We start from the raw sequence: 57323 nt of genomic DNA, 5'->3' as shown, positions 1-57323 counted from the left end.
CCTCGACCAGGGCCAGACCGTCATCGGCACCAAGTGGGTCTTCAAGCGCGCCCCCGGCTACTGGGGGGCCAAGCTGCCCTACGACACCATCACGATCAGCTACTTCGACAACGAGACCGCGATCGTCAACGGCATCAAGACCGGCCAGCTCAACGCCGCCCTCATCCAGGACGCCGACCAGCAGATCGCCGTCGAGGCCCACCCCAAGGTCAAGACGGTCAAGCAGGAGTTCGACGTCCAGGGCCTGCTGCTGTTCGACCGCGCCGGCCTGGTCACCCCCGAGCTCAAGGACCCCCGCGTACGGCAGGCGCTCAATCACGCGATCGACCGCCAGACCATGCTGAGCAAGATCCGCCAAGGTCGCGGCACGGTCACCAGCCAGCTCTTCGGCCCCTCGGCCAAGGCCTACCAGCCAGAGCTCGACAACGCCTACCCCTTCGACCAGGCCAAGGCCCGCGCCCTGCTCAAGGAGGCCGGGCTGGAGGGCGGCTTCACCCTCAAGCTGCCGCGCATCCCCGCGATCGTCTCCGAGGCGCTGGCCGCCTCGCTCCAGACCGACTTCGGCGCCGTCGGCGTCAAGCTCGTCTGGGAGGACCTTGACCAGGGCAGCGCCGTCCAGCGCATCTTCCGCGACCGCGCCTACTCCGGCATGGTCATGAACAACGGCCAGTCGCCGATCGACTGGGTCGTGGTCAAGGAGATGGTGCTGCCCGGCCTGTTCAACATGTTCGGCTACACCGACGACACGGTGAAGTCCCTGGCCCCGCGCATCCAGAAGAGCGACGACCCCGCCGACCTGAAGAAGCTCAACGCGCACCTGGTCGAGCAGGCGTGGTTCGTGCCCTTCTACCGGATGACCTACCTGCACGTCTCCGACGGCAGCGTCGCCATCACCCCGCAGGACGGCATGGCCGTGCCCGCGATCTACAACTACGCCCCCGCCAAGTGACCATGCTCGCCTTCGTCCTGCGCCGGGTCGCGGCGGGCGTGGCGCTGATCGGCGTGATCTCGCTGCTGTCCTACACCCTGCTGTCCATCCCGCACCTCGACGTCGGCCGCCAGCTCCTCGGGCAGAACGCGCCCCAGGAGCTGGTCGACGCCAAGAACGCGGCGCTCGGCCTCGACCGGCCGGTAGCGGTCCGCTACCTCGACTGGCTGGGCGCCGCGCTCCGCGGCGACTTCGGCACCTCCTGGTTCACCAGCGAGAACGTGCTCCAGGCGATCGCCAACCGGCTGCCGGTCACGCTCAGCCTGATGATCGGCGTCACCGTGATCACCGCGCTGCTGTCGTTCGTGCTCGGCGTCTGGGCCGGGGTGCGGCGCGGCGTCGTGGACCGGTTCGTCCAGGTCTTCGCCGTGCTCGGCTACGCGCTGCCCGGCTTCCTGGTCACCCTGGTGATCGTCCTGATCTTCGCGGTCGAGCTGGGCTGGTTCCCGGCGATCGGCTACATCGGCATGGGCGAGTCGCTCACCGGCTGGCTGTCCACGATCACCCTGCCGATCCTCGCCCTGTCCGTCGGCTCGGTCGCCGGCGTCGCCCAGCAGGTGCGCGGCTCGGTGATCGACGTGCTGCGCCAGGACTACATCCGCACGCTGCGCGCCCGCGGGCTGCCGCCGTGGCGGATCGTCCTGCGGCACGTGCTGCGCAACGCCTCCGCGCCCGCGCTGGCCGTGCTCGGCATGCAGTTCGTCGGCCTGCTCGGCGGCGCGGTGCTGGTGGAGCAGATCTTCGGGCTGCCCGGGCTGGGCAGCATGACGGTCGGCTACACCACCCGCGGCGACATCCCGGTGATCATGGCGCTGGTCATGGTCACCGTGGTCGGCGTCATCGTCATCAATCTCGTCACCGACCTGCTGATCGGCTGGCTCAACCCGAAGGCGAGGCTCCGATGAGGCTGGTGCGCCATCCGCTCGGGCTGGTGTCCGGGCTGCTGCTGGCCGCGATCGTGCTCGCTGTCCTGCTCGCGCCGGTGCTCAGCCCGGCCGACCCGGGCGCGGCCAGCCTGCGCCAGGCCTTCGAGGGCCCGGCCGCCGGGCACCCGCTCGGCTTCGACTCCGCCGGCCGCGACATCCTCGCCCGCATCCTGTACGGCGGGCAGAACACCCTCGGCGGCGCGATCATCGCCCTGGCCGTCGGCCTGGCCCTCGGCGTGCCCTCCGGCCTGCTGGCCGGCTACTACGGCGGCTGGTTCGACTCGGCCGCCACCTGGCTGGTCAACCTGGTGATGGCCCTGCCCGCCATGGTCGTGCTGCTCGCCTCCCGCGCCATCCTCGGCTCCACCGTCTGGGTGCTCATGGTGGTGCTCGGCTTCCTGGTCGCGCCCAGCTTCTTCCGCCTGGTGCGCGGCATCGTCGCCGGCGTGCGCGGCGAGCTGTACGTCGACGCCGCCCGCGTCGCCGGGCTGAGCGACCTGCGGATCGTCTCGCGGCACGTGCTCATCGTGGTGCGCGCTCCGATCATCATCCAGGTCGCGCTGGTCGCCGGGATCGCCATCGGGCTGCAGGCCGGGCTGGAGTTCCTCGGCATCGGCAGCGGCAGCGAGCCCACCTGGGGCGCGATGCTGAACGAGGCGTTCAAGAACATCCAGCGCGCGCCGCTGCTGATGTTGTGGCCGGGGCTGGCGCTCGGGCTGACCAGCGGGGCGCTGGTGCTGCTGGCCGCCGCCCTGCGGGACGTGCTCGAAGATCGCGGGCGCAGCGATCCGGCACCGCCCGCCGTACCGGAAGAAGCGCGGGACGAGCCGGACGCGCCGGGCGCGGCCGGGGAGCGGGCCGGGCTGCTGTCGGTGCGCGGCCTGGCCGTCGCCTACGGCGCGCGCGAGGTCGTGCGCGGCGTCGACCTCGACGTGCGCGAGGGGGAGATCGTCGGGCTGGTCGGCGAGTCCGGGTCCGGCAAGACGCAGACCGCCTTCTCCGTCCTCGGCATCCTGCCCGAGGGCGGCCGGGTGGCGCGCGGCAGCATCACCGTCGCCGGACGCGAGATCGTCGGCCTGCCCGAGCGGGCCCACCGCGAGCTGCGCGGAACCGTGATCGCGTACGTGCCGCAGGAGCCGATGAGCAACCTCGACCCGGCCTTCACCGTCGGCAGCCAGCTCGTCGAGCCGCTGCGCGCCAAGCTCGGCCTGGGCCGGGCCGAGGCCCGCCGCCGCGCCCTCGACCTGCTGCACCAGGTCGAGATCGCCGACCCGGAGCGCGTCTTCCGCTCCTACCCGCACGAGATCTCCGGCGGCATGGCCCAGCGGGTGCTCATCGCCGGGGCGATGGCCTGCGAGCCGCGGCTGCTCATCGCCGACGAGCCGACCACCGCGCTCGACGTGCGGGTCCAGGCCGAGATCCTCGGCCTGCTGCGCCGGCTGCAGCGCGACAGCGGGCTCGGCGTGCTGCTGGTGACGCACAACCTCGGCGTCGTCGCCGACCTGTGCGACCGGGTGGCCGTGATGAGCGAGGGGCGGATCGTGGAGAGCGGGCCGGTCGAGCAGGTCCTGCACGCGCCGCGCGAGCCGTACACCCGCCGGCTGCTGGCCGCGGTCCTGGACGGCGCGCCCGCCCGCGAGCCGCTGGAGCCCGCGCCGGACCACGCTCCGGACCAGGCACCGGACCAGGCGCCGGATCACGAACGACTGGAGGCCCCGTGACCGCCCTGCTGACCGTCGAGGACCTGCACGTCGACTTCCCCGGCAAGGGCCGCGGCGCCCCGCGCGTCCAGGTGCTGCGCGGGGTGAGCCTGTCCGTCCGGCCCGGTGAGACGCTCGGCCTGGTGGGGGAGTCGGGGTCGGGCAAGAGCACGCTCGGCCGGGCGATCCTCGGCCTGGCGCCGGTGCGCTCGGGCGCGATCACCTTCGCCGGGGAGCGGCTCGACGGCCTGGGCCGGCGGCGCCGGCGCGAGCTGGCCCGCGAGATCCAGGTGATCTTCCAGGACCCGTACACCTCGCTCAACCCCTCGCGCACGGTCGGCGACACCCTCGCCGAACCGCTGCTCGGCCAGGGGCTGTCCGGCCGGGCGGCACGGGCCCGGGTGGACGAGCTGCTCGACCGGGTGCACCTGCCCGGCGGGGCCGGGGAGCGGCTGCCCCGGGAGTTCTCCGGCGGCCAGCGGCAGCGGGTCGCCATCGCCCGGGCCCTCGCGCTCGGGCCGCGCCTGGTCGTCTGCGACGAGCCGGTCTCCGCGCTGGACCTCACCACCCAGAAGACCGTGCTCGACCTGCTGCTGGAGATCCAGGAGCAGAGCGGGGTGGCCTACCTGTTCGTCTCGCACGACCTGTCGGTGGTGCGGTTCGTCAGCCATCGGGTGGCGGTCATCCACCAGGGCGAGATCGTGGAGAGCGGGCCGGCCGCGGTGGTGACGGCCGAGCCGTCGCACCCCTACACGCGGGCGCTGCTGCTGGCCGCGCCGGTGGCCGACGTGGCCGCGCAGCGGCTGCGCCGCGCGGCCTTCGAGCAGGAGTACGGCTCGGCCGCCCGCTGAGCGCTCGCCCCGGCAGACCCTGACCGGGGCGAGCGTACGGCTCAGCCGAACACGTCGGCCGAGCGCCAGTAGCCGCCCCAGCCGAGCCGCTCCCACCACGGCGCGTGCGCCCGCAGCCGGTCGCGGTGCTCGGCCCACGACGCCGGCCGCGGGCTCCACGCCTTCTCCGCGATGCCCGGCAGCCGCGGCAGCAGCAGGAACGCCAGGTCCTCGAACCCGGTGACGCTCTCGCACCAGATCGCGGCCTCGACCCCGGCCAGCCGGGCCCCGGCGGGGATCTCCGGCAGCTCGCGGGGCTGCCAGCCGTACAGCTCCCGGCAGCTCTTCGGCGTGTAGGCGGGCATGCCGACCTGCTCGCGGCGCGGCGTCTGCGCGGGGTCGGCCGACTCCTCGGCGTAGCGGCGATCCAGGTAGAGCACGCTGCTGGGCGAGGCCAGCACCCACGCGCCCGCCTCGACGGCCTTCGGCGTGTCGGCGGCGGCGTGCTCGAAGCTCTCCGCGGCCACGTCCACCAGCGGGTGGTACTCGGCCGGCACCGACGCCTTGACCCGCTCGGGGTCGAACTCGTCGCCCAGCCCGATCCAGCTCTGCGCCACGTCGCCCGGTTCGAGCGCTCCCGACCGCGCCGCCTCCTGCCAGGCGGCCACCCGCTTGCCGGTGGCCCGGACGGTCGCCAGCGTTTCCGTCACGAACCGCGCGTACAGCCCGGCCGGCATCCCGAACGCCTCGTCGCCGCCCAGGTGCACGAACGGCCCCGGGGTGAGCGCGGCGACCTGGGCGAACACCTCGGCGGTGAAGCGCCGGGCGTGCTCGTTGCGCGGGTCGAGGTAGGAGATCAGCTCGTGCGGCGGCTCGTCCGGGCCGCGCAGCTCCGGGTAGGCTCGCACCGCCGCCTGGGTGTGCCCGGGCACGTCGATCTCCGGGACGACGGTGACGAACCGCTCGGCGGCGTAGGCGACCAGCTCGCGGTAGTCGTCCTGGGTGTAGTACTGCCGGCCCTCGCCGTTGCGCGAGCTCTCGACGGCGTTCTCCGGCGCGGTCAGCCGGGGCCGGCCGTCGATCTCCAGCCGCCACGCCTGGCTGTCGGTCAGGTGCAGGTGCAGCACGTTGAAGCGGTACAGCGCGAGCAGGTCGAGCACCCGCTTGACCTGCTCGACCGGGAAGAAGCGGCGCACCACGTCCAGGGACAGGCCGCGCCAGCGCAGTCCGGGCCCGTCGAGCACCCGCACCGCGGGCACCTCGCCGCCGGGGCCGACGAGTTGGGCGAACGCGGTCGCGCCGCGGAACAGCCCCTCGGCCGCCGTCGCGGTCACCGTCGCCCCCTGCTCGGTGACGACGAGCTCGAAAGCCTCCTGCTCGCCCTCCTCCAGCCCGGTGTGCGGGGACAGCCCGGCCGCCGGGCGCAGGGCGCTCAGGTCCGGCCGGCCCAGGACCAGCCGCAGCTCGGGCACGGGCTCCGAGCCGGGCGGATCCTCCAGGCCGTGCAGGCGGTCCAGCAGGCAGGCGACGACCGGGCGCAGGGCGGGCAGCTCGGCGGGAGCGCTCACCCGGACCTGCCGGCCCAGCCTCAGGGGTGGGCCGGAGGCCGGGGTCAGGGACTGGGGGGAGGGGACGAGCGTCGGCATGCTCCATTTCTTACCACATGGTAAGAAATTTCGCGCTATAGCCGGATCGACGTGGACAAGGCGGGATCGTCATAGCCGCCACCGGCTTCGATGCGGTGCGTGCCCTCGACCGTCCGCCAGCCGTCCGCCCAGACCTGGAAGGCCCGCTCGGCCAGCTCCAGCTCTGCCCGCACGCTCTGCCCGGGCTCCGCCTCGACCACCCCGAACCCGGCCAGCACCCGGTCGGCGCCCTCGCCGGTGTACACCTGCACCACCTCCCGGCCGCGCCGCGCACCGGTGTTGGTCACGGTGACCGCCACCCGCCGGCCCTCGGCCTCGATCGCGTCGTAGGACCACGTGGTGTAGCCCAGGCCGTGCCCGAACCAGAACGCCGGCGCCACGTCGTGCCGGGCCCAGGCGCGGTAGCCGATGTACACCCCCTCGTCGTACGGCACGGCCCCGTCGACCGGCGTGACGTCGGCGACCGGGCAGTCGGCCAGCTTCACCGGCCACGTCGTGGGCAGTCGGCCGCCGGGCTCGGCCTCGCCGTACAGCACCTCCGCCAGCGCGGCGCCCGCCTCCTGCCCGGGGAACCACACCAGCAGCACCGCGGCCACCTCGTCCACCCACGGCATCTCCACCGGCGAGCCGGAGTTCACCACCACGACCGTGCGCGGGTTCGCGCGGGCCACCGCCGAGATCAGCTCGTCCTGGCGGCCCGGCAGCCGCAGGTCCTTGCGGTCGAAGCCCTCGCTCTCCACCGCCATCGTCGTGCCCGCCACCACCACGGCCACCTCGCTGGCCGCCGCCAGCCCGGCCGCCTCGGCGATCAGCGCGTCCTCGTCCGGGCGCGGGTCGGCGTGCCCGAGGCTGAAGACCACCACCCGGCGGCCTCCGTAGTCGTGCGCCACGTTCGAGATCACCAGCTCGTACGGCACGCCGGCCGTCATCGGCACCGCCACCCGCCGCTCCGGCGGGGCGACCAGCACCGCGGCCGGGTCGTCGCCCTCCAGCTCGACGACGCCCTCGTAGACCGTCTCGCCGTCCACCGTCAGGCTGAACGGGCCGATGCCCTGCACCGACAGCAGGTGCTCGCCGGAGACCTCGGGCACGAACCGCACGCGCAGCCGTACCCGGTGCAGCTCGGCGGTGTCCGCGCCCTCCGGCAGCCCGCTGATCCACAGGCCCGTCGCCCGCTCCAGCTCCTCGGCCGCCAGGACCGTGCCCTCGGCGTCCACGAACTCGCCCGTCGCGGGGGCCTTCAGCGGGTTCAGCCTGGGGTTCGGGTCGGTGCCCAGCGCGTAGCGCACCTGCGCGCCGCCGTACTCGCGCAGGCCCTCCAGGGGGGAGACCGTGCGGTCGGGGAAGACCACCGCGCTGCCGCCGCCCATGATCCGGGCCTCGGCCGCGGCGGATCCGATCACCGCCACGCTGCCCGTCCCGGCCGGGAGGGGCAGCACGCCGTTGTTGGTGAGCAGGGTGAAGGACCGCGTCGCCACCTCGCGGGCGAGCGCGACCCCGTCGACGGCCTGCGGAGGCTCAGCGGCGGGGGAGTGCGAGCGCAGGGCGCCGGTCCGCTGGGCCAGGCGCAGGATCCGGCGCACCTTGTCGTCGATCACCGACTCCGGCACCCGCCCGGCGCGGACCGCCTCGGCCAGCTTGTCCCCCCAGGGCGTCTTGGGGCCGGGCATGGCCACGTCGGTGCCGCCGAACGCGGACGGCTCGGTGGTGCGCACCGCGTTCCAGTCCGACACCACGTAGCCGTCGAAGCCCCACTCGTCCTTGAGCACCCCGTTGACCAGCTCGGAGTGCTCCGACATCGTGGTCCCGTTGACCGAGTTGTAGGCGGTCATCAGCCCCCACGCCCCGGCCCGCACGACCCGCTCGAACGGCCGCAGGTACACCTCGCGCAGCACCTTGTCGCTCACCTGGACGCTCACGGTATACCGCTCGGTCTCGAAGTCGTTGGCCACGAAGTGCTTGGGCGTGGTCGCGACCCCGCCCTCCTGGACCCCCTCGACGTAGGCCGCCCCGACCTCGCCGGTCAGGTGCACGTCCTCGGAGTAGCACTCGAAGTGCCGCCCGCCCAGCGGGCTGCGGTGCAGGTTGATCGTCGGGGCCAGCAGCACGTGCACGCCCTTGCGCCTGGCCTCCTGGGCCAGCAGCCGGCCCACCTGCCTGGCCAGGTCGAGGTCCCAGGTCGCGGCGAGAGCCGTCGGGCTGGGCAGGGCGATCGACGGGTCGGCCTGGCTCCAGCCCTCGCCCCGGACCCCGATCGGGCCGTCGCTCATGACCAGCCGGTCCAGGCCGATCTCCGGCAGCGGCGGCAGGGACCAGGTGTCGGCCCCGCTGAGCAGGCTGATCTTGGCGGGCAGGTCGAGATGCTTGATGAGCGCATCGAGGTCGGTGGTCACGCGCGAGCTCCCGGTGGTGCGGTGAAGGGTTGAACGCAATCGTTTACGTAAACCCCTGCCGGGCGCAACCCCCGCCCCGGCTATTTCGCCGCCCGGTCCCGATCCGGCGGCGCGGCGGTGCTCGACCGGACGACCAGCTCGCCGGGCAGCTCCACCCGGGCGGCTCCCGGGTCGCGGCCGGCCAGCCAGTCGAGCAGCAGCCGCCCCGCGCTCGCCCCCATCCGGGCCAGCGGCTGGGCGACGGTGGTGAGCGGGGGCGTCATCAGGGCGGCGGAGTCGTCGTCGAAGCCCACGACCGACAGCTCGCCCGGCACGTCCAGGCCGGACTCGCGGGCCGCCTGCAGCACGCCGAAGGCGATCCGGTCATTGAAGGCGAACACCGCGGTCGGGGGGCGGGGCCCGGCGAGCATCGCCAGGGTGGCGCTCCTGCCCGACTCGGCTCTGCCGTACGAGCCCTGGAAGAGCAGGTCCGGGTCGAGCTCGGCGCCCGCCTCGCGCAGCGCCTCGCGGACGCCGCGCAGGCGCTCGCGGGTGGACAGCAGGCCGGTCTCGCCGGTGACCACGCCGATGCGGCGGTGCCCGAGTCCGAGCAGGTGGGCGGTGGCCAGCCGGCCCGCGCCCGCGTTGTCGAGCGTGACCGAGGGAAACCGGGCCGCGGCGTCGGCCACCGGGTCGACCAGGACGACCGGCAGCCCGGCCGCCTCCAGCCTGGCGTACTCGGCCGGGGCGGAGCGGGGGAGCACCACGACCGCGCCGTCCACGCCGTGCCTGGCCAGGCGTTCCAGCGCGGGCAGCACGCTGCCGCCGTCGGCCACCGTGGTGCCGAGGGCCAGGCTCTGCCCGCCGTCCTGGAGCACCTCGGCGGCGCCGGACAGGATGTGGGCCGCGTAGTCCATGTGCAGCCAGGGGAGGGTCACCGCGATCCTGCCCGTCCGGCCCGACTTCAGGGCTCTGGCCGTCGCGTTGCCGGTGAAGCCCAGCTCGGCGGCCTTGGCCAGGACCGTGGCCCGGGTGCTGTCCGACACTCCCGGCTTGCCGTTCAGCGCCCGCGACACCGACGCCGCCGACAACCCCGTGGCCCGCGCCACATCCAGGATCGTCGCCCCACCGACCTGCCCCCCGCCCTCCCGGCGCTGCCCGGTAGCCGCGGCGGGGGAGTGGCCGGCGGACCCAGCGAGCCCGGCGGGGCCAGCCGGCACGGTGGTCACGGGCCAGGCGTCCTCGGTGACCAGGCCGCGGAAGTACGCCTCCAGGTCCCCGGCCGGATCGACCGAGCGCGGGTCGGCCACCCACTGCGCCCGCAGCCCGTCCATCAGGGCCACCGCCGTCCGGGCCGCCGACGAGGGCTCCACCCCGGCCCGCACCCGCCCCTCGGCCGCCAGCTCGGACAGCGCCCGCGCCACGAAGTCCCGGTACCACCGCCGCCGGGCCTCGACCGGCTCGTGCGCCGGGTGCGCGGGGTCGGCGGCCTCGGCGGCGACCATGACCCCCAGCTCGGCCAGCCCCGGCTGCCCGGTCGCCCGCCGGGCCGCCGCCACCAGCGCGCGCAACGCCGCGACCCCCCGCGGATCGCCGGCCGACACCAGCCCGGCCTCCCGCTCGTCGAAGTCCCGCAGCACGGCCAGCAGCAGCCCCGCCTTGCTCCCGAAGTGGTGCAGCAGCCCGGCCGCGCTCATCCCGGCCAGCTCGGCGATCTCTCGCACCGACCCGCCACGGAACCCGTTCCGCCCGAACACCGGCAGCGCCGCGTCGAGGATCTCCCGCCGCCGCGCCTCGCTCTTGCGGTACGGCCCGCGCCCTTCGGTCATGCCGACCATTGTCCGGCCGCCGCCCCCGCTTGAAAACCATCCATTCGTTCGACTTTCAGCGCCCGTTTCGCCGATGATCACGAAGGGTATCTGGTCGGTTACCTGACCTGATGGGGGATTCATGGCCGACCACAGCCGGAAGCCCGGCCCGCTGCGCCGCGTGCCGCCTCGCGTCTGGGTCGCGCTGGCCCTGCTGATCCTGGCGATCGTCTTCGTGGTGCAGAACCGGCAGGAAGCGCACATCAACCTGCTGATGATCTCCATCTCGGCCCCGATGTGGATCGCGCTGACGGCCTGCGTCCTGCTGGGTCTGCTGATCGCCTGGCTGGGCCGCCGAAGATAGCCGCCGCGATCCCTGGCGTACGGGAACTCGCGCGCGCTAGTTTGGACACATGCCCAAGTCGAACGCCCAAAACCTGGAACGCGGCCAGGCCACCCGCGACCGCCTCCTCGCGGCCGCGGCGGCGCTCATCGGCGAGGCCGGCTGGGGTGCGGTGAGCACCCGGATGGCCGCCGACCGGGCCGGTGTCGCCCCCGGCGTCGTGCACTACCACTTCGGCTCGGTCACCGACCTGCTCGTCACCGCCTCCACCACCCTCGCCCGCGACCTCGTCGAGTCCGTCGGCGCGGGCCTGGAAGCCCAGCTCGACCTCGGCGCCGGCATCGACTGGCTGGCCGCGCAACTGGCCGCCCACCCGCCGGACGACCCCGCCTCCCGGCTGGTCGCCGAGATGTACCTCGCCTCCTCCCGCACCCCGGAACTGCGCGAACAGCTCGCCCTCCTGCTGGACGGCTTCCGCGCCCGCGCCGCCGCCTGGCTGGCGGCCAGGGGGTACGCGGGCGACCCGGCCCCGGCCGCCGCCCTGCTCGCCGCCGTGGTCGACGGCGTGATGCTGCACCGCGGCCTCGACCCCGGACTCGACCCCCGCGGCCTCACCGCCCCGCTGCGCGCGATGGTCGGAGCGCAACCGTGAAGGCGCTCGTCTGCGGAGCCGGCCTCGCCGGGCTCACCCTGACCTGGCACCTCGAACGCGCCGGCTGGCAGGTGGAACTCGTCGAGCGGGCGCCCGCCTTCCGCGACGGCGGCTACATGATCGACTTCTACGGCCCGGGCTACGAGGTGGCCGGCCGGATGGGCCTGCACCCCAGGCTGGAGGAGGTCCGCTACCCCGTCGACGAACTCGGCTACCTCGACGGAGCCGGCCGCCAGACCAGCGGCCTGCGCCTGCCGCCGGACGTCACCGGCGTGGTCAGCCTGCTCCGCGCCGACCTGGCCCGCGCCATCGCCGACGCCGTGCGCACCACGACCCGGTACGGCACCAGCGTCACCGCCGTCGCCCAGCCCCCCGCGGCCCCCGTCCAGGTCACCCTCACCGATGGCAGCGAGCACGAGGTGGACCTGCTGGTCGGCTCGGACGGCACCCACTCGACCGTCCGGGAACTGGTCTTCGGCCCCGAACGCGACCACGTCCGGCACCTGGGCCACCACGTCGCCGCCTACTCGATCCACGCGCCGGAGCTCAGCCGCGAGATCGGCACCCGCTACCGCATGCTCACCGTCCCCGGCCTGATGGCCGGCGCGTACGCGCTGCGCGGCGAGCGGCTCGCCCTGCTGTTCCTGCACCGGGTGAGCGGCCCCGCCCTGCCCGCCGACCCGGTCGCCGTCCTGCGCGAGCGCTTCGGCGGCCTCGGCTGGATCCTGCCCGAGGTGCTCCCCGCCTGCCCGCCGCCGCCCGAGCTCTACTACGACCAGGTCACCCAGGTCGAGCTCGGCGAGTGGAGCCGGGGACGGGTCGTCCTGCTCGGCGACGCCTGCCAGGCGGTGTCGTTGTTCGCCGGGCACGGCGCCTCGATGGCCATGACCGCCGCCCACGTGCTGGCCACCGAACTGGCGGCAGGTGGGCTGGCGGCAGGCGAGATCGGCCCCGCCCTGGCGGGCTACGAGCGGCGGATGCGCCCGGTCATCGAGCGGGTGCAACGCTTCGGGCGGCGCTTCATCCACTGGATGGCGCCGCCCAGCCGGCTCCGCATCACCGCCCGCGACCTGCTGCTGCGGGCCGCCGCCCTGCCGGGAGCCGACCGGCTGCTGGTCGGCTCGCTCTCCCCGGGCGGGCACGGCCGGATTCCCTGACCCCGCCCGCGAAGAACCGGCGACCCCCTCAGCCCGCTCAGCCGCGGGCGGCCCACTTCACCTCGTACGGCGCGAGGCTGACCTCCTGGCCGTCCACGGTGGCGGTGACGTTCTCGTCGGTGGTGTTCACCATGACCATCTGCTCCGGCTGCGCCAGCACCCGCACCCGCTCGTCGGAGCTGGTGACCTTCTCCAGCTTCGCGCCGGCCGGGAACCACTTCACGAAGTTGCTCACCACGTCGCCCGCGGGCCGGGCCGAGCCGTCCTGCGAGTTCCACATGCAGCCGACGCAGTCGCCCTGCTTGGTCTGCGGGTTCCAGTACAGCGCCGTGGCCGTGCCGGAGGAGGCGAACTCCATCAGCGAGGTCGCCAGCACGGCCACCCGCATGTTCTCCGGCCAGTTCGTCTTGCCGTCCTCCGGCATGAAGTAGAACTCCGACCACCAGACCGGCAGGTTGCCCGTCTTCTCGCGTAGCCAGCGCGTCACGTCGCCGAACTTGGCCGTCGCGCCGAAGGCGTCCGGCTGGACCTTGTGGTCGTCGGTGACGGAGGCCCCGTCGATGACGATGAAGTCGGCCCCGCGCTTGTTCTTGTTCCAGTAGTCGAAGGCGTCGAGCACGAGCTGGTCCACCGCGCCCCAGTCGCCCCGCAGGCTGGAGGCGTTGCCGCCGTCGCTGCGAATGCTGTGGAAGCCGATGTACGGCCCGCCGATCAGCGCGTCGGGACGCACGGCCTTCACCGCGTCGTACACCTTGTTGTACAGCTCGGTGTAGCCCTCGATGTCCGGCGGCTGCGAGTGGTCGGGCCAGAAGCCCTTGAGCTCGTTCCACACCATGAAGTACTTCACGTGGTCGTAGCGCTTGGCCACGGCCGCCGACAGCTTGGCGAAGTCGTCGAAGTGCTTGCGCTCGGGCGCCGCCTCCAGGTGCTCCTTCTGCCAGGAGGTCTGGCCGGCCGGTCCGCCCTTCATCCAGTCGGGCGCGCAGCACAGCGTGATGATCGGCAGGCCGCCGGAGCGGTCCATCAGGCGCATCCGGCTGTCGAGGTCCTCGAAGTTGAGCTGGCCGGGCACCTCCTCCGGGTTGCCGACGCCGAACCCCATGATGTGCTGGTTCTGCAGCATCGGCACTCGCGAGAGCGTCGCGGACGAGCCGCTCAGCAGCCGGTCGTCGCCGTTGTTGCCGCTGGTCTGGGTGTGCGTGAGCCCCCAGCGCGGCCAGTTGGCGTCGACGGGCGGGAGCTCGGCCGCGCGCGGCGGACCGCTCTTGGCGCTCTCCCCGGTTTTCGCGGTCTCGGGGGGCTTCGCCCGGGTCGTGCTCTCCGGCACGGCCGCCGTGCACGCCACCGTGGCCGCGACGAGCGCCATCGCCGCCACGACCTTCCCACCCCACCGCATGCTGGTCCTCATCCCGTCCCTTCACTTCCCCGGCCTACTCCGGAGAGTGTCATGCCAGCACGATGGAAGACCAGGTGGAGGCGTGCTTTCTCAGTCAACTTTAATGCAGTCCTCACCTACCCCGGCCCGCCTCTCACCAGGGCCGGGGCGGTGGGCGGGCCGCTCAGCGCAGGACGGTGACCGGCTCGCCGAGCTCGTTGCGCGCGCTCAGTTCGGGCCGCTCGGGCAGCTCCCGGCCGGAGGCGTCACGCCCGGCCACGGACCGGCCGTCGAGGCTGATCCGGGTCACCCGGCGGCTGCCCGCGGCGACGTAGTACCGCTTGCCGGAGGGCGCCTTCCACCACACCCCGGCCACGACGTCGCGCCGCAACCGGCTGCAGTCCCACGAGCCCGGCCGCGCCGGCGTGACGCTCGCCCGCCGTCCGGCCAGCAGCACCCCGCGGACCGTGCTGCCGCCGGAGGCGTCGGCCAGCCGCAGGCAGACCCACCGCCCGGCCACCCCCTCGGGCAGCCGGCCCGCCCAGAACTCCCACGCCATCGCCGACTGGATCTCCCCCTCGGGCCGCTCGACCGCGCAGCCGAGCCCCTTCCACGCCGTGAACCCGCCGGCCGCCTCGTCGAGCTCGTACGGCCCGAACCGGTTGATCTCGGCCGGGGGCGGCGGCTGGTAGAAGGCGTTGGCCAGCGTCAGCGCCCCGAAGTCCAGCATCGTGTACGGCCGGCCGTGCGCGATCTCCGGCGCGCGCAGCCGGACCACCGGGCCCTGCCAGCACGCCCCCTTCCGCGCCGGCGGGACGGCGGCGGTGACCCCGTCGCTGACGGCGACCGCCCGCCAGCGGGGCGCCGAGCCGGTGAGCGGGGCGGTGGAGACCTCGCGCACCCACGGCGGCAGCAGGTAGTGTCCGCCGGCCAGCTCCAGCGGGCTGGCGCCGTCCGGCTTGGTGCGCGGCTCGGGGAAGACCTCCAGCTCCCGGCGCTCGCCGCGCTCGGTGTAGCGGGCGACCTGGCCCGGCCGGCGCAGGAGCACCACCCGCGAGCCGGCCACCTCCCCGGCGTACAGCAGGGCGGTGTCGCCGCCCGGCCAGCGGGCCAGGGCCCGGCCGGTCAGGGCACGGTCGCCGGTGAGGCCGCCGCGGGCCGGCCAGGTGGTCAGGTCGAGGTCGGTCCCGGCCCGCCACGCGCCGGGCGAGGCGGCGATCAGGCGCGGGCCGGCCTGCTGCGGTGTTCCGGCGATGCCGGGCCGCTCGGCGGTGAGGTCCGGCACGACCGCCACCGCGGCCAGCGCGCACACCGTCAGCCCCGCCGCGGCCTTGACCGGCACGCGGGCCGGGCGGCCGTACAGGCGGGCCAGCGTCGGGTCGTAGGCGGGCCTGCCCTCCTCCAGCGCTTCGGCCTCGGCGAGCGCGGCGGCCGGGTCGTCCGCTCCGGCGCCGTCGAGGATGGACACCACCTCCTCGGCGGGCCGCCCCTCCAGCCGGCGCAACGCGTAGGCGGCCCGCCCGGCGGGGGACAGCGCCTGCAGCCGCCGGGTGAACTCCACCGCATCAAGGGACGGCGCGGGCCCCGCGTTACCCGTCAGCGCAGACCCGGGGTTGCCGGTCAGCGAGGGCCCGGGGTTTCCGGTCAGTGCGCGCCCGGGGTCGGCGGTCAGTGCGGGGACCGCCTCGACCGCCGCCAGTCGCCCCGCCCCGGGCACCGCGCGCCACCACCAGGCCCGCCACCGCGCGGCCCGCCCGCCGAGCCGTCCCCAGGGCGTCCGCCCGGGCAGCACCCGGCGCAGGAACACCCGCCGCAGCTCCACCGGATCGGTCGGCCGCCCCCGCCGGGTGAGCGCCGCGGCGGCCAGCCGGTGCGCCAGCACCAGCCGCCGCTCCTCCCCGGCTCCGGCGGGCAGCACCAGGTAGGCGAGCCAGACCAGGTCGCGATAGGGCTGGGCCAGAACCCTGCTGCCCCGGATCGAGCGCCGCACGGCACCCCTCACTTTTCGTAGCAGGTCAAACGCAAATCGTGACTTAGAAGGGTACGGCGGGCCGCCCGTCTCCGCAGGGAGATCGCCGATTCGCCCGGCCCTGTCCGCGGCACCCACCGGAAGAAGGCCACATCACTGCTTTGACCAACCCAGGCGCGACATTGGTGTTGAAAGGGACTCATGGCGGCTATGCCGTAAAGCATGGAAATCCGGCATATGGCGTGGAGGATGTGACATGGGTGCCTGGTCGCCGCTCTCGTTCATGGGCAAGGATGTCGCCGTCGACCTGGGCAGTTCCAGGACACAGATCTACGTACGCGGCCAGGGCGTGGTCGTCGACGAGCCGTCGGCCGTGGCCCGCTGCCGGCGAACCGGCCGGATCATCGCCACCGGCGCGGCGGCCCTCGAAGCGGACACCCCCGAATGGCCCCTCACCCGCGGCACCGTGACCGACTTCGACGGCGGCACCCGGCTGCTGGCCGGGCTCCTGCGCACCGCGCACGGGCACGGCTTCGCCCGGCCCCGGCTGGTGCTCGCGGCGCCGTCCCACCTGGGCGCGGTCCAGGCCGGCACGCTCAAGCGGCTGGCCCAGGAGGCCGGGGCCCGCTCGGTGCGGCTGCTGGACCAGCCGCTGGCCGCCGCCCTGGGCGCGGGGCTGCCGGTGGCCGAGCCGTACGGGCACCTGGTGGTGGACCTGCGCGCCGACACCACCGAGGCGGCGATGATCTCCCTGGGGGAGGTGCTGGTCGTCGAGGCGATCGGGGTCGGGGTCGCCGACTTCGACCGGGCCATCGCCGACCGGGTACGGCGTAGCCACGGCGTGCTGATCAGCCTGGCGGAGGCGGCCCGGCTGCGGAGGGCGCTCGGCGCGGCCGGTCCGTCCGGCGGGCGGTGCGCGCGGGCGGTCGGGCGGCGCAAGGGCGGCGAAGGGGGGTGGAGCGTGCCGGTCTCGGCGCGGCAGGTGCACGAGGCGATGGAGCGGCCCCTGCGGTCCGTGCTGGGCGCGGTCCGCCGGGTGTTCGACCGGATCAGCCCGGAACTCACGGTGGACGTGGGCGCTCACGGCATGGTGCTGACCGGCGGCGGGACGGTGGCGCGCTGGGTGGCGCGGCGGCTGCGGGCGGAGTTCGGCGTGCCCGTGCTGGCCGCCGGCGAGCCGGGCCGCAGCGTCGTGCTGGGACTGGGGCGCTACGTCGAGACGTCCGGCTCACTACAGGCGGCGGGCAGCCCCGCGCTCGGCCGGCCCCGCCTCCGCAGGGAAGGCCGCCCCCTCCTCGCCTGACCACTCGCCTGACCGCTGAGGCAGCAGCCCGCGACCACCTGGTGCACCGCATTCCAGGCCCGGCCTCGCCGGGTCAGGCGGGACTACCTGCCTGGTCGTCCGGCTCGTCGGGGAGCACGCGGTCGAGGCGGTTGGTGGACAGCGAGTCCCACAGCAGCTCCCGGTGGATGTCCCGCTCCGGATCGCCCTCCAGCGGCTCCGGCTCCGGCGGGATCGGCAGTTCGGGCGGCGCGGCCGCGGCCGCGTCGGCCACGATGGTCTCGTCCGCCACGTCCGCCGTGGCGGGCCCGCCGGGGGCCGCCTCGACCGAGCGTGCCGCCTCGGCCACCTCGTCCTGGTTCTCGGTCATCACTTCACCACCGTCAGCAGCACCGCGGCGTCCTCCAGCGCGTCGAGCACGTGCAGCTCGCCGGGAACGATCAGCAGGTCGCCCGACATGCCCTCCCACGAGTGCTCCCCGGCGCTCAGCCGTACCCGGCCGGACAGCACCTGGAGCGTGGCCTCGCCCGGGCCGTGGTGCTCGTCGAGCCGGGCCGGGCTGATGAGGGCGATGAGGGTCTGGCGCAGGCGGCGCTCATGCCCGCCGTACACCGTCCGTGCGCTGCGCCCGGAGCTGGCGGCACGGGCCATCTCCAGCTCGGTGCGGGCCAGCGCGACCAGCGACTGCTTGTTCACGATCAAGGGCTTTCCCGGCGCGGCCTCCGCCCAGAGTCATCCCTTCACCAGGAAGTCTTTGCCCCACGGGGGTTCTACTGCGTGAAGAGGACCCGGCTGTAGGCCGGGCAGGGCTCGCCGCGCCCGTCGAACGTCCGCCCCGGCGCCAGCCGTACCGCGGCGGCCCCGGTCTCCGGGTAGAGCGCCAGGCACCGCCCGCCCGCGTGCAACGTGCGGCGGCCCAGCGAGGTGGCCAGCAGGTCGAGGGACTCGTAGGTGGCGGGGGAGTCGAGGGTGAGCCGGAACACCCCGCCCGGCAGGCTCTCGCGCCGTCCCTCCAGCGCGTAGTAGTCGAGGACGCCGCCGCTGGTGGACACCGCCGCGTACATCGTGAAACGGCGCCCGTGCACCTGGAACAGGTCGGCCGAGGGCGCCTTGTAGACGGAGTGCACGTAGGTGAGGGCGAAGCGCCCGTCGGGCGGTAACGCCAGGCCGTACACGGACGGACGCCCGCCGCCGCTGCCCGCGAGGGCGGCGGCGGCGAGCGTCAGCACCAGGAGAAGCCGGATCAACCGTTCTTCTCCTTGAAGTACCGGGCCGCGCCCGGGTGCAGCGGGATCGGCTCGACCTGCGGGCCGAGCTTGGGGTCGAGGTTCTCGGCCTCGGGGTGCACCTTCACCAGTTCGGCCTTCTTCTCGAAGAGCGTCTTGGTGATGTCGTAGGCGAGCTGCTCGTCCATCTTGTCCGGCACGAGCAGCACGTTGGCCACGCCGACCGTCTTGATGGTCCCGGTCTGCTTGTACTTGGTCAGGTCGATGTCGAGCCCGACGTAGGTCGCCCCGAACTTGGCCGACATGCCCTGCAGCACGTCGCTGGTGTCCAGGAGCTTGATGTCCGGCTTGCTGGTCGCCAGGTCCACCACGCCCGCGGTCGGCACGCCGCCGACCCAGAAGAAGGCGTCGATGGTGCCGTCCTTGACCGCCTGCACCGAGTCGTTGATCGAGAGCTGCTGCTTGCTGACGTCGGTGTCGGGGCTCAGGCCGACCGCCTCCAGCATGCGGCGGGCCACGACCTGGGTGCCGGAGTTGGCCGGGCCCAGCGAGACCTTCTTGCCCTTCAGGTCGGCGAGCTTCGTGACCGCCACCCCCGGGGCGATGACGACCTGCGTGTAGTTGTCGTAGATGCGGGCGATCGCCTTGACCGGCTGCTTGGCGGTGAAGCTGCCGGTGCCGTTGATCGCGTCGGCCGCCGCGTCGGTCTGCGAGAAGCCGATGTGCGCCTTGCCCTCGGCCAGCAGCTTGATGTTCTCCAGCGACGCCGAGGTCACCGAGGCGTTGGCCTGGGTGTTGGGGATGCTGTTCTTGAGCTGGGTGGCCAGGCCGCCGCCGTAGACGTAGTAGACGCCGGTGGTGCTGCCGGTCGCGATGGTCAGCCGGTTGCCCTGACCGCTGCATCCGGCCAGGGCCAGGATGGTGACGGCCGCCCCCGCTATTAACCGTTTCACGCTGTGGTTCTCCTTCTCCTGATGAGATGAACTGCTGCCGCGAGAGCCAGCACGGCCAGGCCCGCGACGATCGGGATGGTGTCGAGGAAGAGCAGCAGGACCGCGGCCACGGCGGCGAGGATCCGCTCGGGCCAGGCGACCATGCCGCCGGTGACCATCGCGAGCGCGGCCACGGCCAGCGCGGAGACGAGAGTCATCGTCAGCACCGTGATGAGCGGCCCCTGGAACAGCAGCGCCTGGCCGTTGGGCGTGAGCACGAAGGCGAACGGCACCAGGAAGGCCGGGAGCGTGTAGCGCCAGGTCATCATCATCGTCTTGTAGGTGTTGCCACCGGTGATCGCGGCCGCGGCCACGGCCGACAGCGCGGTCGGCGGGCTCACCTCCGACAGCACCGCGTAGTAGAAGATGAACATCAGCGCCTCGGCGTCGGAGACGCCCAGGGTGAGGAAGACCGGCTTGATGATGACGGCGGCGATGATGAAGCTCGCCGTCACCGGCACCGCCAGGCCCAGCACCAGGACGGCGACCGCGGCCAGCAGCGTGGTGATCACCAGGCTCCCGGCGGCCACGCCGAGGATGATGTCGCTGAGGCTGAGCCCGAGGCCGGTCTGGGTGATGACGCCGACGATGATGCCCGCCGCCGCGCAGACCGCGGTGACCGGCAGCACCTCCAGCGTGCCGCGGGCCAGGGACTGGCCGATCCGCTTGGGCGTCATCCGGTGCCGCGGGTCGAGGAAGCTCAGCAGGAAGGCGATGAAGGTGGCGATGACCACCGACTGGAAGGCCGAGCGGTCCAGCGCCATCAGCACGATGATCAGGATCAGCGAGCTGAAGTGGTAGCCGAAGCGCAGCAGCAGCCGGCTCGCCTTGGGCGCGTCCACCGGTACGGCATGCGTGCCGAAGCGCCGCGAGTCGATCTCGATCGCCAGGAAGATGCCCAGGTAGTACAGGATCGTGGGGATCGTCGCGTACAGCAGCACGGTCAGGTAGTCGACCCCGAGGTACTCGGCGATGATGAACGCCGCCGCGCCCAGCGTGGGCGGCGACAGGATCGCGCCGATGCCGGCCGCGGCCAGGACGCCGCCCGCCGGCTCCTTCGGGTAGCCCGCCCGCTTGAGCACCGGCCAGGCGACGCTGCCCAGGCTGACCGTGGTGGCCACACCGGAGCCGGAGACGGTGCCGAGCAGGAAGCCCGCGGTGGTCACCGTCCGGCCGGGAGCGGCCCGCGACTTGCGGAAGGCGGCGAAGCTCAGGTCGATGAAGAACTTCGAGGCGCCGGAGTAGTCGAGCACCGCGCCGTAGATGGTGAACAGGATGATGTAGCTGGCCGCCACCTGCATCGGCACGCCGAAGAAGCCCTCGGTGCCGGTGTAGAGCTGGGAGATGATCTGCTCCAGGTCGAAGCCGCCGTGCCCGATGGACCAGCCGACCGGCAGCCGGTGGCCGAAGAAGGCGTAGACCAGGAACAGCCCGCAGATCACCACCAGCGCCCAGCCGACCGTGCGGCGCACCGCCTCCAGGAGCAGCAGGGTCAGCGCCAGGCCCATGACGATGTCGAGGTCGGTCATCGCCGAGCCGGACCCGCGCTCGCGGAAGCCGTCCATGTCCAGCAGCGGATAGACGCAGACGACCAGCGTCACCAGGGCGAGCAGCCAGTCGCCGAGCGTGGGCCGCTCGCCGCGCCGTACCGTGCCGTCCGGATGGGCCACCGCGCGGGCCACGCCGTCCAGCGGCTCGGTGCCCGAGGCGTCCTCGGTCGCCGGGCTGGGCGGCGTCTCCACGGCGGCCGGCCGGCGGCGCGGGCGAAAGCCCGAGCGGTAGCACAGGAACACCAGCGGCAAGGTGACCGCCAGGAAGGTCATCCGGTGCTGCAGCGTCTCCACCGGCCAGAACGCGGTGGTGAGCGAGTAGGCCGACAGCAGGCCGCCCACCACCCACACGCCCAGGCGTAAGCGGCCCCCCAGCTCTCGCGCCGGCCGTTCCTGTTCGTGCGCCGCCACGATCTCCGCGTTGCGGTCGCTGACCTCGGTCACGCTGCCCCCAAGCTCCCAAGCCATTTGCTGGGGGGACTTTACGAGTTGTCGAGGCGGGTATGGAAGAGCCGCGTATCTCGATTCGGTCTCTCAGTCGACATGCGGACGGCATAGCCGGGCAAGCCGGTCGATCGGCACCGCGCCGAGTTGCTCGCCGCCGCGCGCCCGCACCGCCGCGCCTCCTTCGGCGGCCTCCCGCGCGCCCACGACGAGCTGGTACGGCACCAGCCGGTGCTCCCTGATCCGCGCGCCGAGACTGCCCCGGTCGGGTGCCACCAGCTCGGCCCGCAGCCCCGCCGCGACGCACTCGCGCAGCCGGTTCTCGGCGGCCGGAACCTCGGATTCGGTCACCGGCAGCACGACCGCCTGCACCGGCGCGAGCCAGGCCGGGAACGCGCCGCCGTGCACCTCGATCAGGTGCGACAGCAGCCGCTCCATGCTGCCCACCAGGGTGCGGTGCACCATGACCGGCCGCCGGCGGCTCTGGTCGGCCGCGACGTAGCCCAGCTCGAAACGGCCCGGCATGTACAGGTCCACCTGGACGGTCGACAGGGTGGTCTCCCGCTCGGCGGCGTCGGCGATCTGGACGTCGATCTTCGGGCCGTAGAAGGCGCTCTCGCCGCGCTGCTCGTCGAAGGGCACGCCGCGCTCCAGCAGCACCTCGCGCAGGATCCGCTCCGAGCGCTCCCACAGCTCCGGGTCGTCGACGTACTTGCCGCCCTCGCCGCGCAACGACAGCCGGTGGCGCACCGCCCGGATGCCGAGCTGCTCGTGCGCCCGCGCGATCAGGTCGAGCGCCGCGCCCACCTCGGCCGCGGCCTGCTCCGGCGCGCAGAACACGTGCCCGTCGTTGAGCTGGATCGCCCGCACCCGGGTCAGCCCGCCCAGCACCCCCGACAGCTCGCAGCGGTACATCCCGCCCAGCTCGGCCAGCCGCAGCGGCAGGTCACGATGGCTGCGCGGACGGGCACGGTAGATCAGCGCGTGGTGCGGGCACAGGCTCGGCCGCAGCACGAACTCCTCGCCGCCCACCCGCATCGGCGGGAACATGTCCTCGTGGTAGTGGGCCCAGTGCCCGGAGCGCTCGTACAGCTCGCGTTTGGCCAGCACGGGCGAGTTGACGTGCTGGTAGCCGTGGCGCCGCTCCAGCTCCCGCACGTAGTCCTCGACCGCGCCGCGCACCGCCGCCCCGGCGGGCAGCAGGTACGGCAGGCCGGAGCCGACCAGCGGATCGGTGTCGAACAGGTCGAGCTCGCGGCCGAGCCTGCGGTGGTCGTGCATCGGATTCTCCTCGTCGTCGCACGAGGCGAGCACCACGACGAGACAGGCCCCGGGGCGCTCGCCCCGGGGCCTGTGATGATGTCAGCAGTCAGCGCGCCGGGACGGTGTCCGGCGTCGTCGTGACGTTGGCGCGCTGCATGAAGGTCATCCTAGCCCAGCGTTGACGATCCGGGTGGTGGAACGTCCCGGGATCATCTCCATCTCCCAGCACTCCGCGCCCAGCAGCGCGGCGGCCGCGGCCCGGCCGCCGACGTGCGGATCGCCCGCGGTGTGCGCCAGCGCGGCCGGGCGCATCGGCGCGAACAGGTCGATGTAGTCCTCCGGCCCGTGCGCCTCCGGCGGGCCGGCGACGATGAACACGCCCGACACGCAGCGCAGCGCGGCCAGCAGCTCGGCGCGCTCGGCGGCGGGGTTCACCGGCCGGTTGGGGCCCTTCCACGCGCGTACCCGCGCGTCGTCCTCCACCCCCACGACCAGCGGAAGCCCGCGCTCGGCCACCGCCGCCAGGAACCGCGCGTGGCCCACGTGCAGGATGTCGAAGACGCCCGTGACGACCGCGATCCCCGGCCCGTCGTGGGGCCGCACCCAGACCGCTTCCAGCTTGCCCACGACTCTGGTCTCCTCGGTGTCGGACTCCATCCCGATCAGAGGGTACTTGGTCGCCGGCCTTACTCCGTTAGGAGGCTGCCTGTGGTGGCAGAGGGAAGCTCATGCATACCGAAAACGTGACCGGCGCCGCCCGGCGCGCGGCCGACAATCCGTGGCTGGCCAAGGCCGCCCGGGTCGGCTTCGCCGCCCGCGGCGTGCTCTATGCCCTGATCGGCCTGCTGGCGCTGCAAGTCGCCTTCGGCGCCGGTGGCAAGGAAGCCGACAAGAGCGGTGCCATCCACCTGGTGGCCGCGCAGCCGTTCGGCCAGTTACTGCTGTGGGTGATGACCGTCGGGCTGATCGCCCTGGCGTTGTGGCAGGCCGGCGAGGCGTTGTTCAGCCACGGCAAGACGCGTGACCGTGCCGAGTCCGCCTTGCGGGCCGCCTTCTACGCCCTGCTGGTGTTCTCCCTGCTGGGCCTGCTCCTGAAGAACAAACCCGCCGCCTCCACCGACAAGCAGTCGCAGGACGCCACCGCCGCGCTCCTGGAGATGGCCGACCCCCTCGGCCGCATCCTGGTGGGCCTCATCGGGCTCGGGGTCATCGCCCTGGGCGTCTACTGGATCCACGAAGGCTGGACCGCCAAGTTCATGCGGGACATGACCGGCGGCGGGCCGGTCGTGCGCCGCCTCGGCCAGGCCGGCTACGTCGCCCGGGGCGTCGTCGCCATCTCCGCCGGCATCCTGATCGGCAAGGCCGCGGTCACCTACGACGCCAAGGAGGCGGTCGGCATCGACGGCGCGCTCAAGGCGCTCGCCGACGCGCCCGCCGGGCAGATCCTGCTGGTTCTGGTGGCCATCGGCCTGATGCTCTTCGCGGCGTACTGCTTCGCGGAGGCGCGCTGGCACCGGACATGACAGGGACCGGAGGGCCGGAGGTGACCGGGGCGTCCTGCGGGACGCGGCCCGGCCGCCGCCGGTTCCACCGGCAACGGCATTCCTACCTTTTCGCGATACTCCGCACGCCCCCGGCCCCGCGTCTCACAACGCCGTCGCAAGCCGGGGGATCGGGGAGGTCGTGGTGACAACGTCCGAGATGGAGAGCCAAGATCTGGTCGTCAGGCTTCCGGGACGCCCATCGCAGGTGTCCCGGGCCAGGAATCTCGTGACCAGCGCGCTCGGCCGCGAGCACCCGCTGCACGACGACTGCGTCCTGCTGACCAGCGAGCTGGTCACCAACGCGGTCCTGCACTCGCACTCCGGCGACGGGGGCGGCTTCACCCTCGCCGTGCGGGCCACCGCCGACCGCATCCGCGTCTGCGTCGAGGACGACGGCTCCGACGAGCCGCCGTGCGCCTGCCGTACCAACGCGCACGGGACCAGCGGCCGTGGCCTGCCGATCATGGAGGCGCTCAGCCACAGCTGGGGCTTCTCCCGCGCCGGCGGCTGCAACACCGTCTGGTTCGAGCTCGTGCAGGTCACCGTGCCCGCGCAGTGGACCCGCTAGAGCCGGCACAATCCCTCGGCCAGCGCCTTGGTGGTCAGCCGGGTCCGGCTGTCGCAGCCCAGCTTGGCGAAGATGTGCTCCAGGTGCGTCGTCACGGTGCGCACGCTCAGCACCAGCGCCGCGGCGATCTGGGGGTTGGAGTCGCCGGCCGCGACCCGGGTCAGCACCTCCACCTCCCGCCCGGTCAGCTCGTACGGCAGGCCGCACGGCCGCTCGGTCAGCACCGCCCCCTGGATCGTGCCGTTCACCCCCACCGCCGCCCGCACCATCCGCACCTGGTGCCAGCCGCCCTCGGCGTCCTGCCACAACCCCGAGCGGCTCAGCTCGCGCGAGTCGATGAACTCCCTGGCCAGCACGCCCAGCTCCCGCCCGGCCGCCACCGGCTCGCAGCCCGGCACCTCGCGCCGGGTCCCGGCCCGGTCGAAGGCGGTCGCGCGGTAGCCGTCGGGCACCCCGATCGGGTCCACCTTCGGCCGGCTCAGGTCGGTCAGGTGCGCCAGCGTCGGCGCCAGCGCCGCCACCAGGCCCGCCGCCTCCTCGCCGAACGGGGCACTGGCCGCCAGGTGCAGCAGGCCGGTGTAGCGGCCCTCCTTGAGCACCAGCGGGGCGGTCATCGCCGCCGCCCAGGCGCCGCGGAAGCGGCCGGGCATCTCGATCGGCAGCCCGCTGGCCCGCGCCCGGCGGTAGCCCTCCAGGTTGACGTACTCCTCGGTGTCCACGCCGGGGAAGCCGCGGCCGACCAGGCTGCGGTGCCGGCCCGAGGCGGGGTCGTAGGCCACCAGCTCGAACGCCCGGTGCGGCACGATCTTCGTCAGCGCGTCCATCGCGGCGTGCGCGCCACCGCGACCGGCGACCTGGAAACCGACCTCGGCGAATGCCTGCAACAGGGGGATCTGCGGCACGCTCCTTTTATAACACCTGTCCCTCGCCTCGCCCCTCGTGGCGGCGCACCGAACCCCGGCCCTCGTCCTGTCCGCCCGGCCAAGCCCACTACGCTGACCGCCGTGAGGCGGGACGTGACGGGGGAGCCGCCGGCGGCCACGGGGCCCGACCGGCTGGCGCGCTGGGTGACCGAGCTGTTCGCCCCACAGGTGCTGGTGATCGCCATGCCGCCCCTGGCCGGGCTGCTGGCCCAGGGCTGGACGGGCGCGGCCTGGGGGCTGCTGGCCTCGGCGCTGTGCGGCGGCGTGCCGGCCGCGGTGATCGCCATGGGCGTGCGGGCCGGGCGGCTCGACTCCCGGCACCTGGTGGACCGGGCGGGCCGCACCAAGCCGCTCCTGGCCGCCGCCGGAGCCGTGCTGGCCGCGCTGGTGCTGCTGATCGTGCTGGGGGCGCCCACGCTGCTCGTGGCGACGGTGGCGGCCATGCTGGGCGCGCTGGCGGTGACGGTGCCGGTGACGCTGCGCTGGAAGATCTCCTTCCACGCCGCGGTCTCCGGCGGCACCGTCGTGGTCTTCGCCCAGGTGCTGCCGCCGCCGCCCACCCTGGCCGCCGGGGCCGTGCTGCTCGCGCTGGTCTGCTGGGCCAGGGTCCGGCTCGGCCACCACACCACCGCCCAGGTGCTCGCCGGGCTGGTGGTGGGCGTCGCGGTCACCGCCGCCACGCTGGCCGCCTTCGGCGAGCTCTGACCCCGGAGCCCCTGATCCCGCGGCGGGGATCAGCGGTAGCCGGTGGCGTCGGCGGGCTTGCCGGGATCCTGCACCTCGACCAGGTACCGCCACGCGTCGGGCTGCGAGCCGTCGAGGTCGGTGAAGCCGTACTCCCGCGCGAGCTGCCCGCTGGACAGGGACTGGCCGTTCCACCGGGCGACCTGCGGGTCGGCGGCCAGGGCGGCGACCGCCCGGCCGACGTAGCGGGGCGTCTCGGAGATGACGAAGTGCGGCTGCACCTTGGCGGCGTCGAGCCAGTTGTCCTCCCGCACGCCGTAGACGTCGAGCATCATCTCCGACCGCAGCCACCCCGGCGTCAGCGCCACCGCGGTCGCGCCGTGCTCGCGCAGCTCGTGCGCCTGGGCGTAGGCGAGCCGGATGACGGCGCTCTTGGCCTGGTCGTAGAAGAAGGAGACGCGGTAGTTGGCGTCGTTGTAGCTCTTGGTCCCGTCGGTCACCTCCACGACGAGCCCGCCGGGACGGCGGATGAGCAGCGGCAGCGCGAAGTGGCTGGTGATGATGTGCGTGTCGATGGCCAGCCGCAGCAGGCGCAGCCCGGCGTCGAGGTCGTGCTCCCACAGCGGCGTGTCCCACTGCGCGAGGTGCTCGCCGCCCCACACGTCGTTGACCAGCACGTCGAGCCGGCCCTGCTCGCGGTCGATGCGCTCGACCAGGGCGCGCGTCTGGGCCGGGTCGAGGTGGTCCATGGGCACCGCGATGCCGGTGCCGCCGGCCCGGGTGACCAGGTCGGCGGTCTCCTCGATGGTCTCGGGGCGGTTGTACTCCGAGCGGGCCGCGCGGGTGGAGCGGCCGGTCACGTAGACCGTCGCCCCGGCCGCGCCCAGCTCGGTCGCGATGCCGCGGCCCGCGCCGCGGGTGGCCCCGGCGACCAGGGCCACCTTGCCGTCCAGGGAAGAGCCGTCGAGCGGAGTCGAAGTCATGGAACGACCATGTCACGCCCCGCCGACAAAACCCGTCCGCTACGCCGTCAGCAGCCTGGTCAGCACCCGGGTCCCGAACTCCAGGCCGGCCACCGGCACCCGCTCGTCCTTGCCGTGGAACATGCCGAAGTAGTCGAGGTCGGGCCGGAGCATCAGCGGCGCGAAGCCGTAGCCCTGGATCCCGATCCGGGAGAAGGACTTGGCGTCCGTCCCGCCGCTCATCACGTACGGCACCGGCCGCGCCAGCGGGTCCTCGGCGACGAGCGAGGCGGCCAGCGCGTCGAAGAAGGGCGCCGGGTAGGGCGCCGACGGCGCCTCCTCCAGGTTCACGAACTCCCGCGTGATCTTCGGGCCGAGCAGCTCGTCCACGGTGGCCAGGAACTCGTCCTGGAGCCCGGGCAGGTAGCGCCCGTCGATGTGCGCCGAGGCGGTCGAGGGCACCACGTTCACCTTGTACCCGGCCTCCAGCATGGTCGGGTTGGCCGAGTTGCGGATCTGCGCCTTGAACAGGGTGCCGAGCTTGCCCAGCCGCTCGGCCTCGGCGTCGAGCCGGTCGAGGTCGACCGGCTGCCCGGTGATCTCCGCCAGGGACTCGATGAGCGCCGCCACCGACGGCGTCAGCCGTACCGGCCAGGAGTGCGAGGCCAGCCGGGACAGGGCGTGCGCCAGGGTGGCGACGGGGTTGTCGACCGGCGGCCGGGAGCCGTGGCCGGCCACGCCGTGCGCGGTGACCTTCATCCACGCGGTGCCGCGCTCGCCGACCGCGATCGGGTAGACGCGCGCGTCGCCCGAGGGCACGCTGTAGCCGCCGGACTCGGAGATCGCCTCGGTGACGCCGTCGAACAGCTCGCGGTGCTCGTTGACGGCGTAGCGCGAGCCGTAGTCGCCGGTGGCCTCCTCGTCGGCCAGGAAGGCCAGCACGAGGTCGCGCTTCGGCCGCTCACCCCGCTCCAGCATGCCGAGGACGGTGGCGATGGTCATCGCGCACGAGCCCTTCATGTCCACCGCGCCGCGCCCGTAGACGTCCCCGTCGACGATCTCGCCGGAGAAGGGGTGCAGCTTCCACTCGGCGGGGTCGGCGGGCACGACGTCGAGGTGGCCGTGGATGAGCAGCGCGTCGCGCGAATCGCCCTCCAGCCGGGCCACGACGGTGGTGCGCTTGGGCGCGGACTCGAAGACGACCGGCTCCAGCCCCGCGTCGGCCAGCAGCGTGGCGACGTACTCCGCCGCCGGGCGCTCGCCCGCTCCCGGGTTGGTGGTGTCGTACCTGATCAGATCCGAGCAGATCTCCCCGACGGACTTCACGATCTTCCCTTCAGTGTGAGAGGCGGCACCTCGGGGGTCTCGAACCCGAAGATCTGCCCGTAGAAGGCCAGTTCGGCCTCGAGCGCCGCGACGATAGTCTCCTCCCGGCGCCAGCCGTGCTGCTCGCCGGGGAAGGTGAGCAAGGCCCACTCTTTGCCATGCCTGTCCAGTTCGGCGACGAACCGCTCGGCCTGCGCCACGTCGACGATCGCGTCCTCCAGGCCGTGCAGCATCAGGCACGGCCCCGAGGCCGCGCCGGCGTGCAGCAGCGGGGAGCGCTCGGCGTAGCGCGCCAGCGTCTCCGGCAGCGGGCCGACCAGGCCGTCGAGGTAGCGCGACTCGAAGTCGTGCGTCTCGGCCGCCCAGCTCTCCGGGTCGGTGATCGCGTAGTGCGCCACGCCGCCGGCGAAGACGTCGCTGAACACCAGCGCGGCGACGGTGGTCCAGCCGCCCGCGCTGCCGCCGCGGATCGCCACCCGGCCGGCCCGGCCCTGGTCGAGCAGCCACCGGGCAACCGTCTCGCAGTCGCCGACGTCGACGACGCCCCACTGCTCGCGCAGCCGCTCGCGGTAGGCCCTGCCGTACCCGGTGGAGCCGCCGTAGTTGACCACCGCGACGCCCAGGCCGCGGCTGGTGAAGTAGGCCACCTCCAGGTCGAGCACGGGCGCCCGGCTGCTGGTCGGCCCGCCGTGCACGAAGATCAGGTACGGCGCGGCGGCCTCCCGCGCGCCGGCCGGCGCGTACAGGTGCGCGTGCACGCCCTCGATCTCCACGATCTCCGGCACCGGCAGCAGCTCGCGCGCGGGCACCGGCTTGGCCGCCGACAGCGGGAGGTGCGTGCCGCCGGCCAGCTCCACCCCGGTCACCCGCGAGGGCGCGTACGGCGAGCCCGCCACGCCCACGGCCACGCCCTGCGCCACCGAGACGCTGCTCGCCCAGGTCGTGGCCTCGCCGCCCAGGTCGCGCAGCTCGCCGGTCTCCGGGTCGAGCAGCGCGAGCCGCCGCCCGTCGGCCGTGCCGTGCACCAGCACGACCCCGGCCTCGCACGGCGCGAACCAGGTGCCGCCGAGCTTCCACACCGCGTCACCGAACTCCTCCGGCACCGGCGTCAGGTTGCGCGAGGCGCCGTCGAGCCCGACGACGTGCAGGTTCCACCAGCCGGTCGGGTCGGCGACCGCGTACAGCTCCGCCTCGCCACGCCACTCGGCCTGCACCACCGACACGCCCGGCCCGCCCATGACCACCCGGTACGGCAGCGCCGCCCCCGACTCGTCGAGCTCGGCCACGCACAGCTCGGTGCCGTCCCACGGCATGTCCGGGTGGTTCCAGCCGATCCAGGCCAGCCGCCGGCCGTCCGGCGACAGCCGCGGGTTGGTGACGAAGTGCTGCGCCTCGGCCAGCACCCGGACCGGCCCCCCGGTCAGCGGCACGGCGACCAGGGTACGCCGATCGTGCCGCTCGCGCACCGCCCACACCTCCTCCAGGCCCGCGGGCAGGTAGAGGTCGCCGAAGCGGTCGGGGCCCTCGGCGGTCAGCGCGACCGGCTCGCCGCCCGGCTCCAGCCGGTAGAGCCGCTGGTCGGCCCAGTTGGTGAAGACCAGGCCCCCGCCGGGCAGCGGCCGCCAGGACCGCCCGCCGTACTCGATGACGCGGTTGCGCGCGTTCCAGCCCGCGGGCAGGACGTCGGCGACCACGCCGTCAGGCGTGCGCCGCACGACGCAGCGCCGGCCGCCCTCGTGCGGGCGCGGCTCGTCCCACCAGAACTCGGGCCCGTCGTCGGTGGCCACCGCCTCGACCCACAGGGGGCTGCCGTCGGTGCGGGCCACATCGAGTGCTCGGATCGTCATGTGCTTGGTCACCAGCCGTGGGGGAGAGGGACGCCGGGAGGGTGGAGGATGTAGACGATGCCGCCGCTGCCCGAGCTTCTGAGCCAGACGTTCTCGAAAGCTGCCCGGGGATAGACGCGTCTCACCCCGGAGTCGGCGGGCGCGGCCGGATCGTGGGCGACCACGTCGCCGTCAGGCGTGAAGCCGGCGACGACCATGATGTGGCCGCCGGTGGAGTAGCCCGCGCCGGGCAGCTCGTGCTCCTTGAACGACTGCGAGGTGATCACCGGGATGCCGGCGGCGATGAAGTGCTCGAGCTCGGCCAGCGAGGCCAGCCGGGTCACGAAGCCGGTCAGGCCGTAGCGGCCGGCGTAGGCGACGCTGAAGGGCCAGTTGCCGGTGCCCTGGTAGCTGTGGTCGTACATGCCGGCCGCCGCGTGGTCGACCAGCGGGCACGGGTCGTCCTCGCCGACCCACGCCAGCTCCTCGGGGCCGGGGCCGTGCTTCCAGTAGGCCATGACCATCGCGACCGAGGCCGGGCTGCACCAGTTCTGGCCGCCGCCGTCCCACTGCGGGTGATGGCCGGTGTGCGCCTTCTGCGAGTAGGCGGGCAGGTCGAGCACGACGCCGCGGGCCGGCCCAGGCTCGCTGACCGGTACCCCGGCCCGGGGCGGCACGGCCGAGGCGAGCACGGTGACCCGCTCGACGTGCGCGCCGGAACCGTGGGTGGTCACCCGCAGCCGGTAGGCGGTCACCGGGACGGCGGCCACGAAGGTGTCGACCGCCACGTCGCCGTCGGCGTCGCCCTGGCCGGGCACCGAGGTGCGGTGGATGTCGCCGTCGTGCTCGGCCCAGCGGCCCATCACGTACCACCGGCTCCAGCGCTCGGCGCACACCTGCAGCTCGACCTCCAGCCAGGAACCGGGCGGCGTGCGCGCGATCCAGGTGACGACCAGCTCGGTCGCCGGGAAGCCGATCTCGCGGACGGGACCGGTCCGGCGCTCGTACGGCCAGAGCGCGGAGCCGTCGCCGAACGGGTCCGCGTACGCGGCGCTGCCGCGTTCGGCGGGCCCGGCCAGGTCGTGGCGGTGCAGGGCGACGGGGAACACCCGCCAGATTCTGCTATCCGGGCAGGTCCCGGGGCATCGGACGGTTTACGTACTCCGGCCGGGGCGTGCCGGGCGATCCCCCGGGGAGGATTTTGTCGGAGCTGATCTCTACCGTCCCGGACATGACCAACGCGGTACAGGCGTATTCCTACGCCGGCCCCTCCACGCTCGACGGCAGCGGCCTCGGCCTGTCCACCTCCGGCGGCCGGGCGCTGTCCGGCCCCGCCGCCCACCCGCGCTTCTTCAGCGGCCTGATCACCCAGGCGGCTCCGGCGGCGGCCGCGATGCTCGGCCTGTCCGAGGTCGCGATGACCCGCTACCACCAGCCCCGCCCCGGCTGGACCCGCGACCCCGTCGTCACCTGCGACGGCGCCCGGCTGCGGCTGGAGTCCTTCTCCGCCTGCGGCGGCGTCTACGCCCGCCTCGACCTCGACGCCCTCGACGGCGAGGTGCTCGACCGCGGCACCACCAACGTCGACATCAACGGCCCGCTGCGCGAGGCCCTGGCGCGCGTCGGCGGACGCGACCCGCTCCACCTGGGCGTCGGCCCCGACGAGATGGCCGTCACCACCCTCGACGGCGCGGTCATCGAGAAGAAGGTGCCGCTGCCCGACCGCTGGCTGCGCGGCTTCGCCGAGGTGCAGGTGCTGGCCGCCGGCTTCGACCTGCGCGCCGAACTGGCCGGGCCGCACGCCGTGCGCTTCCTGCGCGGCCTGCCGCGCAAGGCCGGCGCCTCGCTCTGGCTCGCGCCCACCGGCCGCGACCTGCGCCCGGTCGGCCAGGGCGCGCGCGGCTCGGTCTGCCTGTCCGGCGTGGGCCGGCTCAAGACCCTCCACCCGCTGCTGCGCTTCGCCAAGACGCTGCGCGTGTACGGCCCGCCCGCGCCCCGCCCGGAGGAGGCCTCGGCCTGGGAGCTGGAACTTCCCGGCATGCGCTACACCCTGGTGCTGTCGCCCGAGGCGTGGCGCGGCTTCTCCGGCGAGGGCGCGGTCCTCGACGACCTGGCCACCGACGAGGCCGGCGCCGACGCCGACGTGCTCGGCATGCTCCTCAACTACGAGCCGGCCGTCGAGCTCGGCCTGCTCGCCGAACGCTCCGGCCTGGCGCTGCCCCGCGTGCGCGCCGCCCTCACCCAGCTCGGCACCTCCGGCCGCGTCGGCTACGACCTGCACGAGGCCGCCCACTTCCACCGCGAGCTGCCCTACGACCGCGACCGCGTGGCCGAGCTCAACCCCCGGCTGTCGGCCGCCCGCCGCCTCGTCGAGGCCGGCGCGGTACGGCTGTCGCCGGGGCAGGCCCGGGTCACCACCGACGGCGGCATCCGCGAGGTGGGCCTGGCCGACGGCTCCTGCACCTGCCCCTGGTGGTGGGACCACCGGGGCTCGCGCGGCCCCTGCAAGCACGTGCTCGCCGCCCGCATCGCCGCCCGCCAGACGGTGGAGGTGTCCCTGTGACCACCGCGCCCGAAGCGGCAACCGCGTGGGAGCGGGTGCGCGCGGCCATCGACGCCGGGGACCCCGGCCTGGTCGCCGACGTGGTGACGACCCTGGACGAGGCCGGCCGCAAGCAGGTCGCCGCCGAACTGCCCGGCTACCTCCCCGTCGCCCGGCAGGCGGCCAACGAGCGGCACCGCCTCGCGTGGGAGGCCAAGGAGAAGGCCGACGAGGAGGCGCGGCAGGCGTTCGTGGCCGCGCTGATCGCCCAGGGCTGGGGCGCGCACGAAGCCCACCACGCCTGGTGGACCTCCGACGAGCACTCGCGGCGCTACGACAGCGACCTCCCGCGCTCCGACGTCTGGGTCGAGCCGATGCGCGTGGCCGGCGCGGCCACCCTGGGCGGCGCCGCGGCGGTCGCCACCTGGCTCTTCCGCCGCGACTACAACCTCTGGCGGCCGCAGCCCGAGACCGGGCCGCTCCTGCGCGCCATCGCCGCCCGCCCCGCCGACTGGCAGGCCGACCTGGCCGGCCGCCTGGCCCTGCGGCTGCGCGGCACCCGCTGGAACGACGACTCCGCCCACCTCGCCCTCCAGCTCCTGCGCCGCACCGGCACCCCGCCGCCCGACCACGAGCCCCTGGTCGTCGCCTGGGTCAGCCAGGCCACCGAGAGCCGGCACGACGGGCAGGCCTGGACGACTCCGCTCGAGAGCGGCGCCCTCGCCGGCGACCCGCTGCTCGACGCCCTGCTGCCCGCCTTCTTCACCGCCGAAGGCGTCGGCCGCGCCGCCCGGGACAGCGCGACCGCCTGGGCGGCCGAGCTCCACCGGCTGGCCGGCACCGGCCGGCTCGACCGCGCCCTGCTCCTGGACGGCTGCCTGAGCCGCTTCCTGCGCGGCGGCACCGGCAACGACCTGCGGGTCTTCGCCCGGTTGCACGACCTGCTCGACCCGAGCCCCGAGGAGGTCGCCGCGCGGCGGCGCGACTACCTCGCCCTGCTGCCCGCCGCCCCCGGACCCGTCGCCGACCTCGCCCTCACCCGGCTGCGCGGCGTCGGGCTGCCCGACCCTGCCGACTTCGCCGAGGCGGTCGAAGGGCTGCTGTTCCGGGCCGAGGCCAAGCTGGTCAAGGCCGGGCTCGGCTGGCTCGACCAGACCGCCCGCGCGGCCGACGGCGACCTCGACCACCTCGCGCCCGCGCTGGGGTCCGCCTTCCTGTGCGAGTCGTACGAGGTGCGGTCACGGGCGGTACGGCTGGCCGTCCGGCACGCGGCCCGCTTCACGCCCCTGGGCGCCGACGCGGTGCGGTCGTCGGCCGAGGTCCTTCCGCCCGACCTGGCCGCTGAGATCGCCGGCGCCTTCGGCGAGGTGCAGGTGACCGCGCCGGAGGACGCCTTCGAGCCCGGCACCCTGCCCGCTGCCCCCGCCCCGGCCCCCGCCTTCCCGCCGCCCGCCGAACTGCCCCACCGTGGCGGGCTCGGCGGGATCGACCTGGAGCGGTGGCTCGACTGGTTCGTCCGCGAAGGCGCCCGGAGCGGTGGCAGCGGGCTGCCGGAACCCGAGCACGAGTACGACCGTCAGCGCTGGGCCGAGCTGTACGACCGGGAGGTGTGGGACCAGACGTCGGAGTGGGCCGAGGCCATGCTCCGCGAGGCCGCCACCCCCGGCCAGGAACCACCCCTCCCAGCCCCGGCCGCCCCTCCTCGCCCCGTCGGAGACCTCCGCCGCAGCTTCTTCGTCACCTCCACCGACCCCGCACCAGCCGACGACCCCGCCTCCGCCATCGAGGACGCCCTTGCTCCCCACGATGTTCCGGGCGTCCGCGCGGTCGTGGAGCTTGCCGGCGAATGGGGCGCGGAGGTGCGGCGCGGGCTGATGGAGGGGCTGGAGCAGATGACCGGCCGGCGGGAGCAGGAGCTGGAGCCGGCACGCGACCGGCTCCCGCGAGAGCGGAGCGTCTCCCGCCCCCACCTGATCATGCTCCGCCGGTGCGCCGAGATCCACGCCGCCCTCAAGGCCGGCACGCTCCCGCCGTACCTTCTGGCCACCCCGACCCGCACGGACGGTCACCTGGACGCGGCCGAGCTGGTGACCCGGCTGGAGGACTACGAACGCACCGGCGTGGACGCCCTCCCGCTGGACCTCCAGCAGGCCCTGCTCCGCCTGCCCCGCCAGGTCACCACCGAGGTGGCCGCCCGAGCCCGGGCCCTCACCTCGGACGCGGGCCGTACCCTGGCCGGCTGGCTGGACAAACGCCCCGAGCCGGTCGTCACCGTCGACTGGCAGATGGCGCACGGCTGGCCCCACCCGACCGCCCGGATCACCGCCCACTCCACCGGCCTGGACCTGGTGGACACGCTCCTGTCCGACCCGTCCACGTGGCGCGACCACTCCCACGGCCGGCACATGGAGTCCTGGCGCCTGGTGGCGCCCACCGAGCCCGACGTGATCGCCGCCTACCTCCTCCCTCACCTGGTCCACGTCTGGGAGCGGCCCTACGTCTTCCACACCCTCGTGGGTGAGCTGTTCGAGCTCGACGGCGTCCCCGGTGAGGTGACGGCGCTGATCGTGGCCTGGCTGCTGGCCGAACGCGCCATGTGGCGGGCGGCCGAACGGGGGACCGAACTGCTCCTCCAGGCCGCTGCCAGCGGCAAGTTCCCCGCGGCCGAGTGCGGCCGGCACCTCGCGCGGGTGCTGCGGGACAGCCCGCTCCGTCCCGTCGAGGCGCTGGCGACGCTGGAGGCCGCCGCCCGGCAGGGGGCGCACCGCGAGGTGTGGGAGCTGCTCACCGCCTTCTTGCCCGCCTACCTGCCCGGCGAGGGCGAACGCGTCCACTCCGGGCACACCCGCGTCCTGGAGTTCGCCGTCGAGGCAGCCGCCTGGGCCGGGGCCACCGGCTACCTCCCCGTGGTCGCCGCGGTAGCGGGCCGTAAGGGATCAAGCGGCTACATCCGAGCCGCCCGCCTCCTCCACACCCGCCTCACCACCTAACCACCCACCCACCTCCGCCCAGCCACCCCACCTCTACCTAGCCACCCTTCCGCCCCCTCCTTGCCTGCCCGGCTCTCCGGCTGTGGGCCACCTCCGGGTGGTCGGGAAGGGGCGCGGGCGGCTCGTGGGTGGGGGAGGCAGGAAGAGGTGGCTGGGTCAGAGGTAGAAGCCGGTGGGTTCGCGCCCGGCGGCGGGGGCGATCTCCTGGTCGCCGCGGGCGGCGTAGAGCTCGGCCAGGGTGCCGCCGGGGTGCGGGGCGCCCAGCCAGGTGGTGGCCTCCTCCCGGGAGAGCTCACCGACCTCGACCTGAGCCAGGCACCGCCCAGGCCGGACGACGGCAGGGTGCAGGCGCGTGAGGTCCTCGTTGGTGGTGATCGCCACAAGGACGTCACGCCCCTGCCCCAGCAGCCCGTCGGTGAGGTTGAGCAGCCGGGAGAGCCCCTGCCCGGCCGCCGACTTGGCCCCGGCGCCGATGAGCTCGTCGCAGTCCTCCAGGACGAGCAGCCGCCAGTGCTCCTCGTCGTGACCGACGGCCACCCGCATCAGGTACCCGGGGCTGGCGAACAGCCGCTCGGGGTCGAGCACGCAGTCGACCTGGCACCAGTCGCGCCACTCACGGGCGAGGGTGCGCAGCAGCGTGGTCTTGCCGGTGCCGGGCGGCCCGTGCAGCAGGAGCAGTCGCCCGGAGACGTTCTCGGGGCGGGCGGCCATCAGCCGGTCGAGCCGGGCACGGGCCTGGGCGGGGTAGTTGGCGGCGATGGCCGACCACGGCTCGGCGGTGATCGGCTTCTCGCGGCGGTGGCCGCCGCTGTCGTCGGCCCACCAGAAGCCCATCGTCACGTGCTCGGTCTTGGGCGGCGGCTCCTCGGCGTCGGTGACCGTCTCCCGCAGGATCGCGTTCGCCAGCTCGTCGGTCGTGGCGGTGACGCTCACGGTGGCGGCGCGGTTGGAGTACAGGATCACGCGCAGGGTCCAGCCGTCGCCGGCCAGGAGCCGCGACACGGTGCCCTTCTCGACGGTGGCGGTCCGGATCACCTCGCCCTCGGCCGGGCGCAGGGGCGCGTCGGGGCGGACCCGTTCGAGGTCGCGCTCGCGGTAGCAGGGCTGTGCGCCGGAGGCGAACGGGGACAGCGCCATGGCGTCGATCAGGTCGACCGCGGAGTCGCTGTCGTCGAGCGTGACCATCATCGGCAGGTCGCCCACCACACCAGGGTCGGCGGGCAGCGCGGAGGGGGCGGGGCGCGGGTGGTGAGGGAAGGCGGCCTCCCGGAGGGTGGACATGCCCGCCATGATCCTCGCCGCCCGGCCGCACGTCCAAAGGATTTTGCCGATTAGCGGTATACCACTAATCTCGACCCATGGCTGATCTGCTGCTGCGCAACGCCCGCCCGTGGGGCGCCGACACCACCACCGACCTGTACATCCGCGACGGCGTGGTGGCCCCTCCGGACGAGGCGCCCGAGGGCGTCGCCACCGAGGACCTCGGCGGCAAGCTCCTGCTGCCCGGCTTCGTCGACGCCCACGCGCACGTCGACAAGACCATGTGGGGCGGCCCCTGGCTCCCGCACACCTCCGGCCCCGGCCTGATGGGCAAGATCATGGGCGGTGTCGAGCGCCGCGCCGAAGCGGGTATCCCGAGCGCCGACTACATCACCGCGCTGCTCACCAACATGATCGTCAGCGGCACCACGCACGTCCGCTCGCATGTCGACATCGACCCCTACCAGGGCCTGGCCGCCGTCGCGGCGGTCCGCGAGGCGGTCGAGCGGCTCGACGGCCGCATCACCATGGAGACCGTCGCCTTCCCGCAGACCGGCCTGCTGATCTCGCCCGGCACCGCCGAGCTGATGGACCAGGGCCTGGCCGAAGGCGTCGACCTGGTCGGCGGCATCGACCCCGCCGGGCTGGAGAACGACCCCGTCCGCCACCTCGACACCGTCTTCGGCCTCGCCGAGAAGCACGGCGTGGGGGTCGACATCCACCTGCACGACCGGGGCGACATGGGCATCTGGCAGTACAAGCTCATCCTGGAGCGCACCCGGGCGCTCGGCCTGGGCGGCAAGGTCACCATCTCGCACGGCTACTGCCTGGGCGAGGCCGCGCCTGCCGTACAGGACCAGATCATCGCGCAGCTCGCCGAGACCGGCGTGGGACTGGCGACCGTCGCGCCGTCCATCTCGCTGCCGCTGGTCAAGCTGCGCGAGGCCGGGGTGCCGGTCGGCGCGGGCAACGACGGCGTGCGCGACCTGTGGAGCCCGTACGGCACCGGCGACATGCTGGAGCGCGCCCTCTTCCTGGCCCAGCGGGCCGGCTTCGTGCGGGACGAGGAGATCGAGATCGCCCTGGAGGCCGCGACGTACGGCGGAGCCCGCCTCACCGGCCGCTCCCACGGCTTCGCCCCCGGCGACACCGGCGACTTCGTCGCCGTCGACACCCGCAACGCCGCCGAGGCGGTCTGCGTGCGGCCGGTGCGCTCGCTCGTCATCAAGGGCGGCAGAATCGTGGCCCGCGAGGGCGAGCTCGTTTAATTCGCGTCAATGGCGCGAGAAAAGGGCATGCCGCAATTCCGGCCGTGAGAATTGATTCCGCAGTGACGGATGAGAATCGCCGCAGGTGATCGCGGAAGCCTGACTCAGGGTGATCGAACGCGAGCCGAATCTGCCTTGTGCCGCTCTCTCCCCCTTCCTAGCATCGTGAAGTCGACTAGAAGGGGAGAGCGTCTTGAAGAGATTCGCCGCCGCGATCGGCCTGGCCGCGATGAGCGTCATGGGGGTGGCCGTAGCCGCGACGCCCGCCGCGGCCAGTCCTGCTGACTGCAGGAACTATCTGCGTAGCGAAGGCTATGTGGTCGGCACCAAAGTGACGAGAGCCTGCAAGAGTTTCGCTCACGGCAATTCCATTGAGTACAATGCCGCTTTTCTTACGCTCCTGGAGCTGGGCGTGACGAAGCCCGACGCCACGCACGCGGCAAGGCTCGCCCGCCTGTAAACGAGAATGGGCGGGCTCACTTTCTCCGGAGGGTGCCCGTCTCTTCCACCATGTTCCAGCCCGGCGTGTCACGCCAGATATAGGTGACGGCGTCGCCCTTGAGTGTCAGCCAGACGGTGCCCGGGATGCACCCGCCCTTGATGTCGCCCAGGGCGAAGACGAGCGTGTCGCCCTCGATCGTGGTGAGGGTGAGGGTGCCCGAGCACTGCACGTCGGAGTCCCGCTCCGACCACTCGGCCGTGGGGGCACCGGCTTTCAGCTCTACGGTGTGAACCGCGCCGGCGGGGTCCAGCACGTTGGTCGAGGTGGTCTCGCCGCTCCAGGTTCCGGCGAAGCTCTTGGGGACGCGCGCCGTGGCCGCGCGGGCCTGCGTGGGTCTGGAGCGGGACGGCGTCGGAGTGGGCTGGTCCGCGGCCAGGCTCGGCACGCCCAGGCTCTCGTCGCCGGGGTTCTGCTCGGCGGTCGCCGGTGGGGTGCTCGCGCCGGTCGCCCCGGTCCCCCCGGGCTGCTTGGTGAACCACACGGCGCCGCCCACCGCCGCGAGGGCCACCACGACCGCTCCCGTCGCGTACACCAGGGCGCGCTTCTTCCGCGGACGGGCCGGGGGCCGCTGGTCGTCGCCGGCGGAAGGGCTCGGCCGGGTCACGGGAGGGCTGATCGGAGCGGCGGTGGCGTTCGGGTTGACGAGGGTGACCATGAGATCGTGGGCGGTCGGTCGTCCCGCCGGGTCCTTGGACAGGGCCGCTCCGATGATCCCCCGCAGCCGCACCGGCAGCGCCGACAGGTCCGGCTCGGCGTACAGCACGCGGTGCATCACCGCCGGCACCGTGTCCGCGCCGAACGGGCTGTGCCCGGTGGCCGCGCACACCACGGTCGCCGCCCACGCGAAGACGTCGGAGGCCGGCGAGGCGGGCGAGCCGGAGATCTGCTCGGGGGCGAGGTAGGCGGGCGTCCCGATGAGTCCCGAGGTCATGGTCGCCGCCCCCTCGGCCCGGGCGATGCCGAAGTCCACGACCCGCGGCCCGTCCGGGCCGAGCAGCACGTTGCCGGGCTTGAAGTCCCGGTGCACCACCCCGGCGGAGTGGATCGCCGCCAGCGCGGTGGCCGTGCCGATCGCCAGCCGCTCCAGTTCGCCGCCGCGCAGCGGGCCGCGCTCGTGCAGCCGCTGGGCCAGCGAGGGCCCGTCCACGAACTCGCTGACCACCCACGGCGTCGGCCCGTCCACCGAGGCGTCCAGGACGCGGGCCGTACAGAAGGAAGCGATGCTTTCCAGAGCCTGAAGTTCGCGCCCCAGCCGGGCCCGGGTCTCCCGGTCGCCACGGCTGAGCATCTTGACCGCGACGCGCTCGCCGGAGGCGTCGAAACCCAGGTAGACCACGCCCTGGCCGCCCTCGCCGAGCCGGCCCGCCAAGCGGTACGGTCCGAGCTGTTGCGGGTCGTCCGGTTCCAGGGGGAAAACCATGGGGACACGCTACACGCCGAAATTGTCGTGATCGTGGCCTATCGTCAGTCGCCGTGCCGGGCATCGGCACACCCCGGATCGCGCGAGTCGGTGACGAAGCCCTTCATTCGTCATTTACCGTATTTTCCGGCAATGTTCCGCCCAACGGGAGGTAACGGGGTGACCAGGGCGACGTTCCGCCAGCGCGCTCGGTATTGGTTCGACAACACCATGGCCAAGGGCACGGGAGCGCTGATCGGCTGGCTCGCGCTCGTGTCGGTGGCGCTGGTGCTGGTCATGGGCGGGCTGGTGATCTGGCTGACGCCGGGCGAACCGGCACCGGACATGAACGCGGGCGAGGTGTTCTGGCTGGCCTTCATCCACGCCCTGAACCCGAGCAAGCTCGCCAGCGACAAGGGCTCCTTCGGCTTCATGGCCATCATGCTCGGCGGTTCGCTGGGCGGCCTGTTCATCGTCAGCATCCTCATCGGCCTGCTGTCCAACGGCATGAAGGCCAAGGTCGACCGGCTGCGCCGCGGCCGCTCCACCATCGTCGAGCGCGGCCACACCGTCGTCCTCGGCTGGTCCGACCAGGTGGCCACCATCGTCAGCGAGCTGGTCAAGGCCCAGGCCAGCCAGCGCGGCTCGGTCATCGCCATCCTCGCCGACCGCGACAAGCCGACCATGGAGGAGGAACTGCGCGAACGGCTCGGCGACACCGGCAAGACCCGCATCGTCTGCCGCACCGGCCGGCCCACCGAGCCACGCGACCTCGCGCTCATGAACCTCGACGCCGCGCGCTCGATCGTCGTCCTGTCGCCCGAGGGCGAGGACCCCGACGCGCACGTCATGAAGATCCTGCTCGCCCTCGCCAAGCGCGCCGGGCAGCACCCGCCGGTGGTCGCCGCGCTCGCCTCCGGCCGCAACCTCGCCGCCGCCCGCCTGGCCGGCGGCCCCGCCGTCCACCTGGTGGACTCCGACGACACCGCCTCGCGGCTGATCGTGCAGTCCTCGCGCCAGTCCGGCATGTCGGTCGTCTGCATGGACCTGCTCAACTTCGACGACGGCGAGATCTACCTGCGCCGCGAGCCCGCCTTGACCGGCCGCACGTACGGCGAGGCCCTCCAGGCCTACCGCACCGCCACCGTCATGGGACTCAAGCGCGCCGCGGGCGTCGTGCTCAACCCGCCCTCCGACACCGTCATCGACGAGAGCGACCAGCTCATCCTGATCTGCCACGACGACTCGGTCATCCACCTGTCCGAGACCCGCCCGGCGGTCAACGAGGCGGCCATCACCAGCACCGAGCACCCGCGCCCCGAACCCGAGCGCACGCTCATCCTCAACTGGAACGGCCGCGCCGAGCAGATCATCCGCTACCTCGACGGCTACGTCGCCCCCGGCTCCCTCCTGGAGATCGCCACCGACCACCCCGACGCCGGCACCGGCGTCCCGCCCGTCGGCAACCTCACCGTCAACGTCAAGGACTGCGACACCACCGACCGCTTCGCCCTCGAAGCGCTCGGCATCGGCCTGTTCGACCACATCATCGTGCTCTCCGACGACCGCTACAGCGCCGACCACGCCGACACCCGCACCCTCATGACCCTGCTGCAGCTCAGGGACATGCAGAGCTCGTACGGCCAGCGGTACTCGATCGTCAGCGAGATGCACGACGAGAACAACCGCGCCCTGGCCGAGGTCACCGAAGCCGACGACATCGTCATCAGCGACACCGTCATCGGCCTGCTCCTGGCCCAGCTCGCCGAGAACCGGCACCTGGCCGACGTCTTCGCCTACCTCTTCGACTCGCGCGGCTCCGAGATCTACCCCCGCCCGGCCGGCGACTACGTCCAGCCCGGCGTCGAGGTGGACTTCGCCACCGTCGTGGAGTCGGCCCGGCGGCGCGGCGAGACCGCCATCGGCTACCGCCTGGCGGCCTACGTCAACAACCCGCCGCACTACGGCATCGTGCTCAACCCGGCCAAGGACAAGCGCCTGTCGCTCAGCCGCCGCGACTCGGTGATCGTCCTCGCCGAACGCTGACCCGCGCCCGGGACCCGCCCGGGGCGCGCCTGGCACGGCGGCTGAGCTACCGTGCCGGGTATGCGGACCATCGACTGGGTCGACGGCGCCATCGAGCTCGTCGACCAGACGCTGCTGCCCGGCCGCCTCACCGTCCTGCGGATCACCACCGTCGACGACCTCATCGACGCCATCCGCCGCCTCGCCGTGCGCGGCGCACCCGCCCTGGGCGTCGCCGGCGCCCTCGGCGTCGTCCTGGCGCGCGGCGACCACGACCAGATCGCCCGGCTGCGCGCCGCCCGCCCCACCGCTGTCAACCTCGCCTGGGGCGTCGACCGCGTCCTGGCCGACCCCGGCGACCCCCTGACCGCCGCGCTCCGCCTGCGCGACGAGGACATCGCCGCCTGCCACGCCATGGGCGAGCGCGGCGCCGACCTGCTCACCGCCGCCGCCGACCGGCCGCTGCGCGTCATGACCATCTGCAACACCGGCGGACTGGCCGCCGTCGAGCGCGGCACCGCCCTGGGCGTCGTCCAGACCCTGCACGAGCGCGGCCGGCTCGCCGAGGTGCTCGCCCTGGAGACCCGGCCGCTCCTGCAAGGGGCCAGGCTCACCGCCTGGGAGCTCGACCGGATGGGCGCGCCGTACCGGCTGATCGCCGACTCCGCCGGGCCGTACCTGCTGACCACGGGCGTGGACGCGGTCCTCATCGGCGCCGACCGCATCGCCGCCAACGGCGACACCGCCAACAAGATCGGCTCCTACTCGCTCGCCCTCGGCGCCCGCCGCGCCGGCGTCCCCTTCTACGTCGTCGCCCCCGAGAGCACCGTCGACCCCGCCACCCCCTCCGGCGCCGCCATCCGCATCGAGGACCGCGACCCCGCCGAACTCCTCTCCCTCCAGGGCGTACGGCTCGCGCCCGGGAGCGCCGCGGCCCTCAACCCCGCCTTCGACGTCACCCCGCACGACCTGATCACCGCAATCATCACCGAACAGCGCCTGATCAGGCCTTAGACCGATTCCGTCAAAACCCAGGCCCGGTGCGTGTGCATCTGACTACTCTCAGCACATGGCCATTGACCTGGTGTTAAGGGGAGAATGGGACGCCCGCCCCCCGTCGGGCGAGTACACCCAGCTCGACTCCACCCGCGGCGTGAAGGTGCACTACACCGGCGGCCACGTCGCCCCCGCCATCCTCCGCGACCACGACGGCTGCATAGCCCTGGTCCGCTCCATCCAGAACCACCACATGGACGCCAACGGCTGGATGGACGTCGGCTACTGCGTGGACGAGGAGACGGAGATCCTCACGCAGGACGGCTGGAAGAGCCACCGGACGCTGCGGGCCGGAGATCCGGTGCTCACCCTCGACCACGAGACCGGGGCGTCGCGGTGGCAGCCGGTGCTCGAAGTCTGCGTCTTCCCGGCGAAGCCGCGCGAGATGATCCTGATGGAGGGCGTCTGCCACTCCTCGCTCACCACGCCCCAGCACCGCTGGCCGGTCGAGCGGATGCGCCGGCGCTCCAGCGGGGGCCCGGTCCGTGATCTGGTCTCCTACGAGCGGCTCTGGGCGACGACCGAGACGCTCGGCTACTGGGACCGCATCCCGATCGCGGCGCCCTGCGCGGACCTGCCTCAGGAGCCGAAGTGGTCCGACGCCTTCGTGGAACTGGCCGCCTGGTTCTGGACCGAGGGCCACATCAGGCCGGTTCGCTCGGGCGAGCGCCAGTCGGGCGTCGTGATCTACCAGTCGCTGAAGAACGCGTCGAACGTGAGCCGGATCCGGGCCGCGCTCACCACGGTCTTCGGCGCGCCCGTCGACGCCTTCCCTCGCACCGGCGGCCGGACCGACGGGGTGCCCAGGTGGCGCGAGTCGATCAACCGCCACCTGGCCGAATTCCACCTGTCCGCCGACGCGGGACGGCGGCTGCTGGAGGTCGCCCCGGACCGGGTGCCCACCCACCCCTTCCTGCTCTCCCTGACGCGTGCCCAGTTGTCGCTGTTCATCGAGACCTCCCTGGCCGCCGACAACGCCGGTCAGGGGGCGCTCGCGCAGAAGAACCGGGCGGCGGCCGAGGCGTTCATGTTCGCCGTCGTGCTCGCCGGTCAGGCGGCGTCGCTGCGCCGCCGGCCACCCACCGCCTCGTGCAAGACCGACATGTGGCACGTCAACATGCGCACGCAGGCCTACTTCAATCCGAGGTCGGCGGCTCAGAAGGCTTCTACGTTCACGATCAGCCGCCAGATGTACGACGGCGAGATCTGGTGCCCGCGTACCGAGGACCAGTCGTGGCTGGCCAGACGCGACGGCACGGTCTACTTCACCGGGAACACCTATCTGGCCTGTCCGCACCGGATGGTCTTCGAGGGGCGGGGGCTGCATCATCTGCCGGCCGCGAACGGGGCCGGGTTGAACGCGGCGCACTACGCGGTGCTCGGGCTGGTGGGGAACTCGGGGCTGGTGCAGCCGCCGGACGGGGTGCTGCACGGGATCCGGGACGCGATCGAGTTCCTGCGCAGTCACGGGCACGCGGGCAACGAGATCAAGGGGCATCGGGACGGGTTCAACACCGACTGCCCGGGCGATGCGCTGTACGCGTGGGTGCGGCGCGGGGCGCCACGGCCGGGGACCGGCGGGGGAGAGGGGGCGCCGCCGTTCCCGGGGCGGCTGCTGAAGTTCCCGCCGGTGATGCGCGGGCAGGACGTGCGGACCTGGCAGGCGCAGATGCGCAGGCGAGGCTGGAACATCCAGGTGGACGGCCTGTTCGGGCCCGACTCGCGCGACGTCGCGCGCCGGTTCCAGCGCAACATGGGCATCGCCGACGACGGCGTCGTCGGGCCCGAGACGTGGCGGCTGGCGTGGGAGTCGCCGCTCCCGTGACCCCGGATTAATCTTCTGCTGGGAATCGGCCTACCATCCGAAGCATGGAACTGGCGTCGGACTTCCCTCCCTCGACGCGCGACGACTGGCGCGCGATGGCCCTGGCCGTGTTGCGCAAGTCCGGCGCGGACGTCGCCGATCCCGAGGCCCACCTGGCCGTCGCCACCTACGACGGGGTCGAGGTGGCCCCGCTGTACGACGCGGGCGACCTGGCCGGGGCGACCGGGCTGCGGCCGGGCGGGCGCGGCTGGGACGTCCGGCAGCGGCACGCCGTCCCGGACCCGGAAGCGGTCCTGGGCGACCTGGAGAACGGCGTCACCTCGCTCTGGCTGGCGCTCGCGCCGCAGGACCTGCCCGCGGTGCTCAAGGACGTCTACCTCGACCTCGCGCCGGTCGTCCTGGAGGCGGGGGAGCGCACCGGCGAGGCGGCCGAGGTCCTGTTCGGGCTGGCCGCCGAGCGCGGCGTGCGGCTGTCCGGCAACCTGGGCGCGTCCGGTACGGCAGGCGGCACCCCCGAGCTGGCCAGGCGCTGCCTCGACGAGCACCCCGGCCTGCGCGCGGTGGTCGTGGACGCCACGCCGTACCACGACCAGGGCGCCGGCGACGTGGAGGAGCTCGGCTGCTCCCTGGCGCTCGGCGTCGCGGCGCTGCGCGCGCTGACTGAGGGCGGGCTGAGCGTCCCCGAGGCGCTGGGGCAGCTCGAGTTCCGGTACGCCGCCACCGCCGAGCAGTTCGCGACCATCGCCAAGCTGCGCGCCGCGCGCCGGCTGTGGGCGCGGGTGGCGCAGGTGTGCGGCGGGCCGGGGGAGCAGCTCCAGCACGCGGTGACCTCCTCGGCCATGATGACGCGGCGCGACCCCTGGGTGAACATGCTGCGCACCACGCTGGCCTGCTTCGGCGCCGGGGTCGGCGGGGCCGACTCGGTGACCGTGCAGCCGTTCGACGCCGCCCTCGGGCTGCCGGACGGCTTCTCGCGGCGGATCGCGCGTAACACGCAGGTGCTCCTGCTGGAGGAGTCGTCGCTCGGCCGGGTGGCCGACGCGGCGGGCGGGTCCTGGTACGTGGAACGGCTCACGCACGAGCTGGCGGTTCGGGGGTGGGAGTGGTTCCAGGAGATCGAGCGCGAGGGCGGGATCGAGCGGGCGGAGCCCCTGGTCTCGGACCGCATCGCGGGCACCCGAGCGCGGCGCGACGCCGACGTGGCCCACCGCCGCCGCCCGATCACCGGCGTGAGCGAGTTCCCCGACCTCGCCGAGAAGCCCGTCCGGGCGGGATCCCTCGGCCTCTCGGCGGAGGACCCCGCCGGCCCGATCGCCACCGGCTCCGCGGGCGTGCTGAGGTACGCGAGGGAGTTCGAGGCGCTGCGTGACCTCGCCGACGCCCAGCCCGAGCGGCCCACGGTCTTCCTCGCCACCCTCGGCCCGGTCGCCGCGCACACCGCGCGCGCCGCCTTCGCCGCGAACCTGTTCGCCGCCGGCGGCATCGCCACCACGACCTCCGGCCCGCTGCTCGACCCCGCCGAGCTGGCCGCCGCCTTCACCGCCTCCGGCTGCGCCGTCGCCTGCCTGTGCGGCACCGACAAGCTGTACGGCGAGCACGCCGAAGCCGTCGCCAAGGCCCTGCGCGAGGCCGGCGCCCGGCGGGTCTGGCTGGCCGGCAAGGGCAGCTACGAGGGCGTCGACGCCACCCTCCACGCCGGGTGCGACGCCCTGGACGTGCTCCGTACCACCTTCGACGACCTGGGAGTGGCCCGATGATTCCCGACTTCTCCGGCATCTCCTTCAGCTCCGCGGAGACCGTCCCGGACGTCGCCGGCGAGCCCTGGGAGACGCCCGAGGGCATCGAGGTCAAGACCGTCTACACCGCCGGCGACCTCGACGGGCTGGACTTCCTGGCCACCTACCCGGGGGCTCCGCCGTACCTGCGGGGTCCCTATCCCACCATGTACGTCAACCAGCCCTGGACGGTCCGCCAGTACGCCGGCTTCTCCACCGCCGAGGAGTCGAACGCCTTCTACCGCCGCAACCTGGCCGCCGGGCAGAAGGGCCTGAGCGTCGCCTTCGACCTGGCCACGCACCGCGGCTACGACTCCGACCACCCGCGCGTCGCGGGCGACGTCGGCATGGCCGGGGTGGCGATCGACTCGATCTACGACATGCGCCAGCTCTTCGACGGCATCCCGCTCGACCGGATGAGCGTGTCGATGACCATGAACGGCGCGGTGCTGCCGATCCTGGCGTTGTACATCGTCGCGGCGGAGGAGCAGGGGGTGGCGCCGGAGCAGCTCGCGGGGACGATCCAGAACGACATCCTCAAGGAGTTCATGGTTCGCAATACCTACATCTATCCGCCCGCGCCCTCCATGCGCATCATCTCCGACATCTTCGCCTACACCAGTGCGAAGATGCCGAAGTTCAACTCCATCAGCATCTCCGGCTACCACATCCAGGAAGCCGGGGCGACCTGCGACCTCGAACTCGCCTACACCCTCGCCGACGGCGTCGAATACCTGCGCGCCGGTGTCGAGGCCGGGCTGGACGTCGACGCCTTCGCGCCGCGGCTGTCGTTCTTCTGGTGCGTCGGCATGAACTTCTTCATGGAAGTCGCCAAACTCCGCGCCGCCCGCCTGCTCTGGGCGAAACTCGTCGCCGGATTCGGGGCCAAGAACCCCAAGTCGCTGTCGCTGCGCACGCACTGCCAGACCTCCGGCTGGTCCCTCACCGCCCAGGACGTCTTCAACAACGTCGCCCGCACCTGCGTCGAGGCCATGGCCGCCACCCAGGGCCACACGCAGTCCCTGCACACCAACGCCCTCGACGAGGCGCTCGCGCTGCCCAGCGACTTCTCCGCCCGCATCGCCCGCAACACCCAGCTCGTCCTGCAGCAGGAGTCGGGCACCACGCGGCCGATCGACCCCTGGGGCGGCAGCTACTACGTCGAACGCCTCACCCACGACCTCGCCGAGAAGGCCTGGGCGCACATCCAGGAGGTCGAGCAGGCCGGCGGCATGGCCCGCGCGATCGACGCCGGGCTGCCCAAGCTCCGCATCGAGGAGGCCGCCGCCCGCACCCAGGCCCGTATCGACTCCGGCCGCCAGCCGGTCATCGGCGTCAACAAGTACCGCCCCGACGCCGACGAGCCCATCGAAGTCCTCAAGGTCGACAACAGCGCCGTCCGCGCCCAGCAGCTCGACAAGCTGCGCCGCCTGCGCGCCGAACGCGACCCCCAGGCGGTCGCCGACGCCCTCGACGCCCTCACCAAGGGCGCCGCCGGCGACGACAACCTCCTCGACCTCGCCATCCGCGCCGCCCGCGCCAAGGCCACCGTGGGAGAGATCTCCGATGCCTTGGAGAAGGTGTACGGCCGGCATGCCGGGCAGATCCGTACCATCTCCGGGGTGTACCGCGACGAGGCAGGACCGGTGGAGAACATCGAGCGCGTACGGCAGGCCTGCGCCGCCTTCGAGGAGGCCGAGGGACGCCGGCCGCGCATCCTCGTGGCCAAGATGGGACAGGACGGGCACGACCGCGGGCAGAAGGTGATCGCCACCGCCTTCGCCGACCTCGGCTTCGACGTCGACGTCGGGCCGCTCTTCCAGACGCCCGAGGAGGTCGCCCGGCAGGCGGTCGAGGCCGACGTCCACATCGTCGGCGTCTCCACCCTCGCCGCGGGCCACCTCACGCTTGTCCCTGCGCTGCGGGCGGCGCTGGCTGAGCTGGACGCTTCGGAGGTGATGGTGGTCGTCGGCGGGGTCATCCCGCCTGCGGACTTCCCGGCCCTTCGGGCTGCCGGGGCCTCGGCGATCTTTCCTCCAGGGACGGTTATCGCTGAGGCGGCGCTGGGGTTGCTGGAGGAGTTGCGGGGGCGGTTGGGGCATCGGGGGTGACGCAGGGGGAGGTGGCGGCGAGATAGAGGTCATCACCTTCGGCCCACCCCAGGGCGAGGATGAAGGAGTCGGGCTTCGACTCGCCGCTCACCCGTGGGTTGTCCTGCCCGCCGACCGCCGTAATGGGGTAACCGCTCTTTTCCCAGAATGCGCGGACTTGGCGGGAGATCGCCATGTTGGCGCTCTTGGGGATGTCCCGCAGCCAGTACTTGCGGTTGAGGACCACCCGATCCTCGTCGGAGAGGCAAAGGTTCGGCGGAACCGATGACGCGATGAGCTCCAGCCGAGGCCGCGGGGTCAGTGTCGCTGCCGTGTCACGAATCAACTGCTCAATTCGTCGTACCGCCTGGTCTTCGGTGTAAGTGTTCACTGCGCATCCGGTGAGGAGGACAACAAGGGCGAGGAGTCGGTACATCGGGGAGTCACCTGCTTGTCAGGAAGTACGATCTCGGGGGCAACTTGAGGCAGGAGAATCTGCGGACGTAGCTGCGCGATTCGATCGCACTGCCCGTTGATGATGTAACCGAGGTTGAACAGCGAGGCGGAGTCGGCGTCCCAATAACTGCTGTGCGAAGCCAGTGGGACCCCCGGCGCCACCGGAAAGCTCTGTGCCCCGAACTCCGGCCGCCCCGGATCCCGCCCGAAGCGCCCAAGCATCGCCACCGGATCCGTCCCAGCCTCCCCCACCCACACCTGCGACCCCCGCATCCCAAGCTCGGACACATGCGACACCCCCACCCCCGGGCTCCCCACGAACACCAACGTGTCCGCCAGCCGCCCGGGCCGGAGGACGGCGGCCTTGCCCGTGGTCAAGGAGCCGTAGCTGTGCCCCACCACCACGGACCGAGCCGTCCCGGAGGGCCGGTGCGAGGCGCGGAGCCCGTCCATGAACCCCGCCAAAGCCACCCCACCCAGGGCAGCGGCACGGTCCAGGGTGACGGACCGAGAGGCCTGGAAGATCCCGGGGTCGAGTTGCGGCGCGTCGTACCCCAGCCAGGTGATCGAGGCGACCGCCCGCCCCCCGGACGTGGTGGAGGACTGCTGCCAGAGGGCCCGCGACCGCTGCACCTCCCCGGCCGCCCCGTCCAGCGAGGAGCTGAGCCCGGACACGCTGGTGACGGTGATGTCGGCCGCGTCGGGGTCGCCCCATGACAGGACCAGCCGCCCCAGCCCGGTGAGGTCGAAGGCCAGGAGGTACTGGGGCGGATGCCCGGCCACCGGCCGCAACACCCGCTCGATGAGCTCGATCCGCCGGAGCCGGTCGTTCAGCGGCTCCCACCCGCCCAGCAGCCGCGGGTCCCGCGCCACCTCGGCCACCCCGGCGTCCCGTTCGCGCAGGAGGCGCGCTTTCTCGGCGGCCAGGTACTCCCGGTTGGCCCGGTCTCGGACCGCACAGGGCAGCCCGTCGAGCAGCCCGAAGCCGGGGAGCCCAGCAGCCCGGGAACGGGCGGGCAGGTCCAGGGTCTGCCACCACGCGCTGACCCGCCCGGCCTGGCCGGGATCGCGCCCGGCCAGCAACTGCCGCAGCGCCTCGGCGTCGCCTCCGGACAGCCGTCCCAGCAGAGCCTGGGTCCCGGCGGTGTCGGGGGCGAAGCCGCCGAACAGGCCGTACGCCACTCCGCTCCCGGACAGCGCCCCGCCGGGCGCCTGCTGCCGGATGCGGGACAGCCGCCGCCGCAGGTCGTCCGCCTGGACGTGGCACCACGCCGCCACCTGCCCGAGGCGGCTCCCGGGCCCGGGGTCCGCGCCCGCGCCGGACAGTTCGGCCGCCAGCCGGGTCCCGGCCGCCGCCAGCGCCTCGCCGCCGGTCCCGAGGGCGGTGATCAGCGAGGTCATCGCCTCCGGCTCGATGCCGCGATACGCGCCCGATGGCGGGTTGGCCACCGCCACGGACGTGCCGAGCCGCGGGACCACCGGGGCCGCTCCGCCGTGCCGTACCACCTGGGTGGCCAGCGCGGCCAGGGCCTCACTCAGCGCGGCCTGGAGGGCGGCCCGCCGCCCGGCCAGTTCCGCGCCGAACGCCGGAGCGCCGCCGCCCACCCACGCGTGCCCGTTCATGAGCCGGACGGCCGGATCCAGCCGGTCCCGGCACCCGGCGGCCAGCGCCGCACCCCGGTTGAACGCCGCGAGCGCGGCCGTATGCTCCGCCATGTCCGAGCCAGGATGGCACGGCCCCCGGACCGCGCTCAGCCGATCGGCAAGTCGTCCGGATTGCTCCTGACCTGCGGAGATATCTCAGGAGTCGGCGGGGTGGGTGGTGTGCACCTTGCCGTTGGCGTCGGCGGCGAGGTAGCCGCCGCCGTACTTGTCGGACAGGTAGACCATGATCGTCGGGCGGCTCGCGGTGGAGAAGGTGGGCCAGGTCGGCTTGACGATGACGTAGCGCGAGGTCGGCTTCTTCACCTTGAGCGTCTGGTCGGCCTTCTTGAGCAGCACCGGCAGCACCGACCAGTCGATCTTCGTCACGTCGAAGGTCTGGCCGCCGTAGGGCCACGGGCCGTCGAGGACGCCGGGCGTGACGGCCCCGTCGCGGTAGTTGAGGGAGTCGTAGGCCTTGGGACGGCCGCGGACCGGGATGTTGACGCTGGCGTACTCCGGATAGATCGTCAGCTCCCACACCTTGGTGCCGCCGGTCTCCTGCTTGACCGCCGCGGTGATGGCCCGGATGCCCTCCGGGGTGATCAGGTCGGCGGGCTGGCGCGGGGTCTCGCGCTCGGCGCTCGGCTCGGGGGTGGGGTCGTCATCGGGCTTGGCGTCGCGGGAGGTCACGGGAGAGGAGCCCGCGCGGGGCGTGCTGGTCGTGCCCGGAGTCTCGCCGATGAGCCGGGGGACCAGCACGACGCCGCCCACCACCAGGGTGGCGGCGACCGCGACGGCGAGCACCGCGACCACCGGGGCCTTGGACTTCGACCCGGTCTGCGTGGCCTGGTTGTACGGCGAGCTGTGCCGGCCCGGGTCGCCCGAGGCGAACGTCTTGCCCCCGCCGAACCCGGGCGAGGTCCCGGTGCCCCCGAAGGCCGGCGGCCCTCCGGGTCCGAAGGCCGGCTGCCCGGACGGTGCCGGGGGTGCTCCGCCGTACGACGGGTGGGGGCCGGAGGCGGACGTCGCCCACGGGGCAGGGCTCTCGCCGGTCACCCGGGCGAGCTCCCGCTCCAGCCACTCGAACGGCGGCCGCGCATCGGGGTCGGGCGTGAGCAGCGCCCGCAACACCGGCTCCAAAGGACCGGCGTTCGTGGCGGGCGGGATGTTCGCGGCCAGGACGGCGGCGAGCGTGGCCATGGTGGTGTCGCGCCGGAACGGGTTGCGCCCCTCGACCGCCACGTACAGCAGCAACCCCAGCGACCAAAGGTCGGAGGCGGCATGCCCCTCCAGCCCGCGAAGCCGCTCGGGCGCCATGTACTCGGGCGAGCCGACCAGTTCCCCGGTCCCGGTGAGGCCGGGGGCGTCCCCGAGCGAGGCGATCCCGAAGTCGGTGAGCACCGGCGTGCCGTCCGGCCGCAGCAGGACGTTGGCCGGCTTGACGTCCCGGTGCAGGATCCCGGCGGCCTGCGCGGTGCGCAGGGCGGCGAGGATGCCCCGGCCCACCCGGGCGGCCTCGGCGGGCGGCATGGGCCCGTAGGCGAGCCGCTGCGCCAGCGACTGCCCGGCGACCAGCTCCATCACCAGCCACGGATGCCCGCCAGGGATGTCCACGATGTGGTGGATGGTCACCACGTTCGGGTGATGCAGCCGCGCCAGCGCCCGAGCCTCGCGCAGCACGCGCTCCCGCATCTGCGGGGAGCCGCCGTCGCGGACCTCCTTGAGCGCGACCTCCCGGTGGAGTGCGACGTCGCGCGCACGCCAGACCGTGCCCATGCCGCCGCTGCCGAGCTGCTCAAGCAGCTCAAAGCGCCCGTCGATGACCATGGCGGACAGCCTAGCGGCATAGCATCGAACCCATGCGTTCGCTGGAGGACTACGTCGAGGGCGTGAAGGCGGGTTCCCGTACCTGGATCGCCCGGGCGATCACACTCGTGGAGTCGGCCCGGCCCGATCACCGGGAGCTGGCGCAGCGCATGCTGGTCGAGCTGACGCCGCTGGCGGGCGGGGCGCGGCGGGTGGGGATCAGCGGGGTGCCCGGCGTGGGCAAGTCGACGTTCATCGACGCGCTGGGCTCGATGCTGACCGGCGAGGGCCGCCGGGTGGCCGTGCTGGCCGTGGATCCGAGCTCGACGCGGACCGGCGGGAGCATCCTGGGGGACAAGACCCGGATGGCGCGGCTGTCGGCGGACGAGGCGGCGTTCGTGCGGCCGTCGCCGACCAGGGGGACGCTCGGCGGGGTCACCAAGGCCACGCGCGAGGCGATGGTCGTGGTCGAGGCGGCCGGGTATGACGTGGTGCTAGTCGAGACGGTCGGCGTCGGGCAGAGCGAGACCGCCGTGGCGGACATGGTGGACAGCTTCCTGGTGCTCAGCCTCGCCCGCACCGGCGACCAGCTGCAGGGCATCAAGAAGGGCGTGCTGGAACTGGCCGACGTGATCGCCGTCAACAAGGCCGACGGCGAGCACGAGCTGGCCGCGCGCAAGGCGGCGCGCGAGCTGGCCGGGGCGTTGCGCATGGTGCACGCCTCGACCCAGGTGCTGACCTGCAGCGGGCTGACCGGGGCGGGGCTGGCGGAGGTGTGGCGGCAGGTCGTCGCCCACCAGGACGGGCTCGACCTGGTCGCCAAGCGCCGCGAGCAGCAGGTGCGGTGGGTGTGGACGCTGGTGGAGAACCGCCTGCTGGACGAGGTGCGGCGGGCCCCGGCGGCGGCCGGGATCGAGCGGGCGGTCCTGGCGGGCGAGCTCACCCCGGCCCTGGCCGCCGACCGGCTCATCGAGGCCCTCCGGGCTCGCCTCTGACGGCCGGGCAAATATAAGCGACCGGTCGGTCTTATTGTCTGCTAGCCTCGTAGGCATGACAGACGGCCGGAAGGTGCGCGGGCAGCGCAGCCGGGAGGCGATCCTGGCCACCGCGGTCGAGCTGGCCTCGGTGGACGGGCTCGACGGCCTGTCCCTGAGCAAGCTCGCCGCCGCCGCGGGGATGAGCAAGTCGGGCTTCTTCTCGCACTGGCGCGACAAGACCGAGCTGCAGCTCGACGCGGTCGAGTGGGCGGCGGCCCAGTGGCGCGACCGGATCGTCGTGCCCGCGCTGCGCCGCCCCAGGGGCGTGCGCCGCCTGTTCGCCCTGCACGAGGAACGGCTGCGTTTCTACGCCGAGGGCGTGCTCCCGGGCGGCTGCTTCTTCTTCGCCGCCGAGGCCGAGTTCGACGACCTGCCCGGCCCGGTCCGCGAGCGGATCGCCGAGGCCAAGCGCGACTGGCACGGGCTGCTGCTGCGCGTCCTCTCCGAGGCCGTGGCGCAGGGCGACCTCGTCCCCGAGACCGACCCCGAGCTGCTGGTGTTCGAGATCAACGCGATCGGCGCCGCGGTGGTCACCTCCGCCCGGCTGCTCGAGTGCGAGCCCAGTTTCCGGCACGGCCGCCAGGCCGTGCTCCAGCGCCTGCGCGCGCTGGCCACCGACCCCGCTTTGCTACCGGAGGATTGAGATGACCCAGATTCGCCCCGTCCAGGTGCACTTCGACGACCTCGACGCCATGGGACTGCTGCACAACTCCCGCTACGCCCTCCTGGTGGAGCGGGCGGTGACCACGTTCTGGACCGAGCAGGGCTGGGCCTTCGACCCGTCGGTCTCGGCGTTCAAGGACGTGTTCATGGCCGTGCGCGAGTTCAAGATCCTCTACAACGCCCCCATCGTGGGCGTCGGCGAGGTGCTGGTGGAGTTCTGGATGGACCGCATGGGCACCACCAGCGGCGTGTACGGCTTCCGCGTGCTGTCGGCCGACCGCTCGGTGGTCCACGCCGAAGGCCACCGGGTGAACGTGAACCTCGACCCGGCGACCTTCCGCCCCACCCCGTTCAGCCAGGAGATCCGGGACGCCGCGTCCACGCTGCTGCTGGCAAGCTAGGCCGTATGGATCTCAAGCACCTGACCGCCGAGGAGCTCCTGCGGCTGGCCGTACCGCACGAGGACGTCAACCCCCTGCTCGCCGGAGCGCCCAGGCCGGGCTCCGAGACGTGGCGGCAGGTCGAGAGCTACGCGGGGCAGCTCGTGGCCGGGACGGGCCGCCCAGGGTCGGAGATCACGCTGCCCGAGGAGGCCACGGCCGAGCACGGCCCGTACTTCTACGCCTACGTCTACCTCGCCGCCCTCCCGTACACCCGGGCCTACCACCGCGAGCACGGCGTCCCGGACGAGGTGAGCTGGCTGACCCTGACCGACCTGGGCCGCCACCTCGCGGTGCACCGGCGCAAGTTCGGCACGGCGGGGCTGCACGCCCCCTGGTGGCACTCGCTGCACCACCGCGGGCTGCTGTACTCGCTGGGGCGGCTGCAGTTCGAGCGCGCGGTGATGAGCAAGACCACCGCCGAGGGGGTGCGTGCGGCCGGCCTGCCGTACGGGGAGGGGGATCCGGTGCTGAGCGTGCACATCCCCGACTTCATGGGCCCGATGAGCCCGGAGGCGTGCGACGCCTCCTACGCCTGGGCCAGGGAGTTCTTCCCCGCCCACTTCCCGGACGAGCGGCACGTGCTCGCGGTCTGCTACTCGTGGCTGCTCGACCGGCAGCTCGCCGAGTACCTGCCGGCCGAGTCCAACATCGTCGCCTTCCAGCGCCGCTTCCGCGAGCTCTACCACCGCGAGGACAACGGGCTGATCGGCTTCATCTACGGCCGCGACCTGCCGCCGGAGGAACTGCCCCGGCGCACCGCGTTGGAGCGGGCCGTGGCCGACCACCTGGCGGCGGGCCGCACCTGGGGTTACGCCGCGGGCTTCCACGAGATCTGAGCGGGTACGTGGCGGGCATGCGGCTGCGATCACACCTGAACAAGCTGGACAAGACGCTGTTCGCCGCGGTGGCCGGGGCGCGCCTGCCGGGCCTGGAGCACGTGCTGCCCCGGCTGTCGCGGGCGGCGGACAACGCGCTGCTGTGGGCGGGCGTCTCGGGCGTGCTGGCGCTCAGCGGCCGGCGGCGGCTGCGCCGGGCCGCGACGCGCGGCATGCTCGCCGTCGGCCTGGCCAGCCCGCTGGTCAACCTGGTCGGCAAGCAGGCCTTCAACCGGCGCCGGCCCACGCCCGACGACCTGCCGCTGGCCCGGCTGCTCAAGACGCCGCTGTCGGCCTCCTTCCCCTCGGGGCACTCCGCCTCGGCCGCCGCCTTCGCGACCGCCGTCGCGCTGGAGGCGCCCGCGCGGATCGCGATCCCGGTCGGCCTGGCCGCCGCCGGCGTCTGCTTCTCGCGCGTCTACACCGGCGTGCACTACCCGGGCGACGTGCTCGCCGGGGCGGCGGTGGGCGTGGTCACCGGCCTGCTCACCCGCCGCATCTGGCCCGAGCCGGGCGAGCCAGGCCGCGCCCGCGCCGCCACCACCGCCCCCGCCGCGCAGCACGACCCGGCCGGCGAGGGCCTGCTCGTGCTCGGCTCGCCGCCGCCCGCGCTGCTGGCCGCCCTGCCCGCCGCCCGCACCCACCAGGACGTACGGCCCAGCGAGCCGATCCCCGACGGGGTGAAGGTGCTCGGCGTGGCCGGCGACGACGCGGCGGTGGCCGAGGCCGCGGGCCTGGCCATCGGGCACGGCGTGCCGCTGCTCACCGTCCCGGCGCCGGGCGCGCGCTTCCCGGTCGAGCTCGGCATCGAGGACGTGGAGGAGGCCGTCTCCGCCTACCGGACCGGCGACGTCGTCGCGGTGGACGTGGGCGAGGTGGTCTCCGGCGCCGGGCGGCGGGCGTTCGTCAACCAGGCGGCCTTCGCGCTCCACCCCGAGCTGGCGCGGCGGGTCGAGGCGGCGCGGCCGGCGGTGGGGACCTGGCCGGCGCTGCTGTGGTCGATGGCCAAGCTGCTGCGGGACGGGGCCGCGCCGGAGGAACTGGTGATCGACGGCGTGCCGTACCGGACGTGGCTGCTGGTGGCGGGCAACTGCCGGCACGAGGGCGGCGGGCCGGTGCCCAGGCATCGGGCGCGGCTGGAGGACGGGCTGCTGGACATCAGGCTGCTGACCGCGGCCGATTCGCTGCCCCGGGTGCGGGTGCTGGTGAGCCTGGTGGGGGCGCGGCTCGGGTTGTCGCGGCACTATCGGCGCTGGCAGGCCGACACGCTGCACGTCGCGGGGGCGGCGGTGGTGGCCTGCGACGGGCGGG

Annotated in this window: 47 protein-coding genes (2 of these 47 cut by a window edge); 25 read left to right on the top strand and 22 right to left on the bottom strand. The window is 73.5% G+C overall.

Translation table 11 applies throughout. From position 1 onward, the window contains the following. The 4 genes in view from ACIBG7_RS15935 to ACIBG7_RS15920 are tightly spaced (at most 2 nt apart) and all read left to right on the top strand, a layout consistent with a single transcriptional unit that may run on beyond the window. Positions 1-949, top strand: the 3' portion of a protein-coding gene (locus ACIBG7_RS15935; protein ID WP_397336703.1) for an ABC transporter substrate-binding protein. 575 nt of this gene lie to the left of the window's left edge; the window shows 949 of its 1524 coding nt (coding positions 576-1524); its start codon lies off the left edge, out of view; its stop codon occupies positions 947-949. 2 nt (positions 950-951) lie between these two features. Beyond that, positions 952-1893, top strand: a complete 942-nt coding sequence (locus tag ACIBG7_RS15930) for an ABC transporter permease (RefSeq protein ID WP_397336702.1) — start codon at positions 952-954, stop codon at positions 1891-1893. Further along, positions 1890-3635 carry a dipeptide/oligopeptide/nickel ABC transporter permease/ATP-binding protein gene (locus ACIBG7_RS15925; RefSeq protein WP_397336667.1) on the top strand — a complete coding sequence of 582 codons (1746 nt, stop codon included), beginning with the start codon at positions 1890-1892 and terminating at the stop codon, positions 3633-3635. Before ACIBG7_RS15930 ends, ACIBG7_RS15925 begins: the two co-directional genes overlap by 4 nt. Then, entirely contained in the window at positions 3632-4465 is an 834-nt protein-coding gene (locus ACIBG7_RS15920) for an ATP-binding cassette domain-containing protein (protein ID WP_397336666.1), read from the top strand. The genes ACIBG7_RS15925 and ACIBG7_RS15920 overlap by 4 nt, the downstream gene beginning before the upstream one ends. A 41-nt stretch (positions 4466-4506) precedes the next feature. Here ACIBG7_RS15920 and ACIBG7_RS15915 read toward each other — a convergent pair whose 3' ends face one another. The 3 genes from ACIBG7_RS15915 to ACIBG7_RS15905 all read right to left on the bottom strand — a co-directional run bounded on the left by ACIBG7_RS15915 (position 4507) and on the right by ACIBG7_RS15905 (position 10291). Next, positions 4507-6090, bottom strand: a complete 1584-nt coding sequence (locus ACIBG7_RS15915) for a family 20 glycosylhydrolase (protein WP_397336665.1) — start codon at positions 6088-6090, stop codon at positions 4507-4509. A 35-nt stretch (positions 6091-6125) separates the two neighbouring features. Continuing rightward, the gene (locus tag ACIBG7_RS15910; protein ID WP_397336664.1) at positions 6126-8483 is read right to left on the bottom strand and encodes a beta-glucosidase; all 2358 of its coding nucleotides are present in this window, start codon (positions 8481-8483) and stop codon (positions 6126-6128) included. Positions 8484-8563: 80 nt separating this feature from the next. Beyond that, the gene (locus ACIBG7_RS15905; protein ID WP_397336663.1) at positions 8564-10291 is read right to left on the bottom strand and encodes a substrate-binding domain-containing protein; all 1728 of its coding nucleotides are present in this window, start codon (positions 10289-10291) and stop codon (positions 8564-8566) included. A 121-nt stretch (positions 10292-10412) separates the two neighbouring features. Here ACIBG7_RS15905 and ACIBG7_RS15900 point away from each other — a divergent pair, with 121 nt between their 5' ends. Genes ACIBG7_RS15900 through ACIBG7_RS15890 form a run of 3 tightly spaced genes read left to right on the top strand, consistent with a single transcriptional unit; the run spans position 10413 to position 12422 of the window. Continuing rightward, complete coding sequence (locus ACIBG7_RS15900) at positions 10413-10634, top strand: LapA family protein (protein WP_357933199.1); 222 nt, start codon at positions 10413-10415, stop codon at positions 10632-10634. Between the two features lie 49 nt (positions 10635-10683). Continuing rightward, positions 10684-11265, top strand: coding sequence for a TetR/AcrR family transcriptional regulator (locus ACIBG7_RS15895; RefSeq protein ID WP_357933196.1), 582 nt, complete (start codon positions 10684-10686; stop codon positions 11263-11265). After that, positions 11262-12422 (top strand): FAD-dependent monooxygenase, encoded by a 1161-nt coding sequence (locus ACIBG7_RS15890; RefSeq protein ID WP_397336661.1) that lies wholly within the window; start codon positions 11262-11264, stop codon positions 12420-12422. Before ACIBG7_RS15895 ends, ACIBG7_RS15890 begins: the two co-directional genes overlap by 4 nt. A gap of 37 nt (positions 12423-12459) precedes the next feature. Here ACIBG7_RS15890 and ACIBG7_RS15885 read toward each other — a convergent pair whose 3' ends face one another. Both ACIBG7_RS15885 and ACIBG7_RS15880 read right to left on the bottom strand, forming a co-directional pair. Beyond that, on the bottom strand, positions 12460-13830 hold the full coding sequence (locus tag ACIBG7_RS15885; RefSeq protein WP_397336660.1) for a xylan 1,4-beta-xylosidase: 1371 nt from the start codon (positions 13828-13830) through the stop codon (positions 12460-12462). Between the two features lie 151 nt (positions 13831-13981). Then, the gene (locus tag ACIBG7_RS15880) at positions 13982-15787 is read right to left on the bottom strand and encodes a hypothetical protein (protein ID WP_397336659.1); all 1806 of its coding nucleotides are present in this window, start codon (positions 15785-15787) and stop codon (positions 13982-13984) included. A 235-nt stretch (positions 15788-16022) separates the two neighbouring features. Between ACIBG7_RS15880 and ACIBG7_RS15875 the strand changes: the two genes are divergently transcribed. Continuing rightward, on the top strand, positions 16023-17069 hold the full coding sequence (locus ACIBG7_RS15875; RefSeq protein WP_397336658.1) for a rod shape-determining protein: 1047 nt from the start codon (positions 16023-16025) through the stop codon (positions 17067-17069). Positions 17070-17142: 73 nt separating this feature from the next. Here the strand turns inward: ACIBG7_RS15875 and ACIBG7_RS15870 are convergent, their stop codons facing one another. From ACIBG7_RS15870 to ACIBG7_RS15840, 7 genes are all read right to left on the bottom strand, one after another. Beyond that, the gene (locus tag ACIBG7_RS15870) at positions 17143-17418 is read right to left on the bottom strand and encodes a hypothetical protein (RefSeq protein ID WP_397336657.1); all 276 of its coding nucleotides are present in this window, start codon (positions 17416-17418) and stop codon (positions 17143-17145) included. After that, positions 17418-17744 (bottom strand): LuxR family transcriptional regulator, encoded by a 327-nt coding sequence (locus ACIBG7_RS15865; RefSeq protein WP_357933304.1) that lies wholly within the window; start codon positions 17742-17744, stop codon positions 17418-17420. The genes ACIBG7_RS15870 and ACIBG7_RS15865 overlap by 1 nt, the downstream gene beginning before the upstream one ends. Before the next feature lie 74 nt (positions 17745-17818). After that, positions 17819-18295 carry a DUF1850 domain-containing protein gene (locus ACIBG7_RS15860; RefSeq protein ID WP_397336656.1) on the bottom strand — a complete coding sequence of 159 codons (477 nt, stop codon included), beginning with the start codon at positions 18293-18295 and terminating at the stop codon, positions 17819-17821. Then, positions 18292-19227: a TAXI family TRAP transporter solute-binding subunit gene (locus tag ACIBG7_RS15855; protein WP_397336655.1), complete on the bottom strand. Its 936-nt coding sequence runs from the start codon at positions 19225-19227 to the stop codon at positions 18292-18294. The genes ACIBG7_RS15860 and ACIBG7_RS15855 overlap by 4 nt, the downstream gene beginning before the upstream one ends. Beyond that, positions 19224-21260, bottom strand: a complete 2037-nt coding sequence (locus tag ACIBG7_RS15850) for a TRAP transporter fused permease subunit (protein ID WP_357933172.1) — start codon at positions 21258-21260, stop codon at positions 19224-19226. The genes ACIBG7_RS15855 and ACIBG7_RS15850 overlap by 4 nt, the downstream gene beginning before the upstream one ends. 90 nt (positions 21261-21350) lie before the next feature. Further along, positions 21351-22574, bottom strand: a complete 1224-nt coding sequence (thrS, locus tag ACIBG7_RS15845) for a threonine--tRNA ligase (RefSeq protein ID WP_397336701.1) — start codon at positions 22572-22574, stop codon at positions 21351-21353. 111 nt (positions 22575-22685) lie between these two features. Then, positions 22686-23180 carry an adenylyltransferase/cytidyltransferase family protein gene (locus tag ACIBG7_RS15840; protein WP_357933169.1) on the bottom strand — a complete coding sequence of 165 codons (495 nt, stop codon included), beginning with the start codon at positions 23178-23180 and terminating at the stop codon, positions 22686-22688. A gap of 71 nt (positions 23181-23251) precedes the next feature. Between ACIBG7_RS15840 and ACIBG7_RS15835 the strand changes: the two genes are divergently transcribed. Beyond that, positions 23252-24046 (top strand): DUF1206 domain-containing protein, encoded by a 795-nt coding sequence (locus ACIBG7_RS15835; protein WP_357933166.1) that lies wholly within the window; start codon positions 23252-23254, stop codon positions 24044-24046. Positions 24047-24224: 178 nt separating this feature from the next. After that, positions 24225-24635, top strand: coding sequence for an ATP-binding protein (locus tag ACIBG7_RS15830; protein ID WP_357933299.1), 411 nt, complete (start codon positions 24225-24227; stop codon positions 24633-24635). On the opposite strand, the gene ACIBG7_RS15825 is transcribed toward ACIBG7_RS15830, so the two are convergent. Further along, positions 24632-25537 (bottom strand): helix-turn-helix transcriptional regulator, encoded by a 906-nt coding sequence (locus ACIBG7_RS15825; RefSeq protein WP_357933163.1) that lies wholly within the window; start codon positions 25535-25537, stop codon positions 24632-24634. The genes ACIBG7_RS15830 and ACIBG7_RS15825 overlap by 4 nt on opposite strands. 102 nt (positions 25538-25639) lie before the next feature. Here ACIBG7_RS15825 and ACIBG7_RS15820 point away from each other — a divergent pair, with 102 nt between their 5' ends. Then, positions 25640-26263: a phosphatase PAP2 family protein gene (locus ACIBG7_RS15820; protein WP_397336653.1), complete on the top strand. Its 624-nt coding sequence runs from the start codon at positions 25640-25642 to the stop codon at positions 26261-26263. 29 nt (positions 26264-26292) lie between these two features. On the opposite strand, the gene ACIBG7_RS15815 is transcribed toward ACIBG7_RS15820, so the two are convergent. The 4 genes from ACIBG7_RS15815 to ACIBG7_RS15800 are packed head-to-tail and all read right to left on the bottom strand — an operon-like array spanning position 26293 to position 31465. Continuing rightward, positions 26293-27225 (bottom strand): SDR family oxidoreductase, encoded by a 933-nt coding sequence (locus tag ACIBG7_RS15815; protein ID WP_397336652.1) that lies wholly within the window; start codon positions 27223-27225, stop codon positions 26293-26295. Positions 27226-27264: 39 nt separating this feature from the next. After that, a complete protein-coding gene (locus ACIBG7_RS15810; protein WP_357933154.1) occupies positions 27265-28530 on the bottom strand; it encodes a M20/M25/M40 family metallo-hydrolase in 1266 nt (421 codons plus the stop codon). Further along, entirely contained in the window at positions 28527-30377 is a 1851-nt protein-coding gene (locus ACIBG7_RS15805; protein ID WP_397336651.1) for a prolyl oligopeptidase family serine peptidase, read from the bottom strand. The genes ACIBG7_RS15810 and ACIBG7_RS15805 overlap by 4 nt, the downstream gene beginning before the upstream one ends. 8 nt (positions 30378-30385) lie before the next feature. After that, positions 30386-31465, bottom strand: coding sequence for a C39 family peptidase (locus ACIBG7_RS15800; protein ID WP_397336650.1), 1080 nt, complete (start codon positions 31463-31465; stop codon positions 30386-30388). 122 nt (positions 31466-31587) lie between these two features. Here ACIBG7_RS15800 and ACIBG7_RS15795 point away from each other — a divergent pair, with 122 nt between their 5' ends. After that, positions 31588-32919, top strand: a complete 1332-nt coding sequence (locus tag ACIBG7_RS15795; protein ID WP_397336649.1) for an SWIM zinc finger family protein — start codon at positions 31588-31590, stop codon at positions 32917-32919. Then, positions 32916-35888: a DUF6493 family protein gene (locus ACIBG7_RS15790; protein WP_397336648.1), complete on the top strand. Its 2973-nt coding sequence runs from the start codon at positions 32916-32918 to the stop codon at positions 35886-35888. The genes ACIBG7_RS15795 and ACIBG7_RS15790 overlap by 4 nt, the downstream gene beginning before the upstream one ends. Positions 35889-36044: 156 nt before the next feature. Here the strand turns inward: ACIBG7_RS15790 and ACIBG7_RS15785 are convergent, their stop codons facing one another. After that, positions 36045-37169, bottom strand: coding sequence for a DUF5925 domain-containing protein (locus ACIBG7_RS15785; protein WP_357933141.1), 1125 nt, complete (start codon positions 37167-37169; stop codon positions 36045-36047). 77 nt (positions 37170-37246) lie between these two features. Between ACIBG7_RS15785 and ACIBG7_RS15780 the strand changes: the two genes are divergently transcribed. Together ACIBG7_RS15780 and ACIBG7_RS15775 are read left to right on the top strand one after the other, a co-directional pair. Beyond that, positions 37247-38416: an amidohydrolase gene (locus ACIBG7_RS15780; RefSeq protein ID WP_397336647.1), complete on the top strand. Its 1170-nt coding sequence runs from the start codon at positions 37247-37249 to the stop codon at positions 38414-38416. Positions 38417-38609: 193 nt separating this feature from the next. Then, a complete protein-coding gene (locus tag ACIBG7_RS15775) occupies positions 38610-38876 on the top strand; it encodes a hypothetical protein (protein WP_397336646.1) in 267 nt (88 codons plus the stop codon). A 16-nt stretch (positions 38877-38892) separates the two neighbouring features. On the opposite strand, the gene ACIBG7_RS15770 is transcribed toward ACIBG7_RS15775, so the two are convergent. Further along, positions 38893-40338, bottom strand: a complete 1446-nt coding sequence (locus tag ACIBG7_RS15770) for a protein kinase (protein WP_397336645.1) — start codon at positions 40336-40338, stop codon at positions 38893-38895. Between the two features lie 159 nt (positions 40339-40497). Between ACIBG7_RS15770 and ACIBG7_RS15765 the strand changes: the two genes are divergently transcribed. From ACIBG7_RS15765 to scpA, 5 genes are read left to right on the top strand one after another with little or no spacing between them, the layout of a single operon-like run. Next, positions 40498-42363, top strand: coding sequence for a potassium transporter TrkA (locus ACIBG7_RS15765; RefSeq protein WP_357933132.1), 1866 nt, complete (start codon positions 40498-40500; stop codon positions 42361-42363). A 60-nt stretch (positions 42364-42423) separates the two neighbouring features. Then, the gene (gene mtnA, locus ACIBG7_RS15760; RefSeq protein ID WP_357933129.1) at positions 42424-43356 is read left to right on the top strand and encodes an S-methyl-5-thioribose-1-phosphate isomerase; all 933 of its coding nucleotides are present in this window, start codon (positions 42424-42426) and stop codon (positions 43354-43356) included. A 55-nt stretch (positions 43357-43411) separates the two neighbouring features. After that, positions 43412-45223 (top strand): peptidoglycan-binding protein, encoded by a 1812-nt coding sequence (locus ACIBG7_RS15755; protein ID WP_397336644.1) that lies wholly within the window; start codon positions 43412-43414, stop codon positions 45221-45223. A 44-nt stretch (positions 45224-45267) separates the two neighbouring features. Beyond that, positions 45268-46980, top strand: a complete 1713-nt coding sequence (locus ACIBG7_RS15750; RefSeq protein ID WP_397336643.1) for a methylmalonyl-CoA mutase family protein — start codon at positions 45268-45270, stop codon at positions 46978-46980. Further along, the gene (scpA, locus tag ACIBG7_RS15745) at positions 46977-49109 is read left to right on the top strand and encodes a methylmalonyl-CoA mutase (RefSeq protein ID WP_397336642.1); all 2133 of its coding nucleotides are present in this window, start codon (positions 46977-46979) and stop codon (positions 49107-49109) included. Before ACIBG7_RS15750 ends, scpA begins: the two co-directional genes overlap by 4 nt. Here the strand turns inward: scpA and ACIBG7_RS15740 are convergent. The 3 genes from ACIBG7_RS15740 to ACIBG7_RS15730 all read right to left on the bottom strand — a co-directional run bounded on the left by ACIBG7_RS15740 (position 49045) and on the right by ACIBG7_RS15730 (position 53015). After that, positions 49045-49479: a hypothetical protein gene (locus tag ACIBG7_RS15740; protein ID WP_397336641.1), complete on the bottom strand. Its 435-nt coding sequence runs from the start codon at positions 49477-49479 to the stop codon at positions 49045-49047. The genes scpA and ACIBG7_RS15740 overlap by 65 nt on opposite strands. After that, a complete protein-coding gene (locus tag ACIBG7_RS15735) occupies positions 49476-51260 on the bottom strand; it encodes an alpha/beta hydrolase (RefSeq protein ID WP_397336640.1) in 1785 nt (594 codons plus the stop codon). Before ACIBG7_RS15735 ends, ACIBG7_RS15740 begins: the two co-directional genes overlap by 4 nt. Positions 51261-51344: 84 nt before the next feature. Beyond that, positions 51345-53015 carry a serine/threonine-protein kinase gene (locus tag ACIBG7_RS15730; RefSeq protein WP_397336639.1) on the bottom strand — a complete coding sequence of 557 codons (1671 nt, stop codon included), beginning with the start codon at positions 53013-53015 and terminating at the stop codon, positions 51345-51347. 32 nt (positions 53016-53047) lie between these two features. Between ACIBG7_RS15730 and meaB the strand changes: the two genes are divergently transcribed. The 5 genes in view from meaB to ACIBG7_RS15705 are tightly spaced (at most 55 nt apart) and all read left to right on the top strand, a layout consistent with a single transcriptional unit that may run on beyond the window. Beyond that, positions 53048-53989: a methylmalonyl Co-A mutase-associated GTPase MeaB gene (meaB, locus tag ACIBG7_RS15725; RefSeq protein ID WP_357933108.1), complete on the top strand. Its 942-nt coding sequence runs from the start codon at positions 53048-53050 to the stop codon at positions 53987-53989. Positions 53990-54044: 55 nt separating this feature from the next. Then, the gene (locus ACIBG7_RS15720; protein ID WP_357933105.1) at positions 54045-54674 is read left to right on the top strand and encodes a TetR family transcriptional regulator C-terminal domain-containing protein; all 630 of its coding nucleotides are present in this window, start codon (positions 54045-54047) and stop codon (positions 54672-54674) included. Between the two features lies 1 nt (position 54675). Then, the gene (locus ACIBG7_RS15715) at positions 54676-55095 is read left to right on the top strand and encodes a thioesterase family protein (protein WP_357933102.1); all 420 of its coding nucleotides are present in this window, start codon (positions 54676-54678) and stop codon (positions 55093-55095) included. Between the two features lie 5 nt (positions 55096-55100). Next, on the top strand, positions 55101-55973 hold the full coding sequence (locus ACIBG7_RS15710) for an acyltransferase domain-containing protein (RefSeq protein WP_357933100.1): 873 nt from the start codon (positions 55101-55103) through the stop codon (positions 55971-55973). Between the two features lie 17 nt (positions 55974-55990). After that, positions 55991-57323, top strand: the 5' portion of a protein-coding gene (locus tag ACIBG7_RS15705) for a bifunctional phosphatase PAP2/diacylglycerol kinase family protein (protein ID WP_397336638.1). The gene runs 65 nt beyond the window's last position; only the first 1333 of its 1398 coding nucleotides appear in the window; the start codon lies at positions 55991-55993; the stop codon falls past the right edge of the window.

Source organism: Nonomuraea sp. NPDC050328, assembly GCF_044459405.1.
Classification (GTDB): Bacteria; Actinomycetota; Actinomycetes; order Streptosporangiales; family Streptosporangiaceae; genus Nonomuraea.
This window is presented reverse-complemented; position numbering and strand designations above follow the sequence as displayed.

Bases quoted from the DNA above. Each gene is read 5' to 3' on its own strand.
- ACIBG7_RS15930 (WP_397336702.1), top strand. From the start codon at position 952: ATGCTCGCCTTCGTCCTGCGCCGGGTCGCGGCGGGCGTGGCGCTGATC.
- ACIBG7_RS15925 (WP_397336667.1), top strand. From the start codon at position 1,890: ATGAGGCTGGTGCGCCATCCGCTCGGGCTGGTGTCCGGGCTGCTGCTG.
- ACIBG7_RS15915 (WP_397336665.1), bottom strand. From the start codon at position 6,090: ATGCCGACGCTCGTCCCCTCCCCCCAGTCCCTGACCCCGGCCTCCGGC.
- ACIBG7_RS15905 (WP_397336663.1), bottom strand. From the start codon at position 10,291: ATGACCGAAGGGCGCGGGCCGTACCGCAAGAGCGAGGCGCGGCGGCGG.
- ACIBG7_RS15900 (WP_357933199.1), top strand. From the start codon at position 10,413: ATGGCCGACCACAGCCGGAAGCCCGGCCCGCTGCGCCGCGTGCCGCCT.
- ACIBG7_RS15895 (WP_357933196.1), top strand. From the start codon at position 10,684: ATGCCCAAGTCGAACGCCCAAAACCTGGAACGCGGCCAGGCCACCCGC.
- ACIBG7_RS15885 (WP_397336660.1), bottom strand. From the start codon at position 13,830: ATGAGGACCAGCATGCGGTGGGGTGGGAAGGTCGTGGCGGCGATGGCG.
- ACIBG7_RS15875 (WP_397336658.1), top strand. From the start codon at position 16,023: ATGGGTGCCTGGTCGCCGCTCTCGTTCATGGGCAAGGATGTCGCCGTC.
- ACIBG7_RS15870 (WP_397336657.1), bottom strand. From the start codon at position 17,418: ATGACCGAGAACCAGGACGAGGTGGCCGAGGCGGCACGCTCGGTCGAG.
- ACIBG7_RS15840 (WP_357933169.1), bottom strand. From the start codon at position 23,180: ATGGAGTCCGACACCGAGGAGACCAGAGTCGTGGGCAAGCTGGAAGCG.
- ACIBG7_RS15835 (WP_357933166.1), top strand. From the start codon at position 23,252: ATGCATACCGAAAACGTGACCGGCGCCGCCCGGCGCGCGGCCGACAAT.
- ACIBG7_RS15830 (WP_357933299.1), top strand. From the start codon at position 24,225: ATGGAGAGCCAAGATCTGGTCGTCAGGCTTCCGGGACGCCCATCGCAG.
- ACIBG7_RS15815 (WP_397336652.1), bottom strand. From the start codon at position 27,225: ATGACTTCGACTCCGCTCGACGGCTCTTCCCTGGACGGCAAGGTGGCC.
- ACIBG7_RS15805 (WP_397336651.1), bottom strand. From the start codon at position 30,377: ATGACGATCCGAGCACTCGATGTGGCCCGCACCGACGGCAGCCCCCTG.
- ACIBG7_RS15795 (WP_397336649.1), top strand. From the start codon at position 31,588: ATGACCAACGCGGTACAGGCGTATTCCTACGCCGGCCCCTCCACGCTC.
- ACIBG7_RS15785 (WP_357933141.1), bottom strand. From the start codon at position 37,169: ATGTCCACCCTCCGGGAGGCCGCCTTCCCTCACCACCCGCGCCCCGCC.
- ACIBG7_RS15780 (WP_397336647.1), top strand. From the start codon at position 37,247: ATGGCTGATCTGCTGCTGCGCAACGCCCGCCCGTGGGGCGCCGACACC.
- ACIBG7_RS15770 (WP_397336645.1), bottom strand. From the start codon at position 40,338: ATGGTTTTCCCCCTGGAACCGGACGACCCGCAACAGCTCGGACCGTAC.
- mtnA (WP_357933129.1), top strand. From the start codon at position 42,424: ATGCGGACCATCGACTGGGTCGACGGCGCCATCGAGCTCGTCGACCAG.
- ACIBG7_RS15755 (WP_397336644.1), top strand. From the start codon at position 43,412: ATGGCCATTGACCTGGTGTTAAGGGGAGAATGGGACGCCCGCCCCCCG.
- ACIBG7_RS15750 (WP_397336643.1), top strand. From the start codon at position 45,268: ATGGAACTGGCGTCGGACTTCCCTCCCTCGACGCGCGACGACTGGCGC.
- scpA (WP_397336642.1), top strand. From the start codon at position 46,977: ATGATTCCCGACTTCTCCGGCATCTCCTTCAGCTCCGCGGAGACCGTC.
- ACIBG7_RS15735 (WP_397336640.1), bottom strand. From the start codon at position 51,260: ATGGCGGAGCATACGGCCGCGCTCGCGGCGTTCAACCGGGGTGCGGCG.
- ACIBG7_RS15730 (WP_397336639.1), bottom strand. From the start codon at position 53,015: ATGGTCATCGACGGGCGCTTTGAGCTGCTTGAGCAGCTCGGCAGCGGC.
- meaB (WP_357933108.1), top strand. From the start codon at position 53,048: ATGCGTTCGCTGGAGGACTACGTCGAGGGCGTGAAGGCGGGTTCCCGT.
- ACIBG7_RS15720 (WP_357933105.1), top strand. From the start codon at position 54,045: ATGACAGACGGCCGGAAGGTGCGCGGGCAGCGCAGCCGGGAGGCGATC.
- ACIBG7_RS15715 (WP_357933102.1), top strand. From the start codon at position 54,676: ATGACCCAGATTCGCCCCGTCCAGGTGCACTTCGACGACCTCGACGCC.
- ACIBG7_RS15710 (WP_357933100.1), top strand. From the start codon at position 55,101: ATGGATCTCAAGCACCTGACCGCCGAGGAGCTCCTGCGGCTGGCCGTA.